At 56.4% G+C, this 50,490-nt stretch carries 47 protein-coding genes and 2 tRNA genes (1 of these 49 cut by a window edge); 18 read left to right on the forward strand and 31 right to left on the reverse strand.

Annotated features, from left to right (window positions below):
* On the reverse strand, nucleotides 1–76 hold the 5' portion of the coding sequence (gene pdxR, locus IEY52_RS14165) for a MocR-like pyridoxine biosynthesis transcription factor PdxR (RefSeq protein WP_189003354.1). It extends 1,376 nt beyond the left edge of the window; the window shows 76 of its 1,452 coding nt (coding positions 1–76); the start codon lies at nucleotides 74–76; the stop codon falls past the left edge of the window.
* A gap of 87 nt (nucleotides 77–163) precedes the next feature.
* Here pdxR and IEY52_RS14170 point away from each other — a divergent pair, with 87 nt between their 5' ends.
* Nucleotides 164–613: a rhodanese-like domain-containing protein gene (locus tag IEY52_RS14170; protein ID WP_189003355.1), complete on the forward strand. Its 450-nt coding sequence runs from the start codon at nucleotides 164–166 to the stop codon at nucleotides 611–613.
* Nucleotides 614–667: 54 nt separating this feature from the next.
* On the opposite strand, the gene acs is transcribed toward IEY52_RS14170, so the two are convergent.
* Nucleotides 668–2,605, reverse strand: a complete 1,938-nt coding sequence (gene acs, locus IEY52_RS14175) for an acetate--CoA ligase (protein ID WP_189003356.1) — start codon at nucleotides 2,603–2,605, stop codon at nucleotides 668–670.
* Between the two features lie 370 nt (nucleotides 2,606–2,975).
* Complete coding sequence (locus tag IEY52_RS14180) at nucleotides 2,976–4,133, reverse strand: hypothetical protein (RefSeq protein ID WP_189003357.1); 1,158 nt, start codon at nucleotides 4,131–4,133, stop codon at nucleotides 2,976–2,978.
* Between the two features lie 332 nt (nucleotides 4,134–4,465).
* Here IEY52_RS14180 and IEY52_RS14185 point away from each other — a divergent pair, with 332 nt between their 5' ends.
* Entirely contained in the window at nucleotides 4,466–5,833 is a 1,368-nt protein-coding gene (locus IEY52_RS14185) for an FAD-dependent oxidoreductase (RefSeq protein ID WP_189003358.1), read from the forward strand.
* Between the two features lie 265 nt (nucleotides 5,834–6,098).
* Here the strand turns inward: IEY52_RS14185 and IEY52_RS14190 are convergent, their stop codons facing one another.
* From IEY52_RS14190 to IEY52_RS14200, 3 genes are all read right to left on the reverse strand, one after another.
* Nucleotides 6,099–6,665: a non-canonical purine NTP pyrophosphatase gene (locus IEY52_RS14190; protein WP_189003359.1), complete on the reverse strand. Its 567-nt coding sequence runs from the start codon at nucleotides 6,663–6,665 to the stop codon at nucleotides 6,099–6,101.
* Complete coding sequence (locus IEY52_RS14195; protein WP_189003360.1) at nucleotides 6,665–6,880, reverse strand: hypothetical protein; 216 nt, start codon at nucleotides 6,878–6,880, stop codon at nucleotides 6,665–6,667. Before IEY52_RS14195 ends, IEY52_RS14190 begins: the two co-directional genes overlap by 1 nt.
* A gap of 79 nt (nucleotides 6,881–6,959) precedes the next feature.
* Nucleotides 6,960–7,271, reverse strand: coding sequence for a hypothetical protein (locus IEY52_RS14200; RefSeq protein ID WP_189003361.1), 312 nt, complete (start codon nucleotides 7,269–7,271; stop codon nucleotides 6,960–6,962).
* 63 nt (nucleotides 7,272–7,334) lie between these two features.
* On the opposite strand from IEY52_RS14200, the gene IEY52_RS14205 reads away from it, so the two are divergent.
* Complete coding sequence (locus IEY52_RS14205; protein ID WP_189003362.1) at nucleotides 7,335–8,105, forward strand: exodeoxyribonuclease III; 771 nt, start codon at nucleotides 7,335–7,337, stop codon at nucleotides 8,103–8,105.
* A gap of 146 nt (nucleotides 8,106–8,251) precedes the next feature.
* Nucleotides 8,252–13,423, forward strand: a complete 5,172-nt coding sequence (gene rnr, locus IEY52_RS14210) for a ribonuclease R (protein WP_189003363.1) — start codon at nucleotides 8,252–8,254, stop codon at nucleotides 13,421–13,423.
* 88 nt (nucleotides 13,424–13,511) lie between these two features.
* On the opposite strand, the gene IEY52_RS14215 is transcribed toward rnr, so the two are convergent.
* Nucleotides 13,512–15,362: a peptidylprolyl isomerase gene (locus IEY52_RS14215; RefSeq protein WP_229684799.1), complete on the reverse strand. Its 1,851-nt coding sequence runs from the start codon at nucleotides 15,360–15,362 to the stop codon at nucleotides 13,512–13,514.
* Nucleotides 15,363–15,485: 123 nt separating this feature from the next.
* Here IEY52_RS14215 and IEY52_RS14220 point away from each other — a divergent pair.
* From IEY52_RS14220 to IEY52_RS14235, 4 genes are all read left to right on the forward strand, one after another.
* Nucleotides 15,486–15,562 (forward strand) — tRNA-Arg (locus IEY52_RS14220).
* Nucleotides 15,563–16,034: 472 nt separating this feature from the next.
* Nucleotides 16,035–16,955 carry an SIS domain-containing protein gene (locus IEY52_RS14225; protein WP_189003365.1) on the forward strand — a complete coding sequence of 307 codons (921 nt, stop codon included), beginning with the start codon at nucleotides 16,035–16,037 and terminating at the stop codon, nucleotides 16,953–16,955.
* Between the two features lie 101 nt (nucleotides 16,956–17,056).
* Nucleotides 17,057–17,671: a GNAT family N-acetyltransferase gene (locus IEY52_RS14230; protein ID WP_189003366.1), complete on the forward strand. Its 615-nt coding sequence runs from the start codon at nucleotides 17,057–17,059 to the stop codon at nucleotides 17,669–17,671.
* Between the two features lie 42 nt (nucleotides 17,672–17,713).
* A complete protein-coding gene (locus tag IEY52_RS14235; RefSeq protein ID WP_189003368.1) occupies nucleotides 17,714–17,923 on the forward strand; it encodes a (4Fe-4S)-binding protein in 210 nt (69 codons plus the stop codon).
* A gap of 188 nt (nucleotides 17,924–18,111) precedes the next feature.
* Here IEY52_RS14235 and hisG read toward each other — a convergent pair whose 3' ends face one another.
* The 8 genes from hisG to IEY52_RS14275 all read right to left on the reverse strand — a co-directional run bounded on the left by hisG (nucleotide 18,112) and on the right by IEY52_RS14275 (nucleotide 25,583).
* A complete protein-coding gene (gene hisG, locus IEY52_RS14240) occupies nucleotides 18,112–18,744 on the reverse strand; it encodes an ATP phosphoribosyltransferase (RefSeq protein WP_229684800.1) in 633 nt (210 codons plus the stop codon).
* The gene (locus IEY52_RS14245) at nucleotides 18,737–19,429 is read right to left on the reverse strand and encodes a class I SAM-dependent methyltransferase (protein WP_189003370.1); all 693 of its coding nucleotides are present in this window, start codon (nucleotides 19,427–19,429) and stop codon (nucleotides 18,737–18,739) included. Before IEY52_RS14245 ends, hisG begins: the two co-directional genes overlap by 8 nt.
* Before the next feature lie 119 nt (nucleotides 19,430–19,548).
* Nucleotides 19,549–20,649 carry an ATP phosphoribosyltransferase regulatory subunit gene (locus IEY52_RS14250; RefSeq protein ID WP_189003372.1) on the reverse strand — a complete coding sequence of 367 codons (1,101 nt, stop codon included), beginning with the start codon at nucleotides 20,647–20,649 and terminating at the stop codon, nucleotides 19,549–19,551.
* 228 nt (nucleotides 20,650–20,877) lie between these two features.
* Nucleotides 20,878–21,117 (reverse strand): hypothetical protein, encoded by a 240-nt coding sequence (locus tag IEY52_RS14255; protein WP_189003374.1) that lies wholly within the window; start codon nucleotides 21,115–21,117, stop codon nucleotides 20,878–20,880.
* A gap of 25 nt (nucleotides 21,118–21,142) precedes the next feature.
* Nucleotides 21,143–22,951, reverse strand: a complete 1,809-nt coding sequence (locus IEY52_RS14260; protein ID WP_189003376.1) for a proline--tRNA ligase — start codon at nucleotides 22,949–22,951, stop codon at nucleotides 21,143–21,145.
* Between the two features lie 420 nt (nucleotides 22,952–23,371).
* Nucleotides 23,372–23,959 carry a TetR/AcrR family transcriptional regulator gene (locus IEY52_RS14265; protein ID WP_189003378.1) on the reverse strand — a complete coding sequence of 196 codons (588 nt, stop codon included), beginning with the start codon at nucleotides 23,957–23,959 and terminating at the stop codon, nucleotides 23,372–23,374.
* A 7-nt stretch (nucleotides 23,960–23,966) separates the two neighbouring features.
* Complete coding sequence (locus tag IEY52_RS14270; protein WP_189003380.1) at nucleotides 23,967–25,010, reverse strand: aldo/keto reductase; 1,044 nt, start codon at nucleotides 25,008–25,010, stop codon at nucleotides 23,967–23,969.
* 90 nt (nucleotides 25,011–25,100) lie between these two features.
* Nucleotides 25,101–25,583 carry a GNAT family N-acetyltransferase gene (locus tag IEY52_RS14275; protein ID WP_189003383.1) on the reverse strand — a complete coding sequence of 161 codons (483 nt, stop codon included), beginning with the start codon at nucleotides 25,581–25,583 and terminating at the stop codon, nucleotides 25,101–25,103.
* A 111-nt stretch (nucleotides 25,584–25,694) separates the two neighbouring features.
* Between IEY52_RS14275 and proS the strand changes: the two genes are divergently transcribed.
* Nucleotides 25,695–27,164: a proline--tRNA ligase gene (proS, locus tag IEY52_RS14280; RefSeq protein ID WP_189003385.1), complete on the forward strand. Its 1,470-nt coding sequence runs from the start codon at nucleotides 25,695–25,697 to the stop codon at nucleotides 27,162–27,164.
* A gap of 76 nt (nucleotides 27,165–27,240) precedes the next feature.
* Complete coding sequence (locus IEY52_RS14285) at nucleotides 27,241–28,071, forward strand: hypothetical protein (RefSeq protein ID WP_189003387.1); 831 nt, start codon at nucleotides 27,241–27,243, stop codon at nucleotides 28,069–28,071.
* A gap of 58 nt (nucleotides 28,072–28,129) precedes the next feature.
* On the opposite strand, the gene IEY52_RS14290 is transcribed toward IEY52_RS14285, so the two are convergent.
* The 5 genes from IEY52_RS14290 to IEY52_RS14310 form a co-directional block, all read right to left on the reverse strand.
* Complete coding sequence (locus tag IEY52_RS14290; RefSeq protein ID WP_189003389.1) at nucleotides 28,130–28,888, reverse strand: DsbA family oxidoreductase; 759 nt, start codon at nucleotides 28,886–28,888, stop codon at nucleotides 28,130–28,132.
* 18 nt (nucleotides 28,889–28,906) lie between these two features.
* Complete coding sequence (locus tag IEY52_RS14295; RefSeq protein WP_189003391.1) at nucleotides 28,907–29,791, reverse strand: SDR family oxidoreductase; 885 nt, start codon at nucleotides 29,789–29,791, stop codon at nucleotides 28,907–28,909.
* 237 nt (nucleotides 29,792–30,028) lie between these two features.
* Nucleotides 30,029–31,357 carry an alpha-glucosidase/alpha-galactosidase gene (locus IEY52_RS14300; protein ID WP_189003393.1) on the reverse strand — a complete coding sequence of 443 codons (1,329 nt, stop codon included), beginning with the start codon at nucleotides 31,355–31,357 and terminating at the stop codon, nucleotides 30,029–30,031.
* Between the two features lie 111 nt (nucleotides 31,358–31,468).
* Nucleotides 31,469–32,482 (reverse strand): LacI family DNA-binding transcriptional regulator, encoded by a 1,014-nt coding sequence (locus IEY52_RS14305; protein WP_189003395.1) that lies wholly within the window; start codon nucleotides 32,480–32,482, stop codon nucleotides 31,469–31,471.
* 55 nt (nucleotides 32,483–32,537) lie between these two features.
* Entirely contained in the window at nucleotides 32,538–33,287 is a 750-nt protein-coding gene (locus IEY52_RS14310) for a 2-phosphosulfolactate phosphatase (RefSeq protein WP_189003398.1), read from the reverse strand.
* Nucleotides 33,288–33,411: 124 nt separating this feature from the next.
* Here IEY52_RS14310 and IEY52_RS14315 point away from each other — a divergent pair, with 124 nt between their 5' ends.
* Nucleotides 33,412–34,227, forward strand: a complete 816-nt coding sequence (locus tag IEY52_RS14315) for a GNAT family N-acetyltransferase (RefSeq protein ID WP_189003400.1) — start codon at nucleotides 33,412–33,414, stop codon at nucleotides 34,225–34,227.
* A gap of 53 nt (nucleotides 34,228–34,280) precedes the next feature.
* Here IEY52_RS14315 and IEY52_RS14320 read toward each other — a convergent pair whose 3' ends face one another.
* The 5 genes from IEY52_RS14320 to IEY52_RS14340 all read right to left on the reverse strand — a co-directional run bounded on the left by IEY52_RS14320 (nucleotide 34,281) and on the right by IEY52_RS14340 (nucleotide 37,555).
* The gene (locus tag IEY52_RS14320; RefSeq protein ID WP_189003402.1) at nucleotides 34,281–34,535 is read right to left on the reverse strand and encodes a hypothetical protein; all 255 of its coding nucleotides are present in this window, start codon (nucleotides 34,533–34,535) and stop codon (nucleotides 34,281–34,283) included.
* 67 nt (nucleotides 34,536–34,602) lie between these two features.
* Nucleotides 34,603–35,526: a carbohydrate kinase family protein gene (locus tag IEY52_RS14325; protein WP_189003404.1), complete on the reverse strand. Its 924-nt coding sequence runs from the start codon at nucleotides 35,524–35,526 to the stop codon at nucleotides 34,603–34,605.
* 81 nt (nucleotides 35,527–35,607) lie between these two features.
* Entirely contained in the window at nucleotides 35,608–36,420 is an 813-nt protein-coding gene (gene rsmA, locus IEY52_RS14330) for a 16S rRNA (adenine(1518)-N(6)/adenine(1519)-N(6))-dimethyltransferase RsmA (protein ID WP_189003406.1), read from the reverse strand.
* A 2-nt stretch (nucleotides 36,421–36,422) separates the two neighbouring features.
* The gene (locus tag IEY52_RS14335) at nucleotides 36,423–36,923 is read right to left on the reverse strand and encodes a CarD family transcriptional regulator (RefSeq protein WP_189003408.1); all 501 of its coding nucleotides are present in this window, start codon (nucleotides 36,921–36,923) and stop codon (nucleotides 36,423–36,425) included.
* A 251-nt stretch (nucleotides 36,924–37,174) separates the two neighbouring features.
* On the reverse strand, nucleotides 37,175–37,555 hold the full coding sequence (locus IEY52_RS14340; protein WP_189003410.1) for a winged helix-turn-helix transcriptional regulator: 381 nt from the start codon (nucleotides 37,553–37,555) through the stop codon (nucleotides 37,175–37,177).
* 217 nt (nucleotides 37,556–37,772) lie between these two features.
* On the opposite strand from IEY52_RS14340, the gene IEY52_RS14345 reads away from it, so the two are divergent.
* Nucleotides 37,773–38,399 (forward strand): FMN-dependent NADH-azoreductase, encoded by a 627-nt coding sequence (locus IEY52_RS14345; RefSeq protein WP_189003412.1) that lies wholly within the window; start codon nucleotides 37,773–37,775, stop codon nucleotides 38,397–38,399.
* 54 nt (nucleotides 38,400–38,453) lie between these two features.
* On the opposite strand, the gene IEY52_RS14350 is transcribed toward IEY52_RS14345, so the two are convergent.
* Nucleotides 38,454–39,044 (reverse strand): hydrolase, encoded by a 591-nt coding sequence (locus IEY52_RS14350; RefSeq protein WP_189003414.1) that lies wholly within the window; start codon nucleotides 39,042–39,044, stop codon nucleotides 38,454–38,456.
* A 111-nt stretch (nucleotides 39,045–39,155) separates the two neighbouring features.
* Between IEY52_RS14350 and IEY52_RS14355 the strand changes: the two genes are divergently transcribed.
* Nucleotides 39,156–40,040, forward strand: coding sequence for a LysR family transcriptional regulator (locus IEY52_RS14355; RefSeq protein ID WP_189003417.1), 885 nt, complete (start codon nucleotides 39,156–39,158; stop codon nucleotides 40,038–40,040).
* Nucleotides 40,041–40,055: 15 nt separating this feature from the next.
* Here the strand turns inward: IEY52_RS14355 and IEY52_RS14360 are convergent, their stop codons facing one another.
* The 3 genes from IEY52_RS14360 to IEY52_RS14370 are packed head-to-tail and all read right to left on the reverse strand — an operon-like array spanning nucleotide 40,056 to nucleotide 42,455.
* Nucleotides 40,056–40,604 carry a ribonuclease FAU-1 family protein gene (locus tag IEY52_RS14360; RefSeq protein ID WP_189003419.1) on the reverse strand — a complete coding sequence of 183 codons (549 nt, stop codon included), beginning with the start codon at nucleotides 40,602–40,604 and terminating at the stop codon, nucleotides 40,056–40,058.
* A gap of 41 nt (nucleotides 40,605–40,645) precedes the next feature.
* The gene (locus IEY52_RS14365; protein ID WP_189003444.1) at nucleotides 40,646–41,839 is read right to left on the reverse strand and encodes a cytochrome P450 family protein; all 1,194 of its coding nucleotides are present in this window, start codon (nucleotides 41,837–41,839) and stop codon (nucleotides 40,646–40,648) included.
* Nucleotides 41,832–42,455, reverse strand: a complete 624-nt coding sequence (locus tag IEY52_RS14370; protein ID WP_189003446.1) for a TetR/AcrR family transcriptional regulator — start codon at nucleotides 42,453–42,455, stop codon at nucleotides 41,832–41,834. Before IEY52_RS14370 ends, IEY52_RS14365 begins: the two co-directional genes overlap by 8 nt.
* A 110-nt stretch (nucleotides 42,456–42,565) precedes the next feature.
* Here IEY52_RS14370 and IEY52_RS14375 point away from each other — a divergent pair, with 110 nt between their 5' ends.
* Nucleotides 42,566–43,363 carry a DUF2785 domain-containing protein gene (locus IEY52_RS14375; protein WP_189003448.1) on the forward strand — a complete coding sequence of 266 codons (798 nt, stop codon included), beginning with the start codon at nucleotides 42,566–42,568 and terminating at the stop codon, nucleotides 43,361–43,363.
* Nucleotides 43,364–43,365: 2 nt separating this feature from the next.
* On the opposite strand, the gene IEY52_RS14380 is transcribed toward IEY52_RS14375, so the two are convergent.
* The gene (locus tag IEY52_RS14380; protein WP_189003450.1) at nucleotides 43,366–45,330 is read right to left on the reverse strand and encodes an amylo-alpha-1,6-glucosidase; all 1,965 of its coding nucleotides are present in this window, start codon (nucleotides 45,328–45,330) and stop codon (nucleotides 43,366–43,368) included.
* Nucleotides 45,331–45,397: 67 nt separating this feature from the next.
* Between IEY52_RS14380 and IEY52_RS14385 the strand changes: the two genes are divergently transcribed.
* From IEY52_RS14385 to IEY52_RS14400, 4 genes are all read left to right on the forward strand, one after another.
* Nucleotides 45,398–46,135 carry an ABC transporter ATP-binding protein gene (locus IEY52_RS14385; protein WP_189003453.1) on the forward strand — a complete coding sequence of 246 codons (738 nt, stop codon included), beginning with the start codon at nucleotides 45,398–45,400 and terminating at the stop codon, nucleotides 46,133–46,135.
* A complete protein-coding gene (locus tag IEY52_RS14390) occupies nucleotides 46,119–47,768 on the forward strand; it encodes a putative ABC transporter permease subunit (protein ID WP_189003455.1) in 1,650 nt (549 codons plus the stop codon). The genes IEY52_RS14385 and IEY52_RS14390 overlap by 17 nt, the downstream gene beginning before the upstream one ends.
* Before the next feature lie 312 nt (nucleotides 47,769–48,080).
* Nucleotides 48,081–49,406, forward strand: coding sequence for a hemolysin family protein (locus IEY52_RS14395; protein ID WP_308425018.1), 1,326 nt, complete (start codon nucleotides 48,081–48,083; stop codon nucleotides 49,404–49,406).
* A 76-nt stretch (nucleotides 49,407–49,482) separates the two neighbouring features.
* Nucleotides 49,483–49,557 (forward strand) — tRNA-Glu (locus IEY52_RS14400).
* Between the two features lie 49 nt (nucleotides 49,558–49,606).
* On the opposite strand, the gene IEY52_RS14405 is transcribed toward IEY52_RS14400, so the two are convergent.
* Entirely contained in the window at nucleotides 49,607–50,263 is a 657-nt protein-coding gene (locus IEY52_RS14405) for a hypothetical protein (protein WP_189003457.1), read from the reverse strand.
* Nucleotides 50,264–50,490: the final 227 nt, after the last annotated feature.

The raw sequence follows: 50,490 nt of genomic DNA on the forward strand, positions 1-50,490 counted from the left end.
GAGAAACACCCTTTTTGCGTTCAAGGCGGATGGGAGGAACCACAGCAGCTCGGGGGTTTTTCGGTGTGGGGGTCATGGCAAAAGTGGTCCTGTCTTTTGAGACAAAAGTGCTCCTGTCTGGGGAGGCACTTTTCACCTAGCATAGCAGGCAGGAGGAATCCCCATGACTGAAACCCTCAACATCAAAAGCCGCATTTCCCAGGTGCTCTCTGTTCCTGCCGCTGCCCCCGAAATCGCCTGGCAGCACTTCGCAGCAAAACTGACCGTGGAAACCGATCCGGCAGATGTGCATTACGACCTGCAGCATGGGCTGGACAGCTTCATTTTGATTGATGCCCGCTCCAGCAAGCACTTTGAAGAATGCCACATTCCGGGGGCCATCAGCTTCCCACACAGCAAAATCAATGCAGAAAGCACTGCACATTTCCCAAAAGACAAACCGATCGTGACCTACTGCTGGAGCGTGGCCTGCAACGGTTCCACCAGAGCCGCCCTGAAACTGGCCGCCCTGGGTTTCCAGGTCAAAGAAATGATTGGCGGCATCGAATACTGGCGCAGGGAAGGGTTTGCGGTGGAAGGCACGCTGGGGGATGAAGCGCCTCTGGTGGGGTAAAAATCAACATAAAAAGGGCGCAGCGTGCTGCGCCCCTACATTCATGATCTAAGGTTATTGCTGGGGAGCTTTCTGCAGCTTCTCAATCACCGAGACATCTTCCAGCGTACTGGTGTCCCCTTTGATTTCCTGTCCGGCGGCAATCTGGCGCAGCAGGCGGCGCATGATTTTGCCAGAGCGGGTTTTGGGCAGGGCTTCGGCAAAACGGATGTCATCGGGGCGGGCAATGGCTCCAATTTCTTTGGCAACGTGGGCTTTGAGTTCCTGCTCGGTGGCCTCAAAACCGGTTTGCAGGGTCACGAAGGCCACGATGCCTTCTCCCTTGATGGGATCAGGGCGACCCACCACAGCAGCTTCAGCCACTGCAGGGTGAGAGACCAGTGCAGATTCCACTTCCATGGTGCCCAGACGGTGCCCGGAGACGTTCAGCACGTCATCAATGCGTCCCACAATGGTGAAGTAGCCGTCCTTGTCGCGGCGGGCACCGTCACCAGCAAAGTACACGTGGGGAATCTCGCCCCAGTACTGGGTTTTGTAACGGTTGTCGTCGCCGTAGACGGTTCTGAGCATGCTGGGCCAGGGTTTGCGCACCACCAGGAAACCGCCCTCGTCTGCGCCCAGTTCATGGCCGTCTGCATCCACAATGGCAGCGTCCACACCGTACATGGGCACTCCTGCACTGCCAGGTTTCATCGCGTGGGCTCCGGGCAGCGTGGTGATCATGATGCTGCCGGTTTCGGTTTGCCACCAGGTGTCCACCACGGGGCATTTCTCTTTGCCAATCACGGTGTAATACCAGACCCAGGCTTCAGGGTTGATGGGTTCACCCACACTTCCCAGCAGTCTCAGACTGGAGAGGTCGTAACTGTTGGGGAACTCGCTGCCTGCCCGCATGAAGCTGCGAATGGCGGTGGGCGCGGTGTACAGGATGGTGACCTTGTGGTCCTGGATGATCTTCCAGAAGCGGCCCCAGTCAGGCTGGTTGGGCGCACCCTCGTACATCAGGACCGTTGCACCGTTCAGCAGGGGTCCGTACACGATGTAAGAGTGTCCGGTGATCCAGCCCACATCTGCAGTGCACCAGTAGATGTCGTCTTCTTTGAGGTCAAAAACGGTCTGGGTGGTCTGGTAGGTGTTGACCATGTAGCCACCCAGACCGTGCAGCACGCCTTTGGGCTTCCCGGTGGAGCCGGAGGTGTAAAGAATGAAGTGGGGGTGCTGGGCATCCAGGGCCACCGCTTCGTGTTCTGCGCTGACGTTCTGGACGGCATCAAAGTACCAGACGTCCCGGCCTTCTTTGAAGTCCACGTCCTGACCGGTGCGTTTGATCACCAGGATGTGCTCCAGACCGGGGGTGTTCTCTGCAGCACTGTCTGCGTTGCGTTTTAAAGGAACGGTGCTGCCCCTGCGGTATCCACCATCTGCAGTGATCAGCACTTTGGACCCTGCATCGTTGATGCGGTCTGAGAGGGCTCCGCTGGAGAAACCTCCGAACACCACGCTGTGCACGGCTCCAATGCGGGCACAGGCCAGCATGGCAAAAGCAGCTTCGGGGATCATGGGGAGGTACAGGGTGACCCGGTCTCCGGTTTGCACCCCCAGGTTGACCAGCACGTTAGCGAATTTTTTGACTTCAGCGGTCAATTCAGCGTAGGTGTAGGTGCGAACCTCGCCGTCTTCGCCTTCCCAGATGATGGCGGTTTTGTTGGGACGGTCCTGCAGGTGGCGGTCCAGAGCGTTGTAAGAGAGGTTGGTTTTGCCGTCCACAAACCACTGGGCGAAAGGCTCATTCCAGTCCAGCACCTTGCTGAAAGGCTGGAACCAGTGGAGTTCCGAGGCCACTGCTCCCCAGAAGGCTTCGGGATTTTCGATGCTCTGCTGGTACTTCTGCTGGTAGGTTTCAAGCGAGGTGCCAGTGGTGGTCTGGTACTGGTCGCTGGGATGGAAAATCCGATTTTCGTGCAGCACATTCTCAATTGCCTTGTCGCTCATGTCTTCCTCCGTGCTCAATGTGGTGTTTCTCCCACTATAACGAGGTTTCTGAAATTCAGGGTTGGTTGTTTTGATGGAATTGCAGTGTTTCGGAATACTACTGTCTAAGTAACAAAGACACGAAAACGCCTGTTTTGGCCTGAGATTTGATCAGTGGTTCAAAAAATTTCTCTCACTCTGTGTTTCAAAATTCTGTTTCACAGACCGGATTTCCATCAAAAACACCTGTTAAAATTTTGAACAGCAGAAAAAATTTTCGTTTTCGTTCTCAAGTGGTATGGTGTCTAGGCTTCTGGACCAAAAAAAGACCTCCAGGCCAGTTTCAGTTCTGAAACCCACCCGGAGTTGTCTTGCGGTCTTCAAGGTCCGTTTACTGCAGTTCTGTCACGTACACCTGATGGTTCTTTAAGCTGCCTTCAATCCAGGCCAGAAACAATTTGCCGTCTGGGGCAGCCTTTAAAACCGGGCTGTGGGCATCGTGGCTGGCGTCCATGTTGATGAAGCTGCGCAGCAGATTCCATTTTTTGCCGTCCCACACTTTCACATAAAGGGTGCGGTGGTCTTCGGCTTCTTCTGCCCAGGCGGCCCAGACGCGGCCCCTCTGGTCCACAGCCACCGAGGGTTTCTGAGCCCAGCGTTCAGGGTGCACGTTTAAGGAACCGCCCAGAGCAAGCCATTTCTCACCATCCCAGCGTTTCACAAAGATGTTGGGCAGTCCGTCTTTGATTTCTTCAGGCCAGGCCACCACCGGACGTCCCGCTCCATCCAGCGTCATGCTGGGCGGGGTGATGTACACGTTCTGGCGCACATTTAAAGGTGTGTTTCCCAGAATCTCCCAGTCTTTTCCGGGCTGTTTGACTTTGACCCACAGGTTGCTGTCTGCACCGTTCCCCTCGGTCCAGACCACCGTGCGTTTGCCATTCGCAGAAATCAGCAGCACAGACTCCGAAGCCATCTTTTTAGGGCTCAGGCCCAGCGAATCGGTGCGCTCCCAGATGTCGCCGTTCCAGTGCTTGATTTCCAGTTTGATGCCCGTCTTGATGATCTCGCTCCAGGTGATGGTTGGGCTGCCATCGGGCTCCACGGCCAGCGAACGGGAACGGGCCGCATTGGTCAGGTCAATCCCCTGACGCTGGTCCAGGTTGTATTCCCAGGTGTCCCCATTCCAGTGTTTCACCTCGAAGATGTCGCCATCTCCACGCTGTTCGGTCCAGCCAATCCACACGTCACCCGTGGGACCCGTTCGGAGCATGGGGGTCTGGCCGGACTTTTCGGGTTCGGTGTTGATGCGCTCCCCAACCTGATTCCAGGTTGTCCCATCAAAACGCTTCACCCAAACGTCATCAATCTTGGTGGTGCGGTTGCGTTCGATCCAGGCCACCCAGGGCTGACCCTGCACATCAATCATCAGGTCCAGTTGAATGGCATCGTTTAAAGGATCCATGTTGAGGCCCTGCAAGGGTGAGGCCAGCGCAGGAGAAAGCATCAGGGACAGGGCAATCAGGGCTGAAATGGCTTTTTTGGGCATGTGGACTCCTTTTCAGAACAACCTTCAAAATGCTTTTGAACCATTATTTCCTGCTTTGTATACAATCGCAACACTGAGCCTCTGGTCCCAATTCATGAACCCTTTCTGCCTTATTTTGAGCTGTGGAAACACGGGGCAAGCCTGCATTTCTCAGAAGGCAGAAAGCTGGAAGTGCACGTCCCAGAGCTGCTTGAGGAATAAACCTTTCACCCTTTCTTCTCTGTTGTTACCCCGAAAGTTCCCCTGTGTTTGTGTCTGTGTAGTCAAGATGGGCAATCAATCTTGACTGATTCGGTAAACTTAAGAACAGAACTTAGTGTAAGGAGTACATTATGACCAGACCTCTTCGCATCGCAGTCATCGGCGCAGGCCCCTCGGGCTTCTACGCCACCGAAGCCCTGCTGAAACAGACCCAGTACGACGTGACCGTGGACCTGATTGACCGTCTCCCCACCCCCTACGGGCTGGTGCGTTACGGTGTGGCTCCCGACCACCAGAAAATCAAGAGCGTCACCAACATCTTCCAGAAAATCGCCGCCAATCCCAAAGTGCGCTTTCTGGGCAACGTCAACTTCGGCACCGACATCACCTACGATGATCTGAAAGCCCACTACGACGCCATTTTCTACACCGTGGGTGCTTCCTCTGACCGTTCCCTGGGGATTCCCGGAGAGAACCTGCTGGGCAGCATGAGCGCCACCGAATTCGTGGCCTGGTACAACGGTCACCCCGACTACGCAGACCGCACCATGCCCCTGGACATCGAGGGTGTTGCCGTGGTGGGCGTGGGCAACGTGGCTGTGGACGTGAGCCGCATCCTGGCCAAAACCGCTGAGGAACTGGCCCTGACCGACACGGCAGACCACGCCATCGAGCAACTGAAGCACTCCAAAGTCAAAGACATTTACGTGCTGGGCCGCCGTGGCGCTGCACAGGCCAAATTCACCACCAAAGAGCTGCGTGAATTCGGTGAACTGCTGAACGCCGACGTGGTCGTGGACCCCGCCGAAGTGCAGGTGGACGAACTCTCTGCCAAAGAGATGGAAAACCCCGGCACTGCCAAGAACGTGGAAGTGTTGCAGCACTTCAGCGAGAAGCCTCTGGAAGGCAAACCCCGCCGCGTGCACCTGCGTTTCCTGGTTTCCCCCGTGGAAATCATCGGAACCGACCGTGTTGAAGGCCTGAAAATCGAGAAGAACAAACTGGTCGAGCAGGACGGCTGGGTTGCAGCCGTGGGCACCGGCGAATTTGAAACCCTCAATGTGGGCATGGTGCTGCGCAGCGTGGGCTACAAAGGCGTGGCCCTCCCCGGCGTGGCCTTCGATGCCCGCAAAGGCGTGATCCCCAACGAAGGTGGCCGCGTCAAGACCGAAAACGGCGTGGTTCCCGGCGAATACACCGCTGGCTGGATCAAGCGTGGCCCCTCCGGCGTGGTCGGCACCAACAAGGCCTGCGCTGTGGACTCCGTGAACCTGTTCCTGGAAGACGCCGCCACCCTGCCCAAAGCAGACGACGCCAACGCCACCCCCGAAGCTGTGGACGCCTTGCTGGCCGCCAGAGGTGCCCGTGTGGTGACCTTCCAGGATTGGCTGGAACTGGACCGACACGAAACCGAAAAAGGCAAAGCCCAGGGCCGTCCCCGCGTGAAATTTGCCACCGTGCAGGACATGCTCAGCGCTCTGGAGACTGTGAAGGGGTAAATCCTCTTGCACTCCCCCCTGCTTCTCGCTAAAGCTTGAAGCCGTCCCCCTTCGTTAAGGGGGACTTTTTGTTGTCTGGCATGGTCTGCATTTCCTCGTCAAAGTTGCTGAGGGTCAGATCCCCCCTGCCTTGCCCAGTGCTTCGCACCTGCAAGGCTGTCCCCCTTCGTTAAGGAGGACAGCACGAGTGAAACGAGTGCAGGGGGATCTTGCCCTCCCCTCTTCAAAGGGGAACCACCAAGCGAAAGCGAGAAGCAGAGGGATCTTACCCCCTCAACCATTCCCCCACTTCATGGATGGCCCTGCCCCAGTACAGGCTTTCCCTTTCAGGATCCACGGCCCGGAGTTCGCTGAGGGTCAAATCTTCTCCATCAGGCACATAAAACAGGTCATGCCAGCGTCCCAGATGTCCTCTGGAGTGAAAAGCAATGGTGCCTGTGCCGCCTCCTGAGAACACCACAGGTTCATGCCCGGGTTTACAGAACGCAAAACAGTGCTCCAGTCGGGCTTTGCGGTTGGTTTCATGCTGGATCAGGGACAGAAATTTCTGCACCCCGAGTTGCTTCTCAAAATAAGCGTTGTAGGGTCCGGGCAAACCTCCCAGGCAATCCAGGTACAGGCCTGTATCGGACACCAGACAGGGTTTTCCCAGGCGCTCTGCAGCATACCGGGCACTGAACAAAGCCACCTTTGCACAGGCGTCGCTCTGAATTTCTGGGATTTCAAAATCAGGCTGCATGATCTGCAGGTCCAGGCCATGCTGAGCAATCAGGATGCGCTGGGCCTCCTGCACTTTTCCCGGGTTGGTGGTGAGGTAAAAAACAGTTTCCATCAGGTTGTGGGCAAGATCCGGATCTCGGTCACATTCCCCAGCAGCACATCGATTTCAATGCTGTCTCCCACTTTCAAATTTCTGGGCGTCAGGGTGTCCTGCACCCGGATTCTGCGCAATCCATCCGCAGAGCGCAGGGTGAGGGTGTAAAAGTTGAGGCCGTGGATGGGTTGCACTTCAATGGCTTCCAGGATGCCTGCGTAAGTCTGGTACATGACCCACAGCATAAACCCCCAGGGAAAATCCCTGAGGGTGAAGTTTGACATCTGTCTGAATGAATCTGAAGGGGATGGATCAGCGGTCGAACTTGTTGTAACCCGCTGCAGAGCGACGCTGTGCTCCTCTGGCGTAATCGAGTTGCTCTTCCACGCTGGTGTCATCTCCATTGATGAAGATGTGCTCTGGCACCCAGTAGCTCAGTTTGGTGCCGCCCAGTTCCACAAAGAGCTTGTGGGGTTCTTTCTTGTCCCGCCAGAAGGCAAGGCGTTCAAAGCCGTTTCTTTCGGCCCAGTCGCGGATTTTGCGGGTCACGCGCTTGCTGTTTTCTTCGTGGTCATCCCAGGTAAAAGTTTGTCCTTCAGCATCAAAGAAAAGAATCACCGCCATAACAGCCTCCTTGCGTTACATTCTACTAAAAAAGCAAGCCCTCCAACTTGGTACATTGATACCGTGCATGTCACCACACTGAACCTCAACGGCCTGAGAAGCGCCATCCAGAAAGACCTTTCCGGATGGATCGGCAAAAATGAACCCGATGTCCTCCTGATGCAGGAGGTCAGGGCTTTCCCTCATCCCGAGTTCTTCGATGACCTTGGATACCAGACCCACTGGCATGTGGCAGAAAGGCCTGGTTACAGTGGTGTGGCCCTGGCCAGCAAGGTTGCGCCACGCAAAGTCACGCAGGGCATGGGGTTTCCCGACTTTGACATTGAAGGACGGGTGCTCACTGTGGAATTTGATGCCCTCTCGGTGGTCAGTGCTTACGTTCCCTCTGGCAGCAGTGGCGAAATCAGACAGGCCTTCAAATACCAGTTCATGGAGGTGTTCTTCGGATATGTCCGCGATCTGATCGCTGGTCTGGAAGGGCGGGAACTGCTGATTGCCGGAGACTTCAACATCTGCCACCATCCCATTGACCTGAAAAACTGGCGGGCCAACCAGAAAAACAGTGGTTTTCTGCCCGAAGAGCGCGAATGGCTGACCCGCTTTCTGGAACTGGGCCTGGTTGACACCCACCGCAAGCTGCTGGGAGGGCAGGCCGAGTACACCTGGTGGAGCAACCGGGGGCATGCTTACGCCAACAATGTGGGATGGCGTCTGGACTACCAGTTCACCACCCCTGCTCTGGCTGAAAAAGCCCATTTTTACCACACAGACCGCGAAAACCGCCTGAGTGACCATGCTGCTGTCAGTGTGAAGTACCAATTTCCCTTCGGTTAAAAATGGTATACTGCAGCCAAGACGCGTTTTCGCGTGGTTTGAAAACCGCACCAGAAATCACTGATTTCGCTGTGCAGTTGCACGAGATGTGCAGGCGAAAGTTAAGGACCACAATTTGTACGACTCTCACGTCTTGAGGCCCGAGTATGCCTAAACGCAAAACCAGTGCTGATTCACTCAGCACTCCTGAAACCATTGTGCCAGACGACAACAACACCCCCTCCAATCCGGAAAAACCCTCCAGAGCCAGCAAGGCCAGAGGCAAAAACCCCACATCTTCCCAGCAAGACACCGCCGTTCAGGCACAAACCCCTGCAGAAAAGAAGGCTTCCAGCAACAAAAAACCCTCCAGGAACCAGCAAGGTTCTGAAGTTTCTGCTGAAGCTCCTCAGGAGGTTTCGGTTCCTGCCCGGCAGCCAGTGCCCAGCACCAGCAAGGCAAAAGGCAAAAAACAGCCTCTGGAAGCAATGGCTCCTGAAGTGCAGCCTGCAGAAGTGCCTTTAGAAACTGCACCTGTGGCAACAGACGTGGTTGCAGAACCTGTTGCTGCCCAAAAAGCCCGTCCTTCCCGCAAGAAGGCTGGGACTGTTCCACAGATTGAAATCAGCTCTGCTCCAGAAGCCAAGTTGCAACCCCTCAATCCTGACATCCTGGCAGAAACCCCCATCATTCCTGCCCAGGAACCCGCCATGCCCTCCGAACAGGTGGCTGAACTTGTGGTTTCTGCACCAGAATCCGGTGCTGCAGAAATTGCCGCCGACATTCCCCAGAGCAACCTGCCCACCGAAGACCTGCAAGCCAAACAAGAGCAGGAAAAAGGCAAGAAACCCAGAAGCAGCAAGAAAAAAACCGCGCAACCCACAGAAACCGCAGACCCTGTTGCTGCAGAAGTCCAGCCTGAGCCTGTGGCGCTGGATTTCCCAGTGCAGGCAGCAGACATCCAGACCGAAGTCCCGGATGCAGCCCCTGTGCTGGAGACCCTGTTGGAAAGCACTGTGCAAGGTGCGTCAGAGAGTGCACCCGTAGAACCTGCCGCACCCCAGCCCAAAAAGCCCAGAGGCAGCAAGAAAAAAACCGTGCAACCCACAGAAACCGTGCAACCCACAGAACCTGTGAGCACGGGGCTTGATGTTGAAGCAGCTGCCACAGAAGATGTGACCTCAGAAGATGTGACTGCAGAAGTTGTAGCACCCGAACCTGAGACTGTTGAGGCTGCAGCTGAAGAACCCCTTCAGGCTGCACCCCAGGCCAGCAAAACCAGCAAGTCCAAAAAGGGACGCAAATCCGCTGAACCTGCCATTGAACCCTTGACGGAAGAACCCAGATCTGCTCTGGACACCACTGGTCCTGTTGCTGCACAACCTGTGGTCGAAGCTGCCCCTGAAGCAAAGGTCACCGATGTGACCCTGACGGAACCAGCACCTGCAGAGGTGCCTTCCAGAGCCAGAAAGAGCCGCAAGAAAACTGCACCTGCATTGGCAGACCAGGCCCTGACCCAGACCGACACCGTGCAGGTGGCCGCTCCTGAAGAAGTTCCTGTGGCAGAGGTTCAGCCTGAAGCTGCTCAGGAAGTGCTTGCTGAAGCACCTCAGACCACTGAAGTGATTGCTGCCGAAGTGACCCCAGCCCGCAATCACCGCAAAACCAGAGCCGCCAAAACGGAAGCCCTTGTTTCTGAAGCTGCCCCTGCTGAAGCACCTGCAGAAGTGGCAGCCGCCGTGGAGCCTGTGGCCCAGCCTGCTGTCCAGAAAACCAGCAGGCGCAAAAAGCCCTCTGTTGAAACACCTGTGATTGCAGGTGTGATTGCAGAAGAGCCTGCTGTGCAGCAAGTGGTGGAAAGTGCAACTGCAGAAACCCTGTCTGCCCCCCAGCCTCGCAAAAAAGGCAGAGGGAAAAAAGCTGCAGAAGTGCCAGCAGAAGCCACCCAGGAACCCCTGAAACTGGAAGAGCTGCAGGAGCAGAGCGAAGCTGCAGTTGAATTGCTTGAGGATGCCCCACAACCCACCATGCTGGAACAGAGCAGTGAAGACAGTGCGTTCACCTCTCCCAGCAAACCTTCCATTCCCAGCCCCCAGAGCAGCCCGGCTTCTCCGGATCTGCCTGCTTACGTGTACCTGAAACGGGCCAAGGAACCCACCTCCACAGCGCCCCTCAAGGCACAGCATCCCCAGCACAGTCCTGCTGAACAGGGCAGCCAGAAACCCAGCAGCCAGAAATCCAGAGGGCAGCAAAAAAACCAGGGACAACAGCCAGCCCCTGAAGCTGCACCCAAACTGGACCTGAACGATCTTTCCAACAAAGATCCCAGAGAAGTGCTGCTGGACTTCATGAAGCAGAAACGCAAAACCTGGCATGTGCGTGACCTGGAACGTGCGCTGCCGAGGATCATGAAAAATGCGCTGGGCAACCGCCGCAACATGGAATCCTTGCTGGAAGAACTCAGCGAGGAAGAAAAACTGGTGCGCATCCGCAGGCGGGTTTACGCCTATCCAGAAGACAGCAATCTGGTCCGGGGACGCTTCCAGTCTTCGAGCAGTGGTTTTGGTTTCGTGATCCCGGAAAACGGCAAGGAAGATTACTTCATTCCTGCAGATGCCACCCTGGGTGCATGGACCGGCGACACCGTGCAGATCAAGGCCGAAGAGAAACGCAAGAATGAAAATTCTCCGCGTGGCACAGTGGTGCGCATTGTTCAACGTGGCAATGCCCAGCTGATTGGCACCCTGGAAGAACGCAAAGGCAACCAGGTTTTGATTCCCGATGACACCCGGCTGGCCAAGAGCATTCCGTTGCTCTCCGAAGGGCTGGACAGTGTGGCCCTGGGCTCCAGAATTGTTGCCGAACTGCACTGGCCCGAAAACACCCGTGAACCCTACGCACGGGTCAAGGAAGTGCTGGGCACCGAAATCACCCCGGAAACCGAAACCCGTGCGGTGATCGCGCAGCACAACCTGCGGGATGAATTCCCCATCGAGGTGGACAAAGAATCCGAGAAGATCTCCACCCGCATCACCAAAAAGATGCTGGAAGGCCGCCTGGACCTGCGTGAAAAGAACATCTTCACCGTGGACGGACGGGATGCCAAGGACTTTGACGATGCCATCCACATCGAACGTCTGGAGAACGGCAACTTCCTGCTGGGCATCCACATTGCCGATGTGTCCTACTACGTCACAGAAGGCAGTGCGCTGGACAAAGAGGCCTATGAGCGGGCCACCAGTGTGTATCTGCCAGGTCGTGTCCTGCCCATGCTTCCAGAGAAACTCTCCAATGGGGTGTGCTCCCTGGTTCCCCACAAGGACCGCCTGACCTTGAGTGCGCTGGTGGAGATGGGCCCCGACATGGACATCCTGACCTACAGCGTCACCCCCAGCGTGATTCACTCCAAGGCACGCCTCACCTACGACGAGGTGCAGGCCTACAGTGAAGGGGTTGCTCCCCTGCCCGACCATGCCCGCCACCTGGAAGGCGACATGCACCTGCTGCTGAAGATCACCAACAAGATGCGTCAGCGCCGTCTGCGTGAAGGTTCCCTGGACTTTAAACTCAGCGAAGTCAAGGTCGAGGTGGACAGGGAAGGCAAACTCGAACTGATCCCCATCCGGGAAGAAACCGCACGGGGCATGATCGAGGACCTGATGCTGCTGGCCAACAAGGTCGTGGCCCAGTACATGATCGAACACCACATCCCGGCCCTGTACCGTGTGCACGAGGACCCCAGCGATGACCGCTGGACCGAACTGCGCCACATGCTCACCAAAATGGGTTTGCAAGCCGATGAGAAACCCACCCCTCAGAACTATCAGGCCCTGCTCAAACAGGTGCGTGGAACCCCCAAAGAGACCGTGGTCAATCATCTGCTGCTGCGCTCTCTGAAACAGGCCAAATATGCCCAGCACAACCTGGGGCACTTTGGACTGGCCTTCTCGGAGTACCTGCACTTCACCAGCCCCATCCGCCGTTACCCGGATCTGCTGGTGCACCGCATGCTGCGCAAACACCTGCAGCAGGAGCTCAGTGGACCCGAAAAAGAACGCATCCACGACAAACTCGTTGGCATGGGCGACCACACCAGCGAAAGGGAACGCTCTGCCAGCGATGCCGAACGCGAACTCACCAAGTACTACCAGTGTCTGTGGGCACAGGGGCAACTGGGTGAAGTCTTCGATGGGCACATCAGCAGCGTGACCAGCTTCGGGTTCTTTGTGTCCATTCAGAATGGCATCGAGGGCCTGGTGCACATTTCCAGCCTGCCCGACTACTACATCTTCTTCGAGGACACCATGTCCCTGAAAGGCAAGAACAACGGTCAGAGCTTCCAGCTGGGAGACAAACTGCAGGTGCAGATTTCCAACGTGAACCTGGCAGCCAGACAAATCGATTTCATCCTCTGGGAGAACGACATGGATCAGAAACCCCGCGCCCGCAAGAGGGGCGACACGCCCACCACCAACAACAACCGCAGCAACAAACCCGCGCCCCAGTCTGCCCAGAGCCACGGTCAAAACAGCCAGGGTGGCCGCAAACGCCGGGTGGTGACCCTGGAACGCTCCAAAAACGAGTACTCCCGTCCGGTGAACGTCACGGTGCAGAAACTCTACTTCGGAGACTGGACCGTGGAGAACCTGCGGGACGATGAACCCCAGCAACCCAGACGGGACTTCCGTGGAGGGGGCAACAACAGACCTCCTCAGGGCAAGAACCAGGGCCGTCAGCAGGGCAAAGGTCAGCAGGGTCAGCAGGGTCAGCAATCCAGAGGCCAGGACCAGAACCGCAACCAGGGTCGGGACCAACAGCCCAGAAACCAGGAGCAAGGACGCAACCAGCCCCAGCAGGAACGCCAGAACCGCAACCAACCCCAGCAGGAGCGCCAAGACCAGAACCGCAACCAACCCCAGCAGGAGCGCCAAGACCAGAACCGCAACCAGGGTCGGGACCAACAGCCCAGAAACCAGGAGCAGGGACGCAACCAGCCCCAGCAGGAACGCCAGAATCAGGGTCGGCAGAACCAGGGCCGTCCTCGGGGTGAGTCCCCCATCCCCATGCAGAAGCCCCGTCCCCAGAAGCCCATGCAACTGCCGAGGGATCCTGAACGTGGCCAGGAGCGCAATCAGAACAAAGCCGAGCGCCCTTCTGAACGTGCAGTTCCCCAGCCCCAGCAGTACCAGCCTGCAGAACCCAAACAGACGCAGGTCAAACCTGAAGCGGTGCAACAGGCCAAACCTGAAGGCACTGCCCAGAAAAGCGATGCCCAGAAACGCCGCCGCCGCAAACCCAAAACCAACGGCAAACCCACCGACGGTTCAGGCGAAGAGTAAACCCTTCAGCAACATCAAACCTGAAAACACCAAATCTGAAGCATGAAAGAAGCCCCGCAATTGCGGGGCTTGCTGTTTTCAAGAGAACTTACTTGTCGGTCTTCTTGGTGTCGTTGGTGCCCGTGGACTCCGTGCCTGCGCCCGTTGATTCGGTACCAGTGCCCGTTCCAGCACCAGCGTTCTCGGTGCCTTTCTGGGAGTCTTCCAGGGTTTTGGGGTTGGCGGCGTCCACTTCGGTCTGTTGGGCTTTCAGGACCGTTTCCAGTTTGTTCTCCACTTTCAGCTTTTTACGCTCGGCGGCAATGAAAGCCTGGCCCTTCTGGGTGACTTTCTGTTGCAGCACCTGATCGCGGATCTGGTCGTGCACCTCGGCCAGGGTCTTCACGCTGGGTTTGACCAGATCAGACACGTAAGCCACCACGAACTTCTTGTCCACTTCCAGCACGTCGGTCAGGCTGCCTTCACCTGCAGCGGTCAGACGGCCAGATTTGAAGATGCTCTGGATCAGGATGGGGCTGACGTTGCTGCTGGTGTCGGTGATGGTGCCCGTTTCGTTGACGGTGCCTCCGGCCTTGCCTGCATCTTTGGTGAAGTCCTTTCCACCCTTGATGAAGCTGTCCCGGAAGGCCAGAGCCTTGGCTTTGTCCTTGAAGGTGGCTTCTTTCAGACCAGCACTGCCTGCAACGGCGAACTGGGTCTGGTTCTGCTTGTAGAAAGCAGCAATGTCGGCTTCGGTGACCGTTTCAGCTCGGCCCTGGTAAGACACCATTTCAGCTTCCACCTGCTGGCGGCTGCCGATGTAGGGCTCTTTGAGGTTCCTGGCGATCTCCACAGCCACGTACTGGTTGATCAGGCTTTCCACAGCCTGGGGCTTGAAGAACTGGTTGACGAAGCTCTCAGCCTGGGCATTGCCGGGCTGAATGAACTGGGAGATCTGCTGGTTGCTGTACAGGGAGTTGAGCACATTGGAGTACTTGATGCCCTGTCCATCCACCACGGCGACATCAGGATCTTCCACTTTCCATTTGGAGTCGATGACCTGCACCTTGGCGTTTTTGACCACGCTCTCCTGCCAGGCTTCCACAACCTGGGCTTCTTTGAAGGCTTTGGCCTTTTCCTTCACATCGTTTTTGGCTTCTTCAAAGGTTTTGGCGGCTGCGGGAACCACTTTTTCCACTTTGACGATGTAGTAGTTGTTGCCATCCTTGATGACATCGGTGAGGCCTGGTGCGGTCATGCCAAACACCGCAGTGGAAACGGCTTCTGTAAAGGCCAATTTGGCCACTTCGGTGGGCTCAGTGGAGGTGCCAGATGCACCCACAGCGCCATCGTTTTTGGCATTTTCGGTGCTGTTGGCACGGGCCAGGGCAGCAAAGTCAGCACCAGCTTTGGCCTGTTTGAGCAGGTCTGCAGCTTTGGCCTGGTCTTTCACCACAATCTGGCGGGCCACCACTTTGGGTTCAGATTTGAACTGGTCTTTGAAGGCATCATAGAACAGTTTGGCTTCGGGATCGGTCACAGTGGCACTGGCCTTGACCTCATCGATGCGCTTCTGGATGCGCAGGTTGTTTCTCAGGTCCTCGCGCAGCTTGGGTTCGGTGGTCTGCAGGTTGGTGGTGACGTAATCCCGCCACTTCTGACGGTCTTGCAGGCTGTTGGCCTTGCGGTAGTCGTCAATGATTTTTTGCACTTCGCTGTTGGCCACTTTGACCTTGGCAGCATCGTCTTTGAGGGCAGCTTCCTGAATCAGGAAGCTGACCATCACCCGTTTGAGGTCATCCCCAATCATGCCTTCGGTGTTGGCAAAAATGGCAGAACGGCCCTGGAAGGCTTTGATGTCCTCTTCGGTCACGGTCTGGTCGTTGACCTTGAAGGCAGGCGTTCCCTTGGTCTGGGAAAGACCGCCCCCTTGCAGGTAAGGCAGGAAGGTGAAGGTCATCCCGCCGAGCATGGCGACAGCGACAGCAACAAGGGCGATCCTTACGCCCAGGCTCTTACTAGGTTGTGTTTCCGAATTCACTTGACTTCCTCCTGGTTATCGTGCTACTTTACCTTCTGCCCTGCACCCGTAGCTCAGCCGGATAGAGCGTTGGCCTCCGGAGCCAAAGGTCACAGGTTCGAATCCTGTCGGGTGCGCCATCCACACCACGCTTCGCGTGGTGTTTTTCATTGCAAACACCACAACTTGCATGGCATTGTGCAACAGGCGACCGCCACGCTCTGGCGTGGTGGCTGGGGTTGGGCAGTTTGCACACACGCAGAAGATTCTAGCACCTTTAGATGAAAAGCCTTAAAGGCATGTTCGGATGGTGGAGGGCACCGCTTGCGGTGCGCCGAGGGCCAAGGGCCCAGGGCCGAGGGCAAAAAACACAGCAAAAGGCACCTCTGCTCCATTCTTTTCAGGCATCGTTTTCTATGCTGGACCAGCAGTTCTGAAAGACTGCATGGTTTTTTCTTCCAGAACCTGTTCTGTAAAGGTCAGAGGTTTGCTCTTCGAAAGTTGCGAACAAATGTCGAAACCAGCTTCCTGCAAACGTTCTTTTCTGCTCTCGGCCCTGGGCCCTCGGCCCTCGGCTGTTCCTTAAAATCCAAATCCCAGTAAAGTGAGCATATGTTAGACGACCACAGCCGCAAAGAACTTGACACCACCAACTTGCATGACCTGCTGGCAGCACTGCCAGGCAGCTATGCGGGTCCCAGAAAAACCCTCCCCGCGCCTTATGGGGCCGTGGGGTACGAAGAAGGGGCATTGCCTTTGCGCCTCACCAGCTTTGTGGACAAGAGCATGGTGGCCCAGGGCACCCAGTTCCTGCTGGGCAACGTGCACGACCCGGAAGGGGACGATCTGGTCAACATCGCAGAGGTCAGCGGTGCCCATGTGCAGCGTGTGGGGGTCAGCCAGAGCCTGAAAGACCTGGATTACCTGGTGCCCACCCAGCCCCTGAGCCTCTACACCTACACCCAGTACCTCGCCCATGCCACGGGCAACGGTGAGGAAGCCGAGAAGGCCGATCAGGCCCTGTCCGTGCTGGCCGAACGCTGCACTTTTCAGGTGCCCACCGAGCAGAATCCTGCCAAGCAAATGGCCTGGTCCCTGTGGACCCGCACCCCACTGTTGCTGGCATCCAGGAGCCATGCTCCTTTGATTTCTGCATGGCAGCACCTGCTGGGTCGCATTGGGAAGTCCATGAGTGTGCCTCTGGAGTTTGAACCCCTGATCACCCTTTCGGGAGGTTTTGAAGCCCGCCATGAGTCTGGTGATGAGCGTGTGGCCCTGGTCATTGGTGAGGCCGATGCAGAAATGCAACTGGCCCGCGAAATCCTGGAGACCCGCATCGACGAGATCATCCCAGTGCTGCCTCCAGAGAACCTGAGCGAATACGCCCGCAACCTGTACCTGTGGTATTTCGGGGCGTGGGTCAGTTATTATCTGGCCCTGACGTACAATCAGGATCCCAGAGACACCAAAATTGCCGACCTGCTGAATGCAGGATTCAAGCCGAGGGCCGATGAGGATGATTCGTTGAACTGAGCAGAAGGCAGAGGGCAGAAGGCTTTTGAAGCTGCAGCATCAGCTGTTCTGCTTTCTGCTGCCACACCCAAGCCAGCTCAACTGGTCTTATAGTGGTATGCATGACCCTGCGCATTCGCCTTTACTGCCCTGATGATCTGGATGCCCTGTATGACATCTGCCTGAAGACAGGCAACAACGGTGAAGACGGCACCCGCCTGTACCGGGATCCGAAAGTGCTCGGGCACTATTATGCTGCTCCTTATGGTGTGCTGCATCCCGAAACCTGTCTGGTTCTGGAAGATGAACAGGGAACCTGTGGCTACATTGTGGGAACGCCAGATTCCCAGGTGTTTGAGGAGCGCACTGAAAAAGAGTGGTGGCCTGCTCTGAGAAACCAGTACCCATTGCCTGACCCGACAGACCAGAGCCCAGATGCCCGCATGATTCGCGCCATCCACAATGGCTGCCCGGCCCGCCAGGAAGCCCAGCTCTTTCCTGCCCACCTGCACATTGATTTGCTGCCCAGAGCACAGGGAGGTGGCAACGGCAAACGGCTGATGCTGGCCTTTTTGCAGGTGCTCAGGAACCAGGGTGTGAAAGGGGTGCACCTGGGGGTCTCCAAAGACAACCCCCGTGCTGTGGCTTTTTACCACCGCATGGGATTTGAGGTGGTCCGTGAGCACGAATACGGTTATCAGCTGGGGATGCACCTTGCACCACAATCCGAGTCCTGACCGCGCATTACCCTGATTTGAGAGCTTGAAGGAGGATCCACCATGGCCCAGCGAGATTACGAAGCAGAAGACATCATCGTGCACTGGAACAGCGAGATCTGCCAGCATTCCGGCATTTGCGCCAGAGGCCTTGCTGCAGTGTTCCAGCCAAAAGAACGCCCCTGGATCAAAGTTGAAAACGGCACATCCCAGGAGATCAGCGAGGTCATTGACCGCTGTCCTTCAAAGGCACTGGCTTACACGTTGAAGTAGATCCCCCTGCCTTTCGCTGGCGCTTCAAGGCGGTCCCCCTTAACAAAGGGGGACTTGTTGTGCGTCTGGCATGGCTTCCATTTAGGCCATCACCATCCCCCAACGCTGACGGGGGACCGTCCTGAGTGAAACGAGGGACAGGGGGATCTGAGCAAGGCAGAAATCGCAAACGAAGAAAACAGATTGCTCTAAACCAGCTCAGACAGCCGATGAATCAGGGGCCTGAGCACTGCACGTTTGAGCTTCAGGCTGCTGCGGGCCACCACAAAACGGGCACTGGATTCTGCAATGGTCTCAATTTCTTCCAGGTTGTTGGCCCTGAGGGTGCTGCCGGTCTCCACAATGTCCACCACGGCATCGGCCAGACCGGTCAGGCAGGCCAGTTCGATGTTGCCATTCAATTTGACCACCTCGGCAGCAGAGCCTTTTTCCCGCAGGTACTGGGCTGCAACACGGGGGTACTTGCTGGCCACCCGGTTGATGGGGCCATTGGCTCCTTTTTCACGGATCAGGGACATGCGGCAACGGCCATACCTGAGGTCCAGGGGCTCGAAAATGTCCCGGCCTGCTTCCAGCAGCACGTCTTTGCCCACAATGCCTGCATCTGCCACCCCCAGGTCCACAAAAGTGGGCACATCGCTGTTGCGCAGTTCCAGCAGGGTGATGGGACCAAAATAATGCCTCAGCAGGCGGCTTTTTTCAGGAATGGAGAGGGGAAGCCCTGCTTTTTGCAGGAGTTCAATTCCGGTTTCCATCACCCTTCCTTTGGGGAGGGCGAGGGTCAGGGTCATGCCATCGGGGATCTGCAAAAGTTCACTCATAAGGTTTCACGGCAAGGAACACAGCCATCCAGTAATCTCGCCATAGACAGTCTACGTGCAAGAAGCCTGCCTGTTGCAACACGGACAGGTAAACGTCTAGAGGCTCGCAGATGTTGCCCTGTCTGGCCTGGGCCTCCTGGTCCTGTTCCACCCAGTCTGGCACCTCTTCTGCTGGAACCTGTTTGACCCTGGCCCGTTCCAGGGCAATCAGGTGGTGGGTCTGGGGGGTTGCGCCTGCCACATGATCTCCGATCAAGAGCACACCACCTGGCCTGAGGTTCTGAAAAGCCTGCTGCACAGTGAACAGCTTGTCCGGGGCATGGTGCAGGGCCATGCTGCTCACCATGGCATCCAGGGGCTCTGGTGCTGTCCAGGGTTTCGTAAAATCCAGCAATTGAAAAGTCACCTGCTCTGAATGGAGGTCCTGCCTCGCCAGGGAAAGCATCTCCTCTGCTCCATCGGTCACCTGGATCTGGGAAAAGAACCCAGAATCCAGCAGCACCTTGCTGAAATCTCCGGTTCCTGCTCCGAGTTCCAGCACTTTGCCTCCTGAAGGAAGCAGAGCCTGCAGGATGTCCAGCATCACTTCAAACATGCGGGCCTTGCGGGGAGGATCAAAAGCCCGCTGGGTGTGGTATTTTCTGGCGCGTTCCGGGTCGTTGTAAGCACGGATGGCTTCGGTCATGGGTGCAGTTTACAAAGAACCCTCCCTGAGCACATCTGAAAAAAGGCCCAGTCCATGAAAAAGACTGCAGATCCAGAAGGTCTCTGCAGCCCACATGCAATTCTGCCGGATGGCGATGCTTACTCCACCTGCGTCACACCTTCGCTGGAATACACCAGCCCAATGCCCCGTTCCTTCGCGTACAGCAAAGCCGCTTCCAAGGTGGTGTCCAGAAAGAACTCGGTGCGGTATCCGTCCTGTCTGGCCTGTTCTGCAGAAGCAAAATCCAGTGCCAGGGCCTGGGGCTCGGTGCGGCCTGGAGGGTTCCCCAGGGCAGCCATCACCCGTTCCAGACCGATGGCAAAACCGGCTCCGGGAATGCCCGAGTCGTAGCGGCCTCCACCCAGCAGGGGAAGTCCAAAATCGGGGGTGTAGGCCCGGAAAGTGAGGCCCGTGTAATAGCTGTAGCGTCTGGACATGCCCAGATCCAGCAGGTGGTCTTCCCTGCCGGTCAGGTTCACCACTTCGCGCACGTGCTCCACAGCTTCTCTGGCCGTGTCATTTCTGGCAAGTTCCAGGGCCTCATCCAGAATTTCAATGCCCCCGTAAAGGTCCGGGAGGCACAGGATGCGATCTTCCAGACTGCCTCTGATGCCCTGCTTTTCCAGCTCTGACCGCAATTCCGGGGTGGCTTTGCGGTCGATGATGTTGTGCAGCACATTCAGGCTGTCCTCGGGGAGGCCGGTTTCTTCCAGCACGCTGTGCACAAAACCTGGATGGCCCAGCTCCAGTTCATGGCGCACCCCCAGCCTGTTCAGGGCGTCCAGGGCCATCATGATCAGCTCGGCATCGGCTCTGGGGGAAGACACCCCCACAAGTTCAGCACCCACCTGGGTGAATTCACGCATGCGTCCCAGTTCGCTGCTCATGGACCTCAGCCACAGGGAACCTGCATATTGCAGTCGGATGGGAAAAGGCTGACTGGAAAGGTCCGTGCGAATGAGTTTTCCCACAGCTGTGGTGTATTCGCTGCGCAGGGCCAGCACCATGCCGTCGCGATCCACCAGTTTAAAAGCCCGGTCAGAAAGCGGATGGCTGGGATCATGGATTTCCAGGGCAGGGGTTTGCACAGCCTGGTAACCCCAGGTGCTGAACACCTCCTGGATGTTGTGTTTCAGAGACTCACGCCACTCCCACTCGGGGGGGAGCACAAAACGCGTTCCGTCAGGAATGATGGGCAAGGTCAACCTCCAAGAGCCCATGATACCCCGTCCCTGTCAGCGGGAGGGGTGGGGTGATATGGGCAAATGGGCAGAAGGCAAAACGCCGAGGGCTGAGAGCCAAGGGCCAAAAGCATAAAGCTGAAAGCAGAGGTTGGAGATGCAGGTCGAGGAGCAGACATCCTTGCGGTACAAAGAATAAGAATGCGCAAAAGAAACGGTCTCCCCTTTCAGGAAGACCCTCAGCGATCAATCTACCGAATCGTCTGGTTTTTCTGCTTCCTGCACCGGAGGTCTGGGAGGTGGACGGCGGCGTTTGCGCATGCGGGTAGCGTTTTGCAGGACCAGCATGGCCAGCACGACAGGAATGCCATACTGCGCCAGTGCAGTGATGACCCCCTGGGCACCGTTTTCTTTGTAGCCAGAAACGATGCCAAAGGTGGCAAAGGCAATCAGCAGGATGTACAGAAAAGTGTTGTTGCCAGACATCGGTTTCCTCCTGGGGTAAGTCCTTTTATAAAACGCCGCTGGAGGGTTTTCTGTCAACGCAGAGACCTAAAAGCACCAGTTGCACGTCTTCAATGGCCACCTGTTGCTTCTCTCCCGTCTGGCGGATCACCAGTTCCACCAGGCTTTGCTGCACGCCTTTTCCAACCACCACCCTGTAAGGAATTCCGATCAGGTCTGCATCCTTGAATTTCACTCCGGCCCGTTCGTCCCGGTCATCCAGCATCACTTCCAGGCCTGCCTGACGGAATTCCTGGTAAAGGGTCAGGCCCGTTTCGGCCTGTGCAGGATCGGCCATGTTGGCAACGGTCAGGATCACCTGATAGGGCGCGGAGGCCAGCGTCCAGACGATGCCGTTTTCATCGTGGGATTGCTCTGCAATGGCCTGGGCCAGGCGGGTGATGCCCAGGCCATAACAGCCCATCAGGGGAATCTGGGCATGGCCCTGTGCATCCTGGTACCTCAGGCCCAGACGGTCTGCATAACGGTCTCCAAGCTGGAAGATGTGGCCCACCTCCACCCCTCTGGCACTTTGCAGGAGCTGCTCAGGGTCGTGTCTGGCACGGTCTCCCACTTTTGCCAGCCGCACATCTGCCAGATACCCCAGCGAAAAATTCCCGCCCCAGTTGGCCCCATAAACGTGATGGTCGGGCTCGTTGGCTCCGGTCACAAAGTTTTCCAGTTCAGACACTGTGAAGTCGGTGATGCGGGCAAACTGACCATGCACGCCTTCTCTGAAAGCAATCAGGCTGTCCGGGAGGTCCGGGGCGATGTAACCCAGGGGGAGTTCTCCGGTGGTCCACTCCTGCAACTGTTCTGCTGTGGGCACCTCCAGGCTTTGCAGGCCTCCCAGACCACTGAACATTTCAGAGAGCACATTGGACAGTTTGGTGGAATTCACCTCCTGGTCTCCCCGGATGCTGACCAGCACCGGAACCAGCACCTCACAGGCAAAAATCGCCTGGTAGAGCACGTTCTTGACCACCTGGGTGGGATCACAGTCCATGAAGGCACACAGGCTGGCAATGGTGGGGGTGTTCGGGGTGTGGTGTTTGTGGTGTTCTGTAAATCTGGATTTGATGGGAGGACTGAACAGGGAGTCGGCTTTCTCTGCATTGGCTGCGTACAGACCATCTTGGGTGTACAGGACCTCGTCCTCTCCTGCTCCGGTCAGCACCATGAATTCACGGCTTTTCTGACCGCCCATGGCTCCAGAGTCTGCCTCTACAGCCACCACGTTCAGGCCCAGACGTTCAAAAATTCGCTGGTAAACTGTGCCCACCTGCTGGTAGGTGTCTTCCAGGGATTCCGCCGAGGTGTGAAAAGAATAGCTGTCTGCCATGATGAATTCCCTGGCCCGCATCAGGCCAAAACGGGGCCGGATTTCATCGCGGAACTTGGTCTGGATCTGGAACAGGTGCGCGGGGTACTGGCGGTGGCTTTTCAACACATCTTTGACCGCCAGGGTGACCGCTTCTTCATGGGTGGGGGCCAGCACCTGACCCCGTTTGTGGCGGTCCTGCAAATGAAAAAGGATCCCTTCGGACTGGTAGGCTGCCAGACGGCCCGATTCCTGCCAGAGGTCTTCGGGATGAAGCTGGGGCAGCAGACATTCCTGGGCCTGAATGCGCTCCAGTTCTGCCCGGACGATGGCTTCAATTTTGTGAATCACCCGCTGCATCAGGGGAAGGTAAGCGTAAGATCCAGAGCCGAGTTTGCGAATGAATCCAGCCCTGAGCAGCAGCTGGTGGCTTTTGATTTCGGCATCGCTGGGGGTTTCGCGCAGGGTGTAAAAGAAAGACTGGCTGAGTCGCATTTTTTCTCCTGTAAAAGACACTTCCTGCCATTGTGAGGGCAGCAGGTGGGCAGCAAAAGCAGATGTCCCACAAACCAGCCGATGGTTCAGCAGTTTGCAGGCAAACGGATTAAAGAAAAAAAATGTCACCCCCTGCGGGGAGGCGGGCAGTGCACCAGGGAAAACCGAAAAGATTGTATACAGTTTTCCCGTTTCATGGGTTTATTGTTCAGGAGTTTGAGGGGGATGTCAAGGTGGAGGGCCGGGGGCCACATGGTTTTGCCGAGAGCCCAGAGCCGAGGGCTAAAAGCAGAAAGCAGCGACCCAATTTGATCGGGGCACATCGTCAGAGTCAAGAAGAAGGCAAAAGGGAGCGACCCAGGAGAAAACAACAGCACTCTCTTTTGCCTGAGTTCTGAGGCGTGTTTGCTGACGGCTGGTTCAGGTCTTCAAACCAGTCACAATCAGGTCCCAGACCTGCTCAAATTCCCGGTCGATGGTGGGAGACAGCCATTCCTGGCTGTTGATGGGGTGGTGAAAGCGGGAAGTGGCGTAAAAAATCCCCTCGGCCAGACCTGTGGGATCACCCTGCCTGATTTCCCCTTTCTGGATGCCTTCTTCAAGGATCACAGTGAGCTGGTCCAGCAGTTCAGAAACGTGTTCAGAAAGCACTGCCTTGCTTTCACCGAACAGGCTCTGGTAGGCGTGGAACAGTTCAGGGTCATCCAGCACTTTGCTGCGTTTGATCTGCATCAGGGTGGTCAGCCACAGGTGCAGTTTTTCAGGAGCGGTCCCGGAGGTGTTTTTCACCTCTGCCAGCGGAGCAGACACCCGGTGCAACCAGCGCTGGGTGACAGCCGCCCTCAGGGCCGTTTTGCTGGGAAAATAGCGGTACACCGTGCCATGGCTCACATCCAGGGCACGGGCCACGTCCACCACGGTGGCCTTGGACAGGCCAAAACGGCGAAGCACCTGCTCCGCCGTATCCAGGATGGTTTCTGTGGTGAGGGGTCCTTCTGCGTCGGCCATCAGGGCTTTACACTACGGGGTTTTTCTTTTCACTGTCAAGGAGATGCATCATGGCTGGAGCGTAACGCTCTCCTGCGACTGCCTCTGCAGGAACTGCTTTTTCAATTTGCTCCAGGTCTGCCTCTGAAAACTGCACATCCAGGCTGCCCAGGGCTTCTTGAAGGCGGGTGCGGGTTCTGGCCCCGATCAGGGGAATGATGTCTGTTCCTCTGGACAGCACCCAGGCAATGGCGGCCTGTGCCACCGTCACCCCTTTTTGCTCTGCCACACTGCGCAGGGCTTCCACCAGTTTGAGGTTCTGGTCCAGGTTTTCACCCTGAAAGCGGGGGCTGTGGTTGCGGAAGTCTGAGGCGGTTGCAGCGCGGTCTTTGTTCCAGTGCCCGCTCAGGAGACCACGGGAAAGCACCCCATAAGCGGTGATGGCAATGCCCAGTTCACGGGTGGTGGGCAGGATCTCTGCCTCAATGCCTCTGGAGAACAGGGCGTACTCGATTTGCAGCTGGGCAATCGGGTGCACTGCGTGGGCACGGCGGATGGTGTCTGCGCCCACCTCAGAAAGCCCGATGTGGCGCACATATCCAGCCTGCACCAGTTCTGCAATGGCCCCGATGGTGTCTTCGATGGGCACATTGGGATCCAGACGGGAAGGCTGGTACAAATCGATGTGATCGGTTCCAAGGCGTTTCAGGCTGTAGGACAGGAAATTTTTAACAGCCTGGGGTCTGGAATCCACACCCACAAATTGCCCGTCCGGGGAGCGCATGGCTCCAAATTTCACAGCAATGAAGGCATTTTCTCTGGGATGGCCTTTCAGGGCTTCCTGCAGGAGCATTTCGTTGTGCCCCATGCCGTAGAAATCTCCGGTGTCCAGCAGGGTGATGCCTTTTTCCAGTGCTTCGTGAATGGTGGCAATGCTTTCTGCGCGGTCTGCAGGACCATACATGTCGGACATGCCCATCAGGCCCAGGCCCAGGGTGGAAACCTGGGGGCCGTTTTTGCCGAGTTGGCGGGTGCCGATGGAAGAAATGGGTGTGTTCAATGCAGTGGTCATGGTGAAGCCTCCTTGCCCTTCACCTTACTTGATGGAATGACATATTTCAATATCTGTCATTCCATTTGTGTCACCCCTATGCCATTTTGCTTACCCTGGCCAGACGTACACAGCTTCCCTCACCTCTGGAGCATCGTCTGAAAAAGCAACAAATCCTGAAAGGGCACCCGAGAGCTTCTCGTACAGGCGTCTGGCCCCGATGTTGTGCTCCAGGGTGGTCAGGCGAATGGAACTGCATCCCAGACCCTTCAATGCTTCAGTGGCAGCAGCAAAAAGCTGTTTCCCGATGCCCTGGTTCTGAAATTCGGGCAGCACATGCATGGAGACCACCTCGCCCCACTGCCCATCCAGCACCTTGCCATAGGCGTAACCCACCACCCGATCCTGGTCCTCAAAAACCAGAATCAGACGGTTTTCCTGAATGAACTGTTGCCAGTCCAGGGTCTGTTCTTCCACGGTCAAGCCATCAAAAATGCCCGCTGGCACCAGAGGGGAAAAATGGGTCAAGATGCTGTTCACCTGAATGAAAGCCAGTGCAGGTGCATCACGTTCTTCTGTTTTTCGAATGGGCATGCTCCATTGCAAAACAGTTTCAACTTTTTGGCATGCAGAAAATGGCTTATGGGCTGTTGTGCTTCTAGGACAGTTACAATCCCTCAAACCCAATTTGTTACACTACTCAAGATGAGTCAGGACAAGAAAGCCCAACAGTTTGGCGTCACCCCACAGAGTGTGGATTTTAACGAGTGGTACAACGAGGTCATCACCAAAGCAGACCTCGCAGATTACAGCCCGGTGCGCGGCAGCATGGTGGTCAAGCCCTACGGACATGCCCTCTGGGAGCGCATTGTGCGCTGGCTGGATGACAAATTCAAAGAAACCGGGCACGAAAGCCTGCTGTTCCCCACCCTGATCCCCATGGGGTTCATCACCAGAGAAGCCGACCACGTAGAAGGCTTTGCCCCCGAGCTTTTCACGGTGACCAAAATTGGCACCGAAGTGCTGGAAGAACCCTACGTGATGCGTCCGACCAGCGAGACCATCATCGGACACATGTGGTCCCAGTGGCTGAATTCCTACCGGGATCTGCCATACCTGCACTACCAGTGGGGCAGCGTGTTCCGGGCCGAACTGCGCACCAAGCCTTTCCTGCGCACCGCTGAATTCTTCTGGCATGAGGGGCACACCGCCCATGAAACCGAGCAGGAAGCCCGCAATGAAGTGCAGCAGATGCTGAACATCTACCACGTCTTCTGCCGGGACATCCTGGCGCTGCCTGTGGTGCGGGGCAAGAAAACCCCCTCTGAGCGCTTCGCTGGTGCAATAGACACCTTCTCCATTGAAGGCATGATGCGAGACGGCAAGGCCCTGCAGAGCGGAACCTCCCACTACCTGGGCCAGAACTTTGCAAAAGCCTTTGAGGTGAAATTCCAGGGTCGGGACCAGAAGGAGCATTACGTGCACACCACCTCCTGGGCGATTTCCAGCCGCATCATCGGTGCCCTGATCATGACCCACGGAGACGACAAGGGCCTGCAACTGCCCCCCAACATCGCCCCCATTCAGGTGGTGATTGTGCCCGTGACCCGCAAGGACAACACCGAGCAGATGTTTGAGGCTGCAGACCAGATTGCAGATGAGCTGAAAGCCCTGGGCGTGCGTGTCAAGGTGGACAAACGTGAAGGCCTCTCCAACGGCTTCAAATACAACGACTGGGAGCTCAAAGGGGTGCCCGTGCGTCTGGAAGTCGGTCCCCGCGACCTGGAGCAGGGCGTGCTGGTGGTCAAGAACCGCACCCACGGAGACAAGGAAATCCTGTCTCGCGAAGAGGTGATCTCCGGGATGCCTGCCCGCCTGCAGGAGATCCAGCAGTTCCTGTTCCAGCGTGCAGAGGAATTCCTGCTGGAAAACACCGTTCCTGTGGACACCTTCGAGGAGTTCAAAACCCAGATCGACAACAACAAATGGGTGCTGGCCCACCACTGTGGTGACGCGGCCTGCGAGGCCAGCATCAAAGAAGAAACCAGAGCCACCACCCGCAACGAACCCCTGACTGAAGGGGAATACTTCAACACAGAAGAAAGCGGAACCTGTGTGAAGTGCGGGAAGCCCTCGGGTTATGGCAAACGCATTCTGTTTGGCCGCCAGTACTGAACAAAAACAGACCAGCCCCTGTCAAGCGTCCCCACCACCAGGGGGCGCTTCTGTTTGTGGGAGAATGCCAGCATCCATGCCAGAGGTCCACAACATTCAAGATGCTTTTCTGCAAGCGGCACTTCATTCTGCTGACCCTCAAAACCATCCAGACCTTGCCCGTTTGCAAAATCGGGCCAGTTACACCGAACGCAAGACCTCCTGGGGGTACATGTACCTGCTGGATGTGCTGAAAGAACTGAACATGCTGTCTGGAACAGATTTTCGTTTGACAGATGAGCGGTTTGAAGATCAATACCAGGGGTGGTCTGCGGTGCATGGTCCACATGTTGCAGAAAGTGCGAAGGCTTTGGAAACTGCTTACCAGCACACACAAAACTCCCTGAACGTTTTTGGCCCGTCTTCCACCCTGAGGCTGTCTTGTGTTCTGCGTCCTCTTCAGGCCTGGAGGGTGATGTATGGAATCTTGCAGGCCAGGAAAACACAGCAGCAACACCTGCATTTTCGAATGGACCGTCTTTTGAGTTTCTCGCAGGCTCCGACCGCCAGCCCACCCTGCATCCTCTGGACCCGGCAGGTGCCCAGGGAAGACATCTTGCTGTGGGGATACGTCACCACCCCGATGGACCTCAGTGAATTTGTGGTGCTCAACCGCCATCCCGAGGGCCACCTCTCCATTCCCCTTTCAGAACTGGAGGTGAGGGGCGGATTCAGGCCCACAGATGTGTTGCAAAACCAGGAAGGGTGGCAGGAAAGCACCCCATCCGTGCTGCCTCTGCCCACGATTCAGGAACAGGAGGCCAACGAGGCGTCCATTGCCAGCGCCAGACAGCTTGAAAGGCAGTTTCCAGATCCTCTGCTCAGGCGTCTGACCCGCAGCATCATCAATTTGCGGAAGATCAGATGATGAAAAAACAAAGCAAGGAATACCCTTGCTTTGTTGAACTGCACGTCGAGTGGCCCCTTTACTGGGCCTGTTCCTGCAGCTTGAGGACTTCCTGAATGGCGTTCTGAAAGTGCTCCGGGGGCATGGCTCCATTGGCCACGGCGTAACCATTCACGATGAAAAAAGGAACCCCCTGAACCCCCTGGCGTTTGATGTGCTGGTCAAAGGTGCGGATGTCCTGCACGTCCTGGTTGCTGTGCAGGTAAGCAGCAACCTCTTCACGGTCCAGCCCAGCCTGAACCCCCAGTTCGGTCAGGGTGTCCAGATCAGAGAGGTTTTTTCCTTCTGTGAAGTAGGCCCTGAACAGCAGTTCGGTGATCTCGGTCTGTTTGCCTCTTTCCTGGGCAAATCTGGCAAGGCGGTGGGCGTTGATGGTGTTGGGAGAGATGGTCACACGGTCAAAGCGGTACTCCCAGCCTGCATCTTTTGCTTTCTGGGTGATCATGTCCTGCATCTGCTCCACCCGTTCACGGGACCCGAATTTCTTGCTGAGGTGCTCCAGGTGATCCACACCGCCTTCGGGCACTTCCGGGTTGAGCTGGAAGGGCAGCATTTCAATGCTGGCTTCACCGTTCCAGATGCCGTTCTGGCGCAGCAAATCCAGGCCTTTTTGCAGGTTGGCTTCCCCGATGGGGCAGAACGGGCATACCCAGTCCGAAACGATCTGGATGTTCAGGTTCGGACTGGGTTTCAGGTTGATGGGTTTGATGGTCTGGGGCTCTGCAGGACGCACCTCGCAGGTGTCGCCTTCGCAGATCAGGGTTTCCGTTTCACTCATGCTATAGATTTTATAGTATCAGGTACTGGCAGAAAGTGATCCTTCTCGCTTGATGGCCCAGCTGGAGCGGTGCTCTGCAGCAAAGCGTTCAAAAGACACTGCGGGGCGGCCCAGAACGTTTGAGAGGTCTTCTCTGGGTTTGCTGCCAAACCCCAGACGGGCGGTGGTGTAAATGGCGGTCAGGGTCATGATGTGTTCCCAGGAGGCCCCCCTGCCCTTCCAGTGTCGCACCCACTCGGGAAAACTGGGGTCAATGTGCTGGATGCGCCTGCCCAGCGTGCTGCTCAGCACATCTGCCACCTGCTGGTAATCCAGGGCTTCTGGTCCGGTCAGGTCGTAAGCTTTGTACTCATGTCCAGGCTGGATCAGGCTGACCGTGGCAACTTCAGCAATGTCACGGGCATCGATCAGGGCAGTGTGGTGCTGGCCTGCCGGAATGAACAGCTGCCCTTCTTCAATTTCACCCTTGTGAAAAGTGGTCAGGTTCTGCATGAAGAAAGAGGCCCTCAGGAAGGTGTAAGGCATCCCCATTTTTTCCAGATGCTGCTCTATTTTGCGGTGCGGGGACAGCGGGTTGTGCTGGGCACCAATCAGGGACAGAAACACCACCTGTTTGACTCCTGCTTCCTGAGCAGCATGCAGGAAAGGAAAAATCTCCTTGCGGGGGTTGTTGAGGTGGGCAGGGCGCACCAGAAACAGGCGATCCACATCCTGCAGCGCGGCAGCATGGGTTTCTGGGCGCTCAAAATCAAATTCAACAAAGGGAAACAGTGGTCCCATTTTGGCTTTCGCCTGTTCCACATCTGGAACAGCAGCATTGAAAGGGTAACTTCTGGCTTTGAGGTGACGAAGGACATACTCACCGACGTTCCCTGTGGCTCCGGTGACCAGGATCCGTTTCATGTTGTTCCTCGTTTCCAGCAGGGTTTCTGCTGAAATGCGCTTCTTGATGTCAGCGTACTCCCAGAAAGAGGAACCTTTGTCCCGATTTTCACAACTGCCTGGGGCCTTTATCCCGGAACCTTCAAAACCTGGGAATTCGGGCAAAAACAGCCTGAAATGCAGAAAGAGGAACCCCAAAATGTTTCCCCTTTCTGCATCAAACCTGGCTTTCTCTGCAGGCCCCGCAGTCTGTTTTCTTCAGGACAGCACAGGCTCTTTCAGAAACACATCTGGAACCCAGCCCCGGTGGGCTTCCAGCAGGTCATCCACCAGGGACCAGATTTCATCCAGGGTGAGTTCGGTGCTGGTGTGGGGGTCCAGCATGGCTGCGTGGTAGATGTGCTCTTTCTTGCCCGTCAGGGCGGCTTCCACGGTCAGGGATTGCACGTTGATGTTGGTTTGCATCAGGGCGGCAAGTTGAGGGGGCAGTTTGCCAATGCGGGTGGGTTGCAGGCCGTTTCTGTCCACCAGCACAGGCACCTCCACACAGGAATCCAGCGGCAGGTTCTCGATCAGGTGGTCGTTTTGCACGTTGCCATACACCACCCGTGGAATGCCAGTTTCCAGACTGTGAATGATCAGGGAGCCGTATTCCACACTGCGGTGCACCTCCATGGGATGGGTGGGGTCTTCCAGTTGCTTTCTGAGGTCTTCCCAGCCTGCAATCTGGTTGACACAGCGTCTGGGATACTCGTCCAGCGGGATGTTGAAGCGTTCAATCAGTTCAGGATGCTTCTCTTTGATGAAGTAAGGGACGTATTCAGAGAAGTGCTCGCTGGATTCAGTGACAAAGAAGCCCAGTCGGGTCAGCATCTCGTAGCGCACCCGGTTCCAGTCGGGCATTTTCCCGGTGCGGGCGATCTCCTGCAATTGAGGGTACAGGTCTTCCCCATCCCGCTCAAATTTCAAGTAGAAGGCCATGTGGTTGATGCCTGCAGCAATGTAATTGATCTCCTGTACAGGGATGCCCAGATCGTTGGCCAGTTCCTGAGCAGTGTGCTGCACGCTGTGGCACAGCCCAATGGTTTTGATCCTGGTGGCCCGGTTGAGCGCCAGGCAGTTCATCACCATGGGGTTCACGTAATTCAGGTGGGTGACCTCCGGGCACAGGCGTTCCATGTCGCGGGCCATGTCCAGAAACACCGGAATGGTCCTGAGGGCACGCATGATGCCGCCAATTCCGAGGGTGTCTGCGATGGTCTGCCTGAGGCCGTATTTTTTGGGGATCTCGAAGTCGGTGACGGTGGCAGGCTGATACCCCCCCACCTGAATCATGTTGATGGCGTAGTCTGCCCCATCCAGCGCACGTTCGCGGTCCAGTGTGGAGACAATGGTGGGCTGGATGCCCAGGGTCTGGGCCAGCCTGCGGGCCACCACTTCACTGGTGTTCAGGCGCTCCTCGTTGATGTCATAAAGCCGGATTTCGGCATTTGAAAGTTCGGGAAAGCTGAGGATGTCGGTCAGCAGGTTTCGAGCAAACACGGTGCTGCCTGCGCCAATGAAGGTGATCACGGGGTTTCTGGACATGGTTTTCTCCTTTTGGGGAACAGAGGGCTTGAAGGATGGGTTTCTTTTGATCGATCAAATTTTTGCGAAAAGCAGCGCCAGCGCACCACCTGCAAAAGCACAGACTCTAACTCAGGACGATTCGCGGGTTTTCAGGGTGACCGGCAGACGCACCACACCAGAGCGGGTCTGGCCTTCCATCTGTTCCAGCAGCAGTTTGATGGCCGTGTCTGCCATCTGCTGGTAGGGCACACTCACGGTGGTCAGAGAAGGCACAAGGTACTGGGTGAACTCAAAATCATCCACTCCCGTGATGGCAAGGTCCTGGGGAACCCTTACCCCTGCATGCAGTGCGGCATTGAGCAGGCCTGCAGCCATGCGGTCATTGGCAGCAATGATGGCTTCGGGTCTGGAATTGAGCAGCCAGAACTGCCTGAATGCAGCCTTGCCCCCTTCAAAACTCCAATTGCCCTGCTGGATGTAACCTGCAGGTGTGCCCACCCCGAGTTCGTCCATTCCGTCCAGATAGGCTTGCAGGCGTTCCTCTCCGCTGTTCCCAGAATCCGAGGTGTGGCCTGCCAGAAAAGCAATCCTGCGCTTTCCCTTCTGGGACAGGTGTTGCAGCACAGCCAGGATGCCTTCCCGGTATTCTGCGGTCACGGAAAGCCAGCGTTTGTGCGGATGGGAATGGTCAAAAATCACCAGCGGCTGACCGGAGCGCTTGAGCTGCAACTGGGCCTGTTCGGGCAAACTGGGGCCCACCAGCACGGCTCCATCCAACCTTCCCTGCGCAAAATGCTGCATGATGTCGCGCAGGCTGTCTGGCTCATCTGTAACGTGGTAGGTCAGCAGGCTGTAATTGTTGTTTCTGGCCGCATGGGCCAGTGCCGCCTGAACGAAAGTGCGGTAAGGGTCCTGCACTTCCGAGGCATGCACCTGGTAAAACACACATGCCACGGTCATGGAACGTGCTTGACGCAAGGCTCTGGCAGCGTAATTGGGCACATATCCCATCTGCTCAATCACCGCTTTGACCCTGTCACGGGTCTCTGGCCGCACGATGTCCATGTTGTTGATCACATTGGATACCGTCTGGTAAGACACCCCTGCTTTTTTTGCCACTGCCCTCAAGGTCACACGGGCCATATTCCCACCTCTTTTGATCGTTCAAATTCATTGAAGCAGATCCGGGCTGCAAATGTCAATGGGTCTCCTCCAGCCACCCATAGGTTTCTTCCAGAAAATGCGGAACAACCCGACTGGTGTTCAGCTGTCCAGCAAGCAAAACATCTGCAGCAAAACCACGTTCCACAAGCTCTCTGCCAGAAGCACAGCTCTGAAGATGGTGAAGAACATCCTGCTGGATGTGCTCGAAAGCCACCCTGGCCATCTCTGCTTCTGGAGACCTTGTTTCTGACCCAGGCAGATCAAGGGCCTGAATCACCGCCCCACAGCCCCACAGGTCTTCAATGGCCGGGCGCAGGGTGCCGTCCATCCACTTCTCCCCTGCGGCCACCAGCAGCACACTGGAAAACCTGTCTCTTAAAAATTCACCTACAGCACGGGCATTGCGCAGGCAGGCTGTGAAAACCTGTACCCCTGGCACCTCTGCAGCAAGTGCAGACAGGCTTGCTCCATTGGGTGAGGGCAGCACCAGCTTTGCCCCTTCAGGAAGGGTTTGCAAAGACACCGGAGACAGGGAAAACTGCCCATCAAAACGCCTTTCACTGCTGGCCAGCAGTGCGCCATGTTTCTGTGCATGCTGCCGGGCCGTGTGGTCTTTCCAGCGGTAGGGCAACACCTGGGCCTTTCTGGACAGGGCCACCTCCACACAGGTGCTGAAAGACAGCACATCCACAACCACCACGGCTTCACTGTGGGGGGCCAGATGCTGGATGGCCTGCTCTCCCCACTCAAACCGGACAGGATAAGGGCTCTGGTCAAAAAACACCTGCTCAGTCTATGAAGGGCCGTGGTCTGCCACCCTCCGCAAAGTGGCTTACTGCACCCTGAAGGGTCCCGCGCCTGTCCATTTTGCAGATGCTGTGCCCAGCAGCCTTCTTTAGTCTGAAACCATGATCTCCCTGAAATCCCCCCTGAAATGCCTCGGTCACCAGACCGACCTGATTTTCGCCCGGTTTTTTGGCATCGTCGGGCAGCATGCAGATTGCATCAGCATCCAGAGTCCCAGCAACCGGGGCCATTATTTTGGAAATTACCTGATCTACCTGCGCCCTCCACAGAAGGGAGATCTGCCGGTCTGGTCTGAGCAGTTTGAAACCCTGGTGGGACCTCCAGAGGAAGTGCGGCACCGCATGTTCTGCTGGGATGACCCTGAGAACGCCGGAGAGGTGCAGGCGTTTCTGGATGCAGGCTACATTCTGGAAGATTCCATCGTGATGACAGCCGAAAGCCTGAACGAAGCCAGTCCCAGAGCCGAAAACGTGGAAATCCGCCCCCTGCAGGACACCGACGAGGACTGGGCAGCCCTGTTCAGGTTGCAGATGACCCTCAAACCCGAAGAAAACGACGAAGGCCGCTATGCAGAATTCAAAAAAGCCCACCTGAAAATGTACCGCGAGATGCAACGCCAGAACCTGGGCCACTGGTATGGGGCCTGGATGGGTGGGCAACTGGTGTCCAACATGGGTCTTTTTGTGGATGATAAGCTCGCCCGTTACCAGCAGGTGGGCACCCACCCGGATTTCAGACGCCTGAACCTGACCCGCACCCTGCTGAAATACGCTGCAGAACACGCACTGAAAATCTATGGCCCCAGAACCCTGGTGATCGTGGCAGATGAGCATCACTTTGCCAAAGAGGTCTACAGAAGCGCAGGGTTTGAACCTTTAGAGAAGCAATATGCCCTCCTGAAGATGCCCGGAAAATGATCCAGCAAAAAAACACCCCCTGAGTTTCCTCAGGGGGCTTGCGTCAGCTGAAATCAGCCTTCGATGACGAAGTCAATGTGAATGGGCACGCGACGGCGCTTGTCCATCTGCACAGCCTGAACCTTGACGTTCAGTGTGGTGCCATCCAGATCCAGGCTGATGGCTTCTTTGGTGCTGACCTGGCGGAAAGCACGGTCGAAGGCTTTGGCGTCCACGGCGAGCTTCACATTGTTGTCTTTGTTGTAGGCAACGGCGGCGATCAGACCTTCGCCAGCTGAGCCTTCACGTTTTACGGCTTTGAGTTCCATGCTGTCCTCCTGAACTGCAGGTGCTTAGACCTGCACACGAAAAATGATTGTACCAAGTTTTTGCAAATTACGCCAGAACACTCTCAAGGTCTGCCTGCGTGATGGTCTTGCGCTGGGCACCAACAGCCGTTGCAGCCAGCGCTCCAGCCACATTGGCCATTCTGGCGGCCTGCTTGAGGGGCTGCCCTGAGAGGATGGCGTGGGCAAACACCGCACTGAAGGTGTCGCCTGCTCCGGTGGAGTCCACCACTTCATCTCCGAGGGGCACAGATTCCACCAGATCGGTTTCCTGGGGGGTCCAGATGATGGAGCCGTGTGCACCCACCTTGACGATCACGCAGCCTGCTCCACGGTCTTTCAAACCAAAGAGGGCGTCGCTGATGTTGTCGGTTTCGGTGATGGTTTGCAGTTCGTGGCGGTTGAGCAGCAGGTAATCTGCGCTCAGCACCGTGTCCAGCAGTTTCACACCAGCAGCATTGACTGCACCGGTGCCCAGATCAATCAGGACCGGGACACTGGCTTTCTTGGCAGCACTGATGGCCTTGATGGCGTATTCCCGCTGTGGGCCACCAATCAGGCTGTAAGCGCTGACCAGCAGGCCATCGGCGGTCTCGACGTCTTTTTTCTTGAGTTTGGCGGCATCCAGCTGGCGGTTGGCATCTCCAGAGGAGATCATGGCCCGTTTGCCATCGGGGGTCTGCATCACCGTGATGGTGCTGGTCAGCAGATCCTCAATGACCTGAATGGCGTTGACATTCACGCCACTTTCCCGAACGTATTTTAAAGCCACCTCTGCAAAAGGGTCGGACCCCACAGAGGCGGCCAGTGTGACTTCATGACCGAGTCGCGCCAGCGTGACGCTCATGGTGCCGCCTGATCCACCCGCTTGCATGGTGGAACGGATCGGAGACACTTCCTCGCCCGGTGCGGGGATGTGGTTCAGGTGGTACAGGTGATCCACCGTAACATCACCAATGACGTAAAACTTCACAGCTTCCTCCAAAAAGTGTGTCTTGTTTATCAGGGAAATTTTAGCATGGTCAGGGGGTTAAACCGTCACACCAGCAGAACATCAGGCCGTCAGGCCATCGTGCAAACCCTGCCATTGCGCGTAGCTCAGGGCCTCCGCACGAATGGTGGGACTGACCTGCAAAGCGGCAAGCACCTCATCAATCTTCTGGGTTGCGTATCCTGCAGCCTGAAGGTTGTTTCTGAGGGTCTTCCTGCGGTGGGCCAGTCCAGCTTCCAGTAAACGCAACAGGGTTCTGGGGGGCTTTTGTCCCGTCAGGTCCACCCTCACCACGCTGCTGGTGACATCTGGTGCAGGATAAAACGCGCCTTTGGGCACGTCTTTGACGATTCTGGCTTTCCCGTGCAGTGCCGTTAAAGCACTCAAAAAACCGTACTGGTCGGTGCCTGGAAGGGCAACCAGGCGCTGGGCGACCTCTTTCTGAACCAGAAAGGTGGCACGGCTGAAACGACCACTCTCGAAAATTCGGGTGAGAATGGCCGTCGAGATGTAGTACGGCAGGTTGGCAATCAGGACGCTGCCTGCCGGAACGTCGTTCCAGGCAAATTCCAGGGCGTCGCCCCAGACAATTTGAACGTTCTGCAAATCCGCGATGGTTTCCTGCAGAACGGGTTTCAGACGCTCGTCTTTTTCCAGGGTGATGACCGGCAGCCCACTTGCTGCCAGCTCACGGGTGAGCACCCCTAAACCTGGCCCCACTTCGTACACCGTTCCTGCGGGTTCTCCAGCCTGCACGATCATGCGCAGGATGTTGCCGTCAATCAGGAAGTTCTGTCCGAAGGCTTTGGTGGGGCGCATGCCGTGCCGTTCCAGCAGGTCATGCACCACTTTGGGGGAGTAGAGGGGTGCTTCCACGTTCAGGCCAGCACGGTGTGGTCGAGGGTGTGTTCCAGCTTGGCCTTGGCGTCCTCAAAGCTGAGGTGCAGGGCCACCATCACTTCTGTCACCAGAATGTGTTTGGCTTCTTCGTAGATCGCCCGTTCGGTCACGGCAAGGCTGCGCATCTGGGCGCGGCGGTGCAGGGTTCCAACCAGCTGGGCGATGATGTAGATGTTTCCTTCTTGCATGATGGTCTGTTCCCGACGGTGGCGTGGGGTCCAGGCTGCAGGCAAATCCATGTCTGGCAGAACCAGCTGTCCGAGGAGCCTCGGGATGTCGTCGACAGGGGTGATGCGCCTGAGTCCAAGGCGTTCTGCATGATCGACAGGGACACGAACTTGCATGCCAGTTTTGAGGAGTTCAATCTCAAAGTAGTTCTGGGTTCTGCCCATGACTTCGAGTTCGCTGAGCCCCATGATGGTCCCCGCACCATGGCTGGGGTAAACCACGTTATCACCGACATTTAAGCTGATTGGCATGTTGAAAAGACTCCTTTATCTGTGCCGTGAATGGGGTCTGAAATTGCCGCGCAATTTCCGTCCAAATCAACAGATAGCACAAATACCGATTGTACCATATCCAGCGGCTCCATGCTGAGCATCTCCTGAAAAATGGACCAGGTTCAATGAGAATTTTTGTTTTTCTGCACAACAAAAACCGCCGTCAAATCTAGACAAAAGCCCTTGCTTTTTGAGGCAAATGGTGGGCAGATTTCTGGATCCAATCCTGTTCACTGCAGGGTCTGTGGTTTGACCTCTGCAGGACCACACCCTGCAGGTTCCTGCTGCATGTTGGTGGCAGCAGGGCCATGCTCCATGCTCCACTTCCCGATGGCCTGAATCACTGGATGCAGGGTCTCACCAAAAGGGGTCAGGGAATATTCCACTTTGGGGGGAATCTGGTCGTAAATCTTGCGCTGCACAATGCCATCTTCTTCGAGTTCACGCAGTTGCTGGGTCAGCATCTTCTCGGTAACCGCGCCAATGGCCCTGCGCATTTCTGCAAAACGGTGGGGGCGATGAAAAAGCAAGTACAGGATGGGCACTTTCCAGCGACCTCCAATGACTTTGAGGGTGAATCCGGTGGGGCAGTAATGTTCGGGAGTGTTCATTCATCCTCCTGGGGACTTACTTTTTGGTGGGTACCTTACTCTTTTGTAAGTACTTCACAAAACATACCATCTGGACTATAAACAGAACAGGCATCAGGGCACCTTCTGGACAGGCTTCCAGACAGCGCTCTGCGGCTTCACTTCCCATGACTTCCCTTTAGACAGCAGGCATCAGGAGATTCCTGATGCAGCCCTTTCACACCCCAAGGAGGCCCACATGGCCCGCATTCTGCACCTGGATTCCAGTGCCCGCACCGAAGGTTCCTTCTCCCGCCAGCTCAGCCGTGAATTTGTGGAAACCTGGCTGAAACTCAACCCTCAGGACACCGTCACTTACCGGGACCTGGGCACCACACCCCTGCCTTTTGTGGACCAGCACTGGCTGAAGGCCGTGTTTGCTCCCAGCACGCCCCCCGCTGCCCAGGAGCAATCTGCCCTGACGGTCTCTGACCTGCTGATTGATGAGCTGGAAGCTGCCGATGTGCTGGTTTTCGGGGTGCCCATCTACAACTTCAGTGTTCCGGCCAGCTTCAAGGCTTACCTGGATCAGGTGATCCGCATGGGACGCACCACCCGCTTCACCTCTGCAGGCCCAGAAGGTTTGCTGAAAGGCAAACAGGCCTACATCATCACGGCCAGCGGATCGGATTTCAGCCAGGATCCCTGGAAAAGCCTGGACCACCACACCCCCCTCATCAAGACCACACTGGGGTTCATGGGCATCACCGACGTGACCTTCATCAAACAGCATGGATACACCCCCGAATCCCAGCAGGCCAACCTGCAGGAAGCCCGCAAGCACATCGAAACGCTCACCCGCACCGGAGAACCGACCGGGGTCTGAGGACGGGCAAAAGAAGAAGGCCGGGAATTGCCCCGGCCTCTTTTGGTTTGATCCTCAGGCAGGTTGCAAATGATTTGCAGCAAGAACAGCCAGGATCTCCTCTGTGGTTCCCACTTCTGCCAGACGGGGAAAAATCTGGGTCAGGCTGTGCTCGTGGGAAGGCAAATGCAAATCCGTGAGGGCATCCGAGGCGATGGTGACGTTGAAGGCCCGGTCATGGGCTTCACGGGCCGTGGATTCCACACCCACACTGGTGGAAATGCCCCCCAGCACAATCCCGGTGATCCCTCTGCGCCTGAGGTGGAGTTCCAGATCGGTGCCATAAAAAGCGCTCCAGTGGTGCTTGGTCACCACAATGTCGCTGTCCTGAAGCTGCAATTCCTCTGCAAAATCTGCAAAATCTGCAGGCAGGGTCATGGGGGGTCTGGGATGGTCTGCTCTGGGCTTCAGAGCATCTCCACCATCTGCAGCGAAAGTCACGTGAACCAGCACCACAGGAAGGCCTTGTTTTCTGAAAGCTGCAGCCAGTTCAGCAGCTTTTGATACGACAGCATCGGCAGGATGGGCGGTGGGGAGGCGAACAATGCCTTTTTGCAGGTCAATCAGGACCAGGGCGGTTCTGGAATCAAGTGCAGTGATGGTCATGGGATTCTCCTTTGCAAACCGATGGAGGCCTCCTCGATCTGCACACAGGTTACGCCAGATGCAACCCATAAATCCAATGGTGTTTTTTGAGATCAGGCATTAGAATAACCTATGGCCGATTTCAACTGGTATCGGAATTTTCTGGCGGTCTACCGCATGGGCAGTGTTTCCGGGGCAGCCCGTGCCCGAAACGTCACACAACCCACCCTCAGCCAGCAACTTGCTGCTCTGGAAGCCAGTCTGGGAGAAGCCCTGTTCGTGCGCACCGCCAGAGGCATGGAACCCACGGAAAGGGGCAAGGCCCTGTATGCAGAGGTGGCAGATGCCATAGACCGTCTGGAACAGGTGAACCGCAGCAGAAAAACCAATGTTTCTCTGGAATTGCCGCTGCTCAGGCTCGGAACCACCCCGGAGTTCTTTCAGGTGTACCTGCTGCCCCACCTGAAAACCCTGAACCTGCGCATGCACGTGAAATTCGCAGATCCAAAAACCCTGCATGAAGAGCTGGAAACCGGAAATCTGGATCTGGTGGTTTCCACCCGCAGGCCCACGGGCCGGGTGCTGGAAGGGCAGATCCTCTCCAGAAAACACATTGTGCTGGTTGCGCCTGCCAGCTTTCCCCTGCCAGAACACGAGGCGCTGGAAACCTGGTTGCCTGCTCAGCACTGGGTGGCACACAACACCGACATCTTGCTGATCAGAAAATTCTGGAAGGATTTTTACAGCAGCAGGCTGGACATTCAGCCCCTGCTGGTGGTCCCGGACCTCAGAATGGTGCTCTCTGCTGTGGAACAGGGCCTGGGTCTGGCCGTGCTGCCCGAATTCCTCTGCCTGGAAGCCCTGCAGACAGGCCGCGTGCAGCGGGTGCTGGGACCCATCGAACTGTACTCCCGAGAGCAATGGATCATGGCGTACCGCGAAGCAGACAGGCAGAAAGACACCCTCAGGCAGGTGATGGATTGCCTGACCACCGTGCTGGAAGCTGCCGGAGATTGAGAGACCAATTGAAACTTAAACGTGCAGAGGTCTGGAATGTTCTGCCAGATGCTCCTGCACCAGCTTCAAATCTGCAAACTGCTGGCTGAGCAGTTGCACATGCAACCTCTGGGCCTGGGTCCAGGCAAAATCGGCCTGGGTCTGGGTGATGTGGCCCTCCTTCAGGGCTTCTTCCAGTTCATCTCCATCCATGATCTCTGCAGCTTTGACCTGCCAGCCATCTGGCACAGCCACAATGTCCAGATAGAGGTCCAGACCGTAGGGAATGCCATCTTCATCCCTTTCATTGCTCTGGTTGATGTCCAGATAGAACTGCACCGGACAGTCGTGGGGATCAAGCTGCACGGTCAGGGCGTGGTGGGCACCGGTTGGAGCAAAGTGAATCCAGCGGTAATGCGAATCCAGAATTTTGACCTGCTGCCCTGCACAGGTGGGCACCCACAGCGGATGGCTGACCAGTCCTGCAATGTAATCCACCAGAATGCCTTCGGGCAGGATGTAAATGTGCTGTTCATCGGTCAAGGTGCGGTGCCAGCCCAGATGATCAAATCGTTTCTTTTTCATCGGGAACACCATACTACATTTGACCGATTTTGCCACTTGGTTTAAACCCGTACGGGCAAACGTTCCAGACCCCGAATCACAAAAGTGGGACGCCACCTGAGCTGTTCAGGTCTGGCCTTCAACACCAGATCGGGAAACCGTTCCAGCAGCATTCTGAACGCGATGTGCAACTCCATGCGGGCCAGGGGTGCCCCCAGACAGTAATGCATGCCCTGCCCGAAGGAGAGGTGTTTGTTGGGGTTGCGGCCCAGGTCCAGCACGTCTGCCTTTTTGAACTGGCTTTCATCGCGGTTGGCAGAGGCAATCACGCCCAGCACCATCTCTCCGGCTTTGATGCCTGCACCCAGCAGGGTCAGGTCTGATCTGGCGTAACGCTCGGTGGCCATTTCCACAGGAGGGGAAAAGCGGGCCAGTTCCTCTGTTGCAGATGGAATCAGGCTGAAGTCGTTCAGCAGGCGGTTTTTCTCTGCCGGGTGTTGCAGCAGGGTGAGGACTCCATTGGTGATCAGGTTGACGGTGGTTTCATGGCCTGCAGTGATCAGCAGGAAAATCATGGCCAGGCACTCGTCTTCGCTGAGGTGGTCTCCGGCCTCCTCTGCCTGAACGATGGCGGTCACCAGATCGTCTCTGGGCTGGTCTCTGCGGCTTTGCACCAGGGTGCGCAGGTACTTCATCAGGGCCACCATCTGCGGCAGGGACAGCAGGGCATTCAGTTCGGTGGGGGCTTTGAGGATGGCACGGGTCCAGTGGTGAAATTTGCCGTGGTCTGCAGCAGGAATGCCCAGAATTTCGGTGATGACGGTCATGGGGAGGGGCAAAGCAAAATCGTGGATCAGCTCGGCTTCCCGCTTTTTTTCCAGATGGTTCAGCAGGATGTGGGTGATCTCCTGAATCCGGCCTCTCATGTGCTCAATGCGCCTGGGCGTGAAAGCCTGATGGACCAGGGTTTTCAGGCGGCGGTGGTCGGGCTCATCCTGGTCCAGCATGTTGCGCATCAGGGGTTTGAGAATGGCTGGCACCCACTGCTCTTTCTGTTTTGATCCCTCGATGTTGCGCCGGTCCTTGACGAAGCGCTCGTCTTTGAGGAGGGACACCACATCGTCATAGCGGCTGACCAGCCAGACTTTGCGGCTCCCCACCTGGGTGGGGTAAATCGGGCTTTCTGCCCGCAAATTGGCATAGAAAGGAAAGGGATCTGCCTTGAACTGGCGGCTGACAATGCTGATCTTACCCATGTTTTTCCTCCTTCAGACCACCGAGCAGCACCTGTGAAAGCACCTTGCCTGCCTCCTGCCACTGGTCCTGGATGACTTTGTCTCCCAGCAAATTCAGCACCGCCACACCCAGGGCACTGGCGGCCAGAATGCGCACGGTGAGTTCCACAGGGAGCGCTTTGAGTTTCCCCTCTTTTATCAGTTGCCCGAAATACTGCTCAGCAATCTGAAAGGTGGGGGCCATGATTTCGTGCTGGTAGCGGGCCTGCAAATCCCGGTTGACCAGCAGTTCTGGAAGCAAACCCTGCAAAATGGTCATGTCCTGCTGGATCTGGCCCATGCGGTGCTCCAGATACACCGTCAGAAAAGCCTCGAAGTCCAGGGTCTGCCCTTCCTGAAAGTGAATGGGGCGCTCCGGGGTTTCATTGAGCTGGTTCATCAGGCCCATCAGCAGGGCTTCTTTGTTGGGAAAATAATTGTAGATGGTGCCATCTGCAATGCCAGCGGTGCGGGCAATCTGTTTGATGGTGGCGCTGTGAAAGCCTTTTTCTGCAAAAACCTGGGCAGCTGCCTTCAGGATCTGCTTTTTGCGGGCTTCGATGAGCTGTTGCTGGATGGGGTCTGTGGGATCTGGCATGTACACCTCAGAATGAACGTATATTCAGTTTAATGAATGAGCATTCATTCAGTCAATACCTGTTCTCAGGCAGCTCATTCTGCTGAAGTTGCTTCTGCTACCCTGCAGTCATGAACAGAGACCAGTGGCAACAGGTCATTGACAGCGATTACCAGCTTCCAGAGGGTGTCTCTCTGCATGAGGCCACCCGTGAACTGCTGGATTTCCTCTCCTCTACCGATGGTTTTTTGAGGGACACGGTGGGGTACTTCACCCTGTCTGCCTGGATTGAAAGGGGCATGTACCCAGAAGCAGAGCTGCAAAGCCTGCTCTCCTGGACCCAGGACAACCTGCGTCTGGGTCTGGGCACCAGCGGGCACGATTCGGTGTTTTTGCGTTCTTTCAGCGTTTTGATTTTGTCGGAAATCATTGGCTTTGATGGGGAAAACCCTGTACTGCCAGAAGCAGAACGCCATGCAGCCCTGGAACGCACCCTGGAGTACCTTGCAGAAGAATGCGACCTGAGGGGTTACGTGCCCGAAAAAGGCTGGGCACACGCCATTGCCCACGGAGCCGATGCTTTGATGGTTTTTGCAGCACACCCTCACAGCACCCCCACCCAGATTCTGGCAGTGCTGGACAGCATTCAGGATCTGGTTCTGATGGAACATGTCTACCTTTACAGTGAAGAGAAAAGGCTGGCCCGCGCCGCCCACGCCGCCCTGGCCCGACTGGGCACCGAGAACATCCATTTGTGGCTGGAACACACGCTGGACCGGGTGCAGCCCGACTGGTACGCCTCTCCAGAGCAGGCCGCTGCCCGCCTGAACCTGCAGGGTTTTCTGAATGCCCTGGTGCTGATCAGCAAGGAAACCGAACAGCACCCGTTGCAGGAAGCCGTGCAGGAGGCGTTGCTTCAACTCAGGTGACTTTAATCCTGAGGGGCATTCACCAGGGTGTAAACCCTCAAAAATTCACTGACACTCCAGGCCTGAAAAGGGCATCCTCTGGTGGTCATGCTTTTTGCTTCCAGCACCTCTGCCACAGAGCCCAGACCACCCTCCAGCAGGTGGTTTTTCAGGCCGTGCATCAGACTGTTCAGCACATCCCTGTCTCTGGTTTCCTTCCAGAGCAGTTCCAGGTAACTGCCCACAGGCCAGGCCCAGATGGTGCCCTGGTGGTAGGCAACATCCCGCACCATCTGGGCTCCTGTGAAGTTGGGTTTGAATTCCTTCTCGGTGGGGGCCAGTGAGTAGGTGCCCACCGGGGTCACCAGCAGTTCCGCTGCCGTTTGCAGGGCCAGTTTGCGCTGCTCTGATGTCGATGGGGTGTAAGGCAAAGCCAGAGCAATCAGTGCATTGGGACGCACATCTGCATTGAACTGGCCTTCTGCAGTGATGTAGTCATAGAAGTAATTCTTGTCAGGGTTCCAGAACTGGGCAAAAGACTGCTGGCCTTTTTGCAGCAGGTCTGCACAGAGGGCCGTAAAATCGTCCTGGACTGCAAATTTTTCAGACAGGTTCAGGAAGATCTGCAGGGCATTCAGCCACAAAGCGCAAATTTCAATGGCCTTGCCGTGCCTGGGGGTCACCACCCAGTCGCGGATTTTCACGTCCATCCAGGTGAGCTGCACCCCTTTTTCACCCGCACTGAGCAGTCCGTCTTGCACATCCACTTTGATGTTGAAGTCCGTTCCCTCGATGTGATGACGGACCATCTCTTTCAGGACAGCGAACTGCTCTCTGGCAAACTCAAAATCCTGGGTGGCATCCAGATAACGTTCCAGCGCCACAAAGAGCCACAACGCCCCATCCACCGTGTTGTATCCGGCTCCTTTTCCATCGTCCCAGAAGTTGTTGGGCACCAGTCCCTGCCTCTGGTATTTCAGGAAGGTGGTCAGGATGCCTTTTGCGTCTGAAAAACGCCCGGTGGGCAGGGTCAATCCAGAAAGGGCAATCATGGAATCCCGCCCCCAGTCTGCAAACCAGGGATAACCCGCAATCACCGAGACAGAATCCACGGTCTGGCGGTGCACCAGAAAAGCATCTGCAGCCAGGGCCAGGGTTGCCACGGTGTCGTCTTGCACCCCACTGGTCTGAAACGCCTGCTGGATGAGGTTTTCCCGTCGTTTCTGTTCTTGCTTCTGGGCTTCCCAGGGATCTCCCTGCCAGCCTGTGGCAGACACCACCAGTGCAAAACGGGAGCGGCCTGCAGGAAGGGTCACCTGATACATGGGGATGCGGGCAGCAATGTCCTCACAACCCTCTCCCCTTTCGTGCTCAACGCGGTAAAAAAGCTGCTGGGGGGTCACCTGCACAGGCAAAGCCTTGAAATCTTCCCCATGAAAACGCACCGTCACCCCCCGGTTTTCCCCATAAGCGCTCTGGATCACGTTCTGGTGGCTGGAGAACTGCACATCTGGAAGGCTTTCACAGGTGCCGTGCATGTCCCGGTCCGAAAAGAGCCCTTCCAGGGTCATTTCTGCCGCATGTGGGGTCAGCACTTCATACAGGTAGCAAAGGGTCCCACTGCCCTGCGGCATCACCACAGAGCGTTGCACCGTCACCCCGAAAGCCTGATGGGTCTGTTTTGGTTGAAGCGCTTCCAATTTGCAATCGATCAGAAAATCCCAGCCGCGTCCCACAAAATAACCCGGCGTCATCTCCAGGGTGTACAGGCTTGCTTGCTGCTTTCCCAGTTGCAGGGTCTCCAGGGGCATGATCCAGGGCAAATCCCGCTGCACCGGCGGATTGTGGCTGTGGGCCAGCCCGTGGTACTTGCGGGTGGGCACCCCGGCAGGGGTCATCATGTGAAATCCGCCCAGACCATCCGTGAGCAGGTACTCCTGCGTCAGGCTGCGGGCCGCCTCGTGGGTGATTTTCAATTGAGGGAGCATAGGGAAAGTATACAGAACCGTTCCACCGCAATATTTGTGACAGCCTGAAAAAGCTACACTGAGACCAATGATCGAGTTGATACAGTACTCCAAAAGCTACGGTGCGTATCAAGCCGTAAAACCCCTCTCCCTCACCATGAATCCGGGGGTGGTCACCTCCCTGCTGGGTCCCAACGGAGCTGGCAAAACCACCACCATTCGGGCCATCGTGGGCCTCACCCGGCCCAGTGCCGGACAGGTCAAGGTGGAAGGCATAGATGTCTGGAAAGATCCTTTGAAAGCCAAGAAACGCATCGGGTACATCCCGGACCGACCTTACCTGTACGGGAAACTGAGTGCCCGTGAGCTGCTGCGTTTCATTGCCGGGGTGCATGGCCTGAGCAATGCCAACCCACACATTGAAACCTGGCTGCAGTTTTTTGGGCTGGAAGATTTTGGCAATGCCCTGATCGAAACTTATTCGCACGGCATGAAACAGAAACTGACGGTGATTGCCGCCATGCTGCCTGAGCCTCCCGTTCTGGTGGTGGATGAACCGATGGTGGGTCTGGACCCCAAGGCCGCAAAACAGGTGCGTGAACTGCTGCAGGAACATGCCCGCAAAGGCAACACCGTGCTGCTGACCACCCACAGCATGCCCCTGGCAGAAGCCATCAGTGAAAAAATTGCTGTTCTGCACAAAGGTAAATTGCGCGCACTGGGCAACATTGCCGAACTGAAGCACCTCACCCACGGTGGGGACCTGGAAGATGTCTTCTTCAAGCTGCTTGAGGAGGAAGAGGCCCAGCATGCTGCTGCAACTTAAACTGACCGGGCTGTGGAACGCTGTGCGCACTGGAAACCGCTTCGGATATGGGGTGGTGCTCCTGATCGGTCTGGCCATGGTGTTGGGAGAGTGGATCGGGGTGCACAAAGCCCTGGACTTTCTGGACCGTTACGGTGAGGGGATTGGTTTTTCCATTGCCAAACGGTTTCTGGAGGCTGGTGTGGTGGTGCTTTCTGCTGGCGTGACCTTCACCAGCATCACCACAGCCATCAGCACCGTTTACCTGTCAGACGACCTGAATTTTCTGTTGACCCAGCCGATTTCCACCCTGAGGGTTTTTGGTCTGAAACTGCTGGAAACTTTTCTCAGTGCTGCAGGTGTGCCTGCCTTGCTGACCATCCCAGCCATCCTGAGCATTGGAGCGTATTTTCATGCTCCAGGCTGGTATTACCTGCTTTCCACCTGGCTGATCCTGATCGTGTACATGCTGCCTGTGGCCATGGGCTGCCTGATTGCGGTGCTGCTGATGCGTTTTGCTCCGGTGGGCAAAGTGAAGGAAGTTGCAACTGGCATGGGGGTTTTGCTCTCTGCAGGTCTGGTCTACATCATCCGTGCCCTCAAACCCGAAGCCCTTTTGAAAGTCACCGATCCCCAGCAATTTGACCGTTTGCTGGCCCAGTTCGTGGGCAATGAGGACACCCTGATGCCCCCGGCCCTGGCCGCCCGCGCACTGTGGGACGCCTCACAGGGACACTTCAACACCGCAGCACTGGGGGTGAGCCTGATCAGTGTGGTGGCCCTCTGGCTAGCCGGATTCATGGCGGTGGTGGCCTACCGGGAAGGCTGGATCCGGGGTCTGGAAGGCACCACCCGCGCCCTCAATGGCAAAGTGCTGCTGGCAAGCTGGGGGGAACGCCTGTATGGCAAGCTGGGCTCCATCGGGCACATCCTGTACAAGGACCTGCGCCTGATCATGCGGGATGCCACCCAGTGGAGCCAGTTGCTGGTGCTGGTGGCCCTGGTCGGGGTATATCTGGTCTCGCTCAGCAGTTACCCGCTGGATGGCGCACTGGGCGTTCCCAGGTTCAGAAACGTGATTGGCTTTCTGCAGCTGGTGTTTCAGGGGTTTCTGGTGGCAGGCATTGGCATTCGCATGGCCTTTCCGGTGATCTCTCTGGAAGGCTACGGGTTCTGGTTGCTGCAAACGGCTCCGGTGACCTACACCCGCATGGTGGTGGGCAAATTCATGGGTGCATTGATCCCCATGATGGCCGTGTCGGTGGTGCTGGCCTGGCAGACCGCCATCATCCTGAAACTGGGCGAGGTGATGACCATTGCCCTGTGGACGGTGGCCATCAGCAGCACCATGGTGATCACAGCACTGGGCGTGTCTCTGGGCGCAGCTTTTCCCAGGTTCAGGGCAGACAACCCCAGCGAGATTGCCATGTCTCCGGGGGGCATCCTGTACATGGTGCTCAGCATGGTTTATGTGGGTCTGCTGGCAGTCATCATGGCCCGCCCTGCTTCTGTCATCATCTTGCAAGGAAAAAACGTGTACTGGACCACCCCTGAAGGCCTGTTGCTGCTGGGCCTGATTGGGATCATCACGGTGGTGGTGACGGTTGGAAGTCTGTGGTGGGGCATTCGGGCGCTGGACAGGTTGAACCAGTAAAAGCTTCCCGCTGGATGTTTTTGACCTCTGTGACCCACAGAGGTTTTTTTGTGCCCTCAAGCTGTCAAAATCCCAGCCCAGAAATCTGTGTTGCAGTCCCATCCCTGGCCCTCTCTCCCACACACGCCTGCACACACTCCTGTCACTGCGTGAAAACCAACTACATTTTTGAAACTTTTTTGCTAAAATGCCTGCAATGGTGGAGGAACCTCCCAGTTCTCACAAAGAACACCCAACCTCAACGCTTATTTGGCGTTCCTGTCCCAAAGGGGCAGGGACGCTTTAACGCTATATTCCACCTCAGGAGCTTGTGTGAACATATCCGACCTTTTAGGCCTCTTGTCCCTTTTCGTGCTGGTGATCCTCAACGGTTACTTTGTGGCTTCCGAGTTTGCACTGGTCAGTGTGCGGCGCACCCGCATTGAACAACTGGTGGACGAGGGGGTGCGGGCTGCCAAAGACGTCAAAACCGCGCTGCAACAACTGGACCTCTACATTGCAGCCACCCAGCTTGGCATCACCATGGCTTCTCTGGCCATTGGTTTTGTGGCCGAACCGGCCATTGAGCACCTGCTGCACCCCTGGCTGGAAAAAATGGAAGTCAGTGCCAGCAGCGTCAAAGCCATTTCCTTCGGGGTGGCCTTTGCCATTTCCACCACCTTGCACATTGTGTTTGGAGAACTGGCCCCCAAGAGCATCGCCCTGCAACTCACCGAGCAGACCGCCCTGGCCGTCACCAAACCCCTGATGATCTTCACCACCGTGTTCCGGCCTGTGATCTTCAGCATGAACTGGCTGGGCAACAAAATTGTCAGCCTGCTGGGCCTCAAACCCGCCAGTGGGCACCACAGCCTGTACTCGGAAGAAGAAATTCGCATGATCCTGGACACCTCCAGCGAGGCGGGCATGTTTGAGGAGCAGGAGCGGGAATTTCTGGAAAATGTCTTTGAATTCGATGCCATCACGGTGAAGGCCATCATGACCCACCGCACCGAGATCATCGCCATGCCCGCAGATGCCCCGCTCAGGGAACTGATCGAATACCGCCGGGAGCACGGCTATTCCCGCGTTCCGGTGTTTGAAGGCACCCTGGACAACATCACCGGGATCATCCACACCGCAGACACCTTGCTGCACCTGGACCATCTGGACACCCTCACCCTGGAGACCATCAAACGCCCGGTGTACTTCGTGCCAGAGAGCATGAAGGTGCGTGACCTTTTCAACAGCCTGAAAACCCAGAAGACCCACATGGCCATCGTGGTGGATGAATTCGGGGGCACCGCAGGTCTGGTGACCCTGGAAGACGCCATCGAGGAACTGGTCGGAGACATCTACGACGAAACCGACGAGGAAGAAGACAAAATCCAGATCCTGGACAACAACACCTACATGGTGGATGGTGGCGTCCACATGAATGAAATTGAAAGCCTGCTGGAAATGGAAATCGACAACTCAGACGAATCTGAGTACGAAACGGTGGCAGGCTTTCTGTTCTCCAGGCTGGGCCACATCCCCAAAGTCGGGGAGAGCGTGCGGGCCAACAACTGGATCTTTGAAGTGATGGATGCCAACGACCGGGCCATCAAGCAGGTCTCGATTTACCCCCACACCGAGGTGCAGGAAGAAGAGGCTTGACAAAGCTTCAGGGCTGGTATACTATTTCGTGCGTGTCCGCGAGGTTCCATGTAACCTCCAGGGCCAGAAAGCTTCTGGCCCCATCGTCTAACGGTTAGGACACTACCCTTTCAAGGTAGCGATACGGGTTCGAATCCCGTTGGGGTCACCAGATCCTGAACGCCCAGAGTCAAGCTCTGGGCGTTCTCCTTTTGTGCTGTTTACTGGTAGCTGATTTCCCGGGTGGCGGTCAGTTCTCCAGCCTCATAGAGTTTGATCCAGTTGCCCTGCGCATCGTAATCGTGGGTGTATTCGGTGAGGAAGGTTTCGCCGTCTGTCACAGATTTCTCTGCGGTCTTTGCGCCCTTCGCATTGTAGTACACCGTGAAACTGCCATCTTCTGCCCCCACAGAAACCAGATGACCGTCCTGGTAGGTGTAAATGTTGATGCCTTCCGGCAGGTACATCCCATCCTGGCTGGTGTAGAGGGTTTCTTTGATGGGTAAAAATTCTGCGTTGTACTCAAAGACCCTGCGGGTTGAAGTGATGTCTCCCCCATCTTCTTCACGGGAAAACAAAACCCCATTCTGGTAGGTGTCGATGAGTTTACCGTGGTTGGTTTTGCTTTCAAAGACCACCACGCCATTCTGGCTGGACACCAGGGTGCGGTTTTTCACCTCGTTCAGTTCAATGCCGTAACGGTTGAATTGCACGGTTTCACAGTAATCTGCTGCCAGGAAGCAGGTTTTGACCTGCCTGACCGGACCATGCAATTCAAAATCCGCAAGATCAAGGAAGCCCAGTTGTTCAGGGTTCACAGGAACATCCTGGGCCAGCGCCATGCCCAGAAGCAGACCTGCAACAAGCCATGTTTTCATGCCTCAGTTTAAAGCGTCTGTCAAAAGCATGGGCGGAGAAGTTGGCAGTTTTCAGGTCACAGTTCACAGCAAGATGCACCCTTTGCACACCTCTCAAAGAAATAGACTCTGGTTGCAAAGAAGCTGCAGATTTGAGGATTTATTTACTGAAGTTACGCACCAAAAAATGGGGGTGATTTTCGCAGGTGGACATCCCGTCCAGAGGGGCGCATGATGGAAACATGTCG

This window comes from Deinococcus roseus, assembly GCF_014646895.1.
Classification (GTDB): Bacteria; Deinococcota; Deinococci; order Deinococcales; family Deinococcaceae; genus Deinococcus_C; species Deinococcus_C roseus.

Coding starts and splice junctions, on each gene's coding strand:
- IEY52_RS14405 (WP_189003457.1), bottom strand. CDS start 50,263: ATGAAAACATGGCTTGTTGCAGGTCTGCTTCTGGGCATGGCGCTGGCC.
- IEY52_RS14255 (WP_189003374.1), bottom strand. CDS start 21,117: ATGTCTGGCAACAACACTTTTCTGTACATCCTGCTGATTGCCTTTGCC.
- IEY52_RS14200 (WP_189003361.1), bottom strand. CDS start 7,271: ATGGCGGTGATTCTTTTCTTTGATGCTGAAGGACAAACTTTTACCTGG.
- IEY52_RS14265 (WP_189003378.1), bottom strand. CDS start 23,959: ATGGCCGACGCAGAAGGACCCCTCACCACAGAAACCATCCTGGATACG.
- IEY52_RS14360 (WP_189003419.1), bottom strand. CDS start 40,604: ATGAAAAAGAAACGATTTGATCATCTGGGCTGGCACCGCACCTTGACC.
- IEY52_RS14285 (WP_189003387.1), top strand. CDS start 27,241: ATGCCAGAGGTCCACAACATTCAAGATGCTTTTCTGCAAGCGGCACTT.
- IEY52_RS14270 (WP_189003380.1), bottom strand. CDS start 25,010: ATGACCACTGCATTGAACACACCCATTTCTTCCATCGGCACCCGCCAA.
- rnr (WP_189003363.1), top strand. CDS start 8,252: ATGCCTAAACGCAAAACCAGTGCTGATTCACTCAGCACTCCTGAAACC.
- IEY52_RS14315 (WP_189003400.1), top strand. CDS start 33,412: ATGATCTCCCTGAAATCCCCCCTGAAATGCCTCGGTCACCAGACCGAC.
- IEY52_RS14185 (WP_189003358.1), top strand. CDS start 4,466: ATGACCAGACCTCTTCGCATCGCAGTCATCGGCGCAGGCCCCTCGGGC.
- IEY52_RS14235 (WP_189003368.1), top strand. CDS start 17,714: ATGGCCCAGCGAGATTACGAAGCAGAAGACATCATCGTGCACTGGAAC.
- IEY52_RS14275 (WP_189003383.1), bottom strand. CDS start 25,583: ATGCCCATTCGAAAAACAGAAGAACGTGATGCACCTGCACTGGCTTTC.
- IEY52_RS14290 (WP_189003389.1), bottom strand. CDS start 28,888: ATGAGTGAAACGGAAACCCTGATCTGCGAAGGCGACACCTGCGAGGTG.
- IEY52_RS14340 (WP_189003410.1), bottom strand. CDS start 37,555: ATGAACACTCCCGAACATTACTGCCCCACCGGATTCACCCTCAAAGTC.
- acs (WP_189003356.1), bottom strand. CDS start 2,605: ATGAGCGACAAGGCAATTGAGAATGTGCTGCACGAAAATCGGATTTTC.
- IEY52_RS14215 (WP_229684799.1), bottom strand. CDS start 15,362: ATGACCTTCACCTTCCTGCCTTACCTGCAAGGGGGCGGTCTTTCCCAG.
- IEY52_RS14245 (WP_189003370.1), bottom strand. CDS start 19,429: ATGACCGAAGCCATCCGTGCTTACAACGACCCGGAACGCGCCAGAAAA.
- IEY52_RS14345 (WP_189003412.1), top strand. CDS start 37,773: ATGGCCCGCATTCTGCACCTGGATTCCAGTGCCCGCACCGAAGGTTCC.
- IEY52_RS14380 (WP_189003450.1), bottom strand. CDS start 45,330: ATGCTCCCTCAATTGAAAATCACCCACGAGGCGGCCCGCAGCCTGACG.
- IEY52_RS14260 (WP_189003376.1), bottom strand. CDS start 22,951: ATGCGACTCAGCCAGTCTTTCTTTTACACCCTGCGCGAAACCCCCAGC.
- hisG (WP_229684800.1), bottom strand. CDS start 18,744: ATGAGTGAACTTTTGCAGATCCCCGATGGCATGACCCTGACCCTCGCC.
- IEY52_RS14300 (WP_189003393.1), bottom strand. CDS start 31,357: ATGTCCAGAAACCCCGTGATCACCTTCATTGGCGCAGGCAGCACCGTG.
- IEY52_RS14365 (WP_189003444.1), bottom strand. CDS start 41,839: ATGGGTAAGATCAGCATTGTCAGCCGCCAGTTCAAGGCAGATCCCTTT.
- IEY52_RS14195 (WP_189003360.1), bottom strand. CDS start 6,880: ATGTACCAGACTTACGCAGGCATCCTGGAAGCCATTGAAGTGCAACCC.
- IEY52_RS14375 (WP_189003448.1), top strand. CDS start 42,566: ATGAACAGAGACCAGTGGCAACAGGTCATTGACAGCGATTACCAGCTT.
- IEY52_RS14170 (WP_189003355.1), top strand. CDS start 164: ATGACTGAAACCCTCAACATCAAAAGCCGCATTTCCCAGGTGCTCTCT.
- IEY52_RS14350 (WP_189003414.1), bottom strand. CDS start 39,044: ATGACCATCACTGCACTTGATTCCAGAACCGCCCTGGTCCTGATTGAC.
- IEY52_RS14190 (WP_189003359.1), bottom strand. CDS start 6,665: ATGGAAACTGTTTTTTACCTCACCACCAACCCGGGAAAAGTGCAGGAG.
- proS (WP_189003385.1), top strand. CDS start 25,695: ATGAGTCAGGACAAGAAAGCCCAACAGTTTGGCGTCACCCCACAGAGT.
- IEY52_RS14390 (WP_189003455.1), top strand. CDS start 46,119: ATGCTGCTGCAACTTAAACTGACCGGGCTGTGGAACGCTGTGCGCACT.
- IEY52_RS14320 (WP_189003402.1), bottom strand. CDS start 34,535: ATGGAACTCAAAGCCGTAAAACGTGAAGGCTCAGCTGGCGAAGGTCTG.
- IEY52_RS14305 (WP_189003395.1), bottom strand. CDS start 32,482: ATGGCCCGTGTGACCTTGAGGGCAGTGGCAAAAAAAGCAGGGGTGTCT.
- IEY52_RS14355 (WP_189003417.1), top strand. CDS start 39,156: ATGGCCGATTTCAACTGGTATCGGAATTTTCTGGCGGTCTACCGCATG.
- IEY52_RS14230 (WP_189003366.1), top strand. CDS start 17,057: ATGACCCTGCGCATTCGCCTTTACTGCCCTGATGATCTGGATGCCCTG.
- IEY52_RS14225 (WP_189003365.1), top strand. CDS start 16,035: ATGTTAGACGACCACAGCCGCAAAGAACTTGACACCACCAACTTGCAT.
- IEY52_RS14370 (WP_189003446.1), bottom strand. CDS start 42,455: ATGCCAGATCCCACAGACCCCATCCAGCAACAGCTCATCGAAGCCCGC.
- IEY52_RS14295 (WP_189003391.1), bottom strand. CDS start 29,791: ATGAAACGGATCCTGGTCACCGGAGCCACAGGGAACGTCGGTGAGTAT.
- IEY52_RS14385 (WP_189003453.1), top strand. CDS start 45,398: ATGATCGAGTTGATACAGTACTCCAAAAGCTACGGTGCGTATCAAGCC.
- IEY52_RS14180 (WP_189003357.1), bottom strand. CDS start 4,133: ATGCCCAAAAAAGCCATTTCAGCCCTGATTGCCCTGTCCCTGATGCTT.
- IEY52_RS14335 (WP_189003408.1), bottom strand. CDS start 36,923: ATGCCAATCAGCTTAAATGTCGGTGATAACGTGGTTTACCCCAGCCAT.